Origin of the sequence: uncultured Formosa sp., from assembly GCF_947500765.1 — a bacterium.
Lineage (GTDB): Bacteria > Bacteroidota > Bacteroidia > Flavobacteriales > Flavobacteriaceae > Formosa.
Genome location: NZ_CANMTH010000002.1, coordinates 346,030 through 403,700 on the forward strand (window position 1 = coordinate 346,030; position 57,671 = coordinate 403,700).

The window sequence follows — 57,671 nt, forward strand, 5'->3', positions numbered from 1 at the left end:
CATTTCTTTAGTTGAAGATGCTAGTGAATTAGACGAGGTTGTTGTTGTTGGATATGGATCACAAAAAAAGAGCGACATTACGGGAGCTGTATCTTCAGTTAAATCTGCAGATTTAACAGCGTTTCCTGTTTTAAATGCAGAACAAGCGCTTCAAGGTCGTGCTGCAGGTGTTGTTGTTCAATCTAATAATGGTGGTGAGCCAGGTGCTCCTATTAGTATTAAGATTAGAGGTAATACATCTATTAATGCAAGTAGTTCTCCTTTAATTGTTGTTGATGGTTTTGTGGGTGCATCCATGCCTCAAGCAAACGATATTCAATCGATGGAAGTTTTAAAAGACGCTTCAGCAACAGCTATTTACGGGTCTAGAGGATCTAATGGTGTTGTTTTAGTTACCACTAAGAAAGGTAAGAGTGGTAAATTAGTTGTTGAGCTTAATTCTACTTATGCTATTAACTCTATTTCTAACGAATTAGATTTATTAAATGCAGATGAATTTGCAGATTACCAAAATCAAATCAGAACAAATAACGGTGTGTCTTCTGCTTATACTCAAGGAGATTCAGATACAGATTGGCAAGATTTAATTTACAGATCTGGTAGTACTCAAAATCACCAGCTTTCTTTTTCTGGTGGTACAGAAAAAATTAACTTTTATGCTTCTGCTAACTACTTTAATCAAGAAGGTATCTTAATCAATTCAGATTTCGAAAGAGCTACATTTTTAACTAACGTAGATGCGCAAGTAACAGACAAATTAAAATTAGGAATGAATCTTTTTGGAAGTAGAGGAACTAAAAATGGTGCCGCTACACAATCTAATGGTTCAGTTTCTGCAGGTGGTGACGACGTTATTACATTAGCAATGCGTTATGCTCCTGATCAAGGTGTTTATAATGCAGATGGAACTTATAACTATGGTAACACAGTAGGAGATCCAGTAGACAACCCATATGCAGTTGCTAAAGAAAGAATAGACGAAACTAAAGCAGACGATTTTAGAGCAAACTTTTATGCTAATTACGATATCTTAGAAAACCTTACGTTTAAAACTACATTTGGTTTAAGTACAGAAAATTCAACTCGTGGTATTTACTTACCATCTGTGTTAACGCAAACAGCTGGTGGAGATAATGGTAGAGCATCTGTAGAAACAGATAGAGAAACTAGTGTATTAAGTGAAAACTACTTAACGTATACTAAAGAGATTGGAAAAGGGAACTTAACAGTATTAGCAGGTTATTCTTATCAAAAAACAGTAAATGAAAATTTCTATACTGAAGCAACAGGATTTATCTCAGATAGTTTTTCTTACTATGGTTTAAGTTCAGCAACAAATGTATTAACTCCAGATTCTTCTATCTCTACAGTAGAAATTCAATCTCAATTTGGTAGATTAAATTACGATTGGGACGATAAGTATTTAATTACTGCTACAGTAAGACGTGATGGTGCTTCTAACTTTGCTGAAAACGAAAAATATGCAATCTTCCCTTCAGGAGCTTTAGGTTGGAAATTATCTAACGAAGATTTCTTAAAAGATAGCGAAACAATTTCTAACTTAAAATTAAGAGCGAGTTATGGTGTAACTGGTAACCCTTCTATTGGAGCTTACGAATCTTTAGCTAGATTTGAAACACTTTACGCTTCAAGTAATGGTGAAACAGTAAGTGCTATTACTCCAGAACAAGCAGCTAACCCAGATTTAAAATGGGAATCTTCTTACCAAGCTAACTTTGGTGTTGATGTTGCTTTCTTAAATAACAGAATATCTTTCTCTGTAGATTATTATAATATAGATACTAAAGATTTAATTTTAACAGATAACACGATTACTGAATACTTAGGGTATACAGGAGATGATATCTTAGCAAACATTGGTGAAATTAACAACAGAGGTTTTGAATTCGCTATTAACACTAGAAACATTACTAACGATAACTTTAGCTGGTCTACAGATTTCAACATTGCGTTTAATAAAAACGAAGTTGTAAACTTAGCAAACGGAGCAGATTTATTCTTCGATGCAACACCAAGTTACTGGAGTCATGATAGAAGTTATGTGTTAAGAGAAGGAGAAGAAGTTGGTTTATTCTGGGGGTATGAGTACGAAGGTGTTTACCAAGGAAATGATTTACCAGAAGGTACAGCAACGTTATCAGGTGGTGTAGCAGGAGATCCTTTATTTGCAGATTTAGATGGAAGTGGAGATATTACTTCAGCAGATAGAACTACTATTGGTAATCCTAATCCTGATTTTACATTCGGATTTACAAACAACTTTAGCTACAAAAACTTCGATATGAGTATTTTCTTCCAAGGTTCTCAAGGAGGTGAAATTTTCAACTTAACAGACTCTCAATTAACTAACGGAGATGCTAATACAACTAAAAAGTATTACAACAATGCTTGGACATCTACAAACACAGATACTAACGATCCAAGAGTAGGAAACAATAGTAACAGAGAAGTATCTTCTCGTTTTGTTGAAGACGGAAGTTATATCAGATTAAAAAACATTGCAATTGGCTATAACTTACCTAGCGATGTTATAGAGAAATTCGGTTTAGAAGCATTAAGATTTTCAGTTAGTGCACAAAACTTATTAACATTTACTAGTTATTCAGGTTTAGACCCTGAAGTAAACTACTACGGTCGTGGAGGAGATAATAATACATCGGCTAACACAGCTCAAGGATTTGACTTTGGAAATTATCCAACAGTAAAATCTGTAAACTTTAGTCTTAACTTGAAATTTTAATAAATAATTTAAAAAGAAACACAATGAAAATATATAAATATTTATTCTTATTCTTGGTAAGCATATCAATTGTAGGATGTTCAGATTTAGAGGAAGAACCGGTAGGCTTACTAGCTCCAGAAGGTTTCTTTCAAACAACAAGTGATATTGAAACAGCTGTTAATGGATCTTTAACACATGCCATTAACGAAAAATTCTGGGGAAGAAAATTATCCATAGCCTTAATGTTACGTTCAGATATGGTAAGTCTTGCTTCTAACGAAACTAGAAGGGCAGAAATGAATGAGTTTACTACTTTAGCAAGTAACGGTATGATTAGCGAATTTTGGCCAAAAACATACCAAGGTATTGCAGCGGCTAACCAAGCCATTTCAGGAGCAGAAGATGTAGATGTAGACGAATCTATTAAAAACCCAGTAACAGCTCAAGCGTATTTTGCAAGAGCATTTTACTACTTTCATTTAGTAAGATTATTTGGAGATGTTCCTTACATTAGTGAACCAATCACAGATATTGATGCAGCAACATCTATTAGTAGAACTCCAGCTTCTGAAGTTTACGATAATATTATTGCAGATTTAGAATTTGCTAAAACATGGTTGCCAGATACACAATCATCTAGAGCAACTCCTTCTAAAGCAGCTGCTAGTTCTTATTTAGCGTTAGTGTATTTAACATTAGGAGAATACCAAAAAGCATACGATGAGTCTACTGAAGTTATTGCTAATGCAGGAACATATAATTTAGCTTTAGACTCTAATTTCCAAAACTTATTTGATGGAGAAGCAATTGATAATTCATTAGAGCCAATATTTGCTCTAGATTATAACAACTTTGAAGCAGAAGATAATGCTTACGATCAAGTAGCTCCAATGACAGGAATTAGAGGAGACGACAGAAACCTAGGTGGTGGATGGTCTGTAGCGGTTCCTACACTTGCAGTATATACAACTTGGGATGAAGGAGATTACAGAAGAGCAGTTAGTTTAGACGATAGAGCTTCTATTAACGGTACTGTTGTAGATTACACAGAGTTTGATATTAGTGGACACGAATTCGCTAAAAACAATCCATACATCGCTAAGTTTATGCGTTACCCAGGACCTTTTGCTCGTGCAAATGCTAGAGCAACTAGCCTTAACTACTCTATGATTCGTTATGCAGAAGTATTGTTAATCGCAGCAGAGTCTGCAGTAGAATTAGGAAATAATGCAGACGCCCTTATGTATGTAAACCAAGTAAGAGCTAGAGCAAGAATGGGGGGAGATACTAAAACTGGAGCAGATGAAGAATACACATTCGCAGCTAGTGCAGTACCAGCAGATCTTACAGGAACAGTTACTGTTGATGATATTTTAGAAGAACGTAAATTAGAATTTGCTTTTGAAAGTATTAGATGGTATGATATTGTAAGAAGACAAATTGGAGATGAAGTATTTAGTGCAAGCGGATTAGAAGGTGATAAGCCATTCTTTACTTCAGACGACTATTTATTACCATTACCAGAAGATGAATTAGAAAGAAATACAAACTTAACTCAAAACCCTGGGTACTAATTTTGTATTTAAAATAGAATAGGCACGGCATAAAAGGCTAAGTTTATTATAAAAAATACTGGTCTAAAGTTTAGATCAGTATTTTTTTTGCTTACAAAGCATGTCTAAATAATCTGGAATTTGGATATAGATACGTTTCAATATTTTGTAAGCTTCTATTTTTAAAAAGATTTTATTTGTAAATAAAATCTTTCTTTAGTTCTATAAGTGTTTTATGCTTATAATACCTAACTTTATTGAGCCTAGATGTTTTCTTTATGCCGGTAACTGTGGCAGTATTTATGCTTTTATCTCTGTTTTATTATACACAGAATAAATAATTATACGTGTTTATAATAAAACTATAAAAGCAGAAAAAAGGACGTTTAAGCCCTAAATTCGATTAAAACAAAACTCTAAAACTACTAATAGCATATGTCATCAAAACAATTATCATTAAAAGATAAAATTCAAAAAGGTCTCAAGGATTTTGGACCAGCATTTTTTATAATCGGGTACGTCGTTGGTACAGGAAGTGTAACGTCTATGGTTGTGTCCGGAGCTAATTACGGTTTAAGTCTCTCTTGGGCTTTATTACTTTCTTGTTTTTTTACTTATTTTTTACTTGTTTCTATAAGTAAATTAACTATTGTGTCGGGAGATACTCTTATGTATAATTTTAAAAAGGCCTTTGGAAAACCTGTTACCATATTTATAATTGTAGCACTGCTCGTCTCTATAGTGTCATCTGTAATAGGTGTTATGGGAGTTGTTGCAGAAGTGACTATGGAATGGATCTCTGTAAAAACGTCAATTTCATTTCTTAATGCTCCCGTAATCTCAGTATTCTTTATCTGTTTACTAATTAGTTTATTCTGGACAGGTAAGCACGAGAATTTTATAAAAGCAATGAGTATAATGGTTGGTTTTATGGCACTTTCATTTATAGCAACTAGTGTTATGGTTGTTAAAGAAACAGGTACTAATCTTGCCGATTTTTTTCCAGAATTACCTACAGGAGATAATGCAGGTCTTGTTATTGCAGGAATTGTAGGAACGACTATGGCTGGTGTATGTTTAGCATCTAGAAGTATTCTAGTTCAAGAACAAAAATGGGGAATTGAAGATTTAAAAACTGAAAATAGAGACGCCATGTCTTCTATGGCTCTAACATTTTTTATTAGTTTAGCAATTATGATTAGTGCTACTGGAACCCTGTATTTTCAAGGCATTAAAGTTAATGATGCTACTGATATGATGAGTGCTTTAGGACCTTGGGCTGGAGATTTTGCACTAACCTTATTTACATTAGGAATTATAGGAGCAGGATTATCTTCAATCTTTCCTAATTTATTATTGTTTCCTTGGTTAATTGCAGATTATACAGGGACAGAACGTAATATGAAAAAACCATTGTTTAAAGCTTTAGTGGTCATTGTTGCTTTAAGTGGTGTGATTGTTCCGTTTTTTGGAGGAAAACCAGTTTGGATTTTAATTGCATCTCAAGCATTAAGTCCTTTTATAATGCCTCTAATTACGTTGTTTTTAATCATTTTGATTAATAGAACAGAAATAATGAAAGAACATAAAACGAGTCTTTGGATGAATATTGCTCTAGGTGCAACATTAATTTTTAATATTTATATGTTGTATGTTGCACTAACAGGTTTCATGACTTACCTATAGTAAGAAGAAATTTTTCAGCATAAAAAAATAATATCGCTAAGCTTTTACAGCTTAAAAGAACACATTAAATTTACTAATTCACAGTTAATATATAATCAAAATATCATGAGTAATCACTTACAAAAATATGCACATATGCCTTTAAAACAACTTCAAAATAGAGTTTGGAGAACGTATGAAGGTGGCGCATTGATTGATAGATGGAAAAAAACAACTCCTGAAACTGATGGAAGCATGCCAGAAGAATGGATTATGTCTGCAGTTACAGCACGCGGGAATAATAGACCAGAAGATGAAGGATTGTCTCTTATTGAAACAGAAGAAGGGACTTTTCCTTTAAAAGAGTTAATTAATTCTGATCTAGAATTATATTTAGGAAAAACGCTTGCAGAAAAATTTGGAACCACAGGTGTCCTTATTAAAATGTTAGACTCTAAAGAACGTTTAACTGTTCAGGTGCATCCCGATAAGGAATATGCTAGAACCGTTTTTAATTCTGAATTTGGTAAAACAGAATCTTGGTATGTATTAAACACGCGCGAAATAGATGGTGAAAAAAGTGTGGTTTATATGGGGTTCAAAAAACACGTAACTAGAGCAGAGTGGAAGGCGCATTTTGAAAATCAAAATATTCAAGGTATGCTTGATTGTTTACATAAAATAGAAGTAAAACCCGGAGATGCTTTCATGATTTACGGAGGTGTACCACATGCAATTGGAGCAGGTTGTTTTTTAATGGAAGTTCAGGAGCCTACAGATTACACCATGCGTGTTGAAAAAACAACTCCTAATGGATTGACTATTGGACCAGAATTGATTCATCAAGGTGTTGGTGAAGAAAAAATGTTAGAGTGTTTTCATTACGATAATTATACTTTAGATGAAGCGCTTGAGGCTTGGAAAATTACACCAGAAGTTTTAGAACATTCAGACGAATTCACTTTAAGAACATTATTTAATACCAAGCATACCAATTGCTTTGGGTTAAGCGAATTACTTTTAGATGGAAGTCATACTATTAAAGGAAGTTCAAGCTTTTATGTTGCTGTTATTTATTCAGGTGAAGGAACTATGGTGTGTAACGGAAAAGAATATACGTACAGTCAGGGTGATGAGGTTTTTATCTCTGCTGCAATTTCAGAACTGACATTTAAATCTGACGAAGCTTCAAAAATATTGTTATGTTATCCTCCAAATTAGATTGTGTTAGTCTATTGTAAAAGGAGACCTTAAGATACACTTATATACAGAAAAAGACTTTATATTTTCATATTTTGAAAATGATGAAGTCTTTTTTACTTCAAACTACTTTCTTGATTTATAAAACCAATTCTTTAAATAAGCGTTGCGCTGTGTTTTCAAGATCGTTAGACAACCCAGGGTGAGGTCTGGAAGTTTGTATTGCCGAGCTTCTAATGGCTGTTAACCATCTAAAACGTGATGGAATATCCATTAAAGCAATCGGGCTCGTTTTACAAGATCCAGTGGCTATGGTTTTGAAGGCGATCATATTTAACTCCAATTGTTCGCTGTCAAAATCGTCATCAAAAAGTTTAATTTTTTCAGAAGGAATATCAAATAACACCGTAATAAACTTTGCTTGTTTACTAAATAGTATGATGCCAATATTTACAAATTCTTCGCGTTCTAATCTTGGAACCACCCGAATTACAGCATATTCGTATAATTTAAGATCTAGCATGTTCAATTTCATTTACAAAAATTTCTGAATGGACTAAGCGTGTGTTCAAAAAGTTGAAGTACACCTCTCTAATGGCGTCAGGAGTACTCTCTAGGTCTTCCCATTGCAACCATTCATCTGGAATAGTATTCACGATGTGTTTTAATATTTCTGGTGTTAATAGCGCTTTAAATTCGGCGTCTATAGTTCTTACCTCAGAGGCTTGTGGTAATAACACATGATCTTTAATTAACTTAAACGGACTCTTGGCAGATTGTTCCCAATTACTCCAAGAATGATGAAAATATAAGCATGCACCATGATCTATTAACCATAATTCTTTATGCCAGATTAACATATTGGTGTTTTTAAAGGTGCGATCTACATTGGTTATAAATGCATCTAACCACACTATTTTAGAAGCTAAAGTTACATCTATAATTGTAACAGCAGGGTCGAAAGTTATGGCCCCAGATAAAAAGTGAAGTGCTAAATTTAAACCTTGACTGCCTTGTAATAAGTCCTGAATTTCTTCATCTGCTTCAGTTCTTCCAAATGCTTCGTCTAGATGTGCAAATACTAATTCTGGTAATTGTAATTTTAAAGCTTTCGCTATTTGTCCGCCAATAAGCTCTGCAATTAATGCTTTGGTTCCGTGTCCTGCACCTTTAAATTTTAAGACGTATTTAAAATCATCGTCAGCTTCAGCTAAAGCAGGAAGTGATCCGCCCTCTCTTAATGCCATCATATACCGAGTTACATTTACATGTCTTAACTCAAAATTGTTTGTCATAATTAAAAAACTAGAATGTAAATTTAGTAATAAGTTATGTGCTATAGTTTAAAAGTGTATTCAAATTATGAGTAAAATAGCTTTAAAACGGATAACCAATAGCAAAGTTAAAAGTGGTTTCTTTATACTGAAAATCGTAGCGTTTGCCTTCTTCTAATGCGGGATCGTGAATTGGTGTTGCAAAATCGAAACGGATAACAAACCCTTGAACATCTACACGGAGTCCTACACCAACACCAATTCCTAGTTCGTTAATAAAGTCTGAACTGAATTTTCCGCCTGGAACATCATCAATATCTGTAGAATTCCAAACGTTTCCAGCATCTGCGAACACAGCGCCTTTAAAATAAGAAAATAATGGAAAACGGTATTCTACATTGGCTTCTAACCTGATGTTTCCTGTTTGGTCTATATAATAATCGTCATCAGTCTCATCGTCGCTTACATATGTTCCAGGTCCTAGAGATCTAATTCTAAATGCACGGACGCTATTTGGACCACCAGAATAATACTGTTTAATGTAAGGCATATATTCAGAATTTCCATAAGGAATACCATATCCTGCAAACAATCTAGTGGCTATTTTTTTGTCGTTATTAAAGTTGAAATGATAACGGAAATCGATATCTGCTTTTACATATTGTGCATATTCTAAACCGAAAAAAGTTTGTGTTTCACTGTCGTTTTTAGAATCAAATAGACTGAGACCATTTCCTGCTATATCGAAAGTTACATTAGTATATAACTGATTTTTTTTTGAAGCATTGACCATTTCATTATAAGTAAAAGAATAATTTAATCCGGCAATAAATTGCTGTTCAAAACTCTGTTCTAAATACGAATTATCATCGAGGATTTCTTCAAATTCATCTGAGGTTTCAATGAGGTTATTGTAGTTAATTGAAATGGGATTGATATTATGAGTTGTATATCTGTTTGCATTCCAAGAATACCCAAACTCTGCAGTTCCAGATAATAAAGTATATAATTCTGTGCGTTTTAAATAATCTAACCCTAGGCTAGCTTTTGTTTTAGGAATAGAATATTCAAAGAAATCATCGTTAATTTTTACAGGGAATATAACTCGAGGAAAAGTCATTTCAGATTTTATGCCTAAAGCCGTGTTACTAATAGTGCTACCGCTACCCATTTGAAGTTCGTAACCTAAATTTGTACTGAGACTTAAAATTTCTCCTCCTCTAAAAATATTTCTGTTATTATAAGAGAATTCTAAAGCGGGACCCGCAAAATTATTAGATTTAGTTACGGCTTGTAATTCTGCTTTTAAAGACCTTTTGTTTAGTGGAGATAAATAAATGTTAGCATCTAAAATTCTAGCGCTATCTGAAACCGTACTATCTCTTTCTTTGTACTGAATGTTTACAAACTTATACGTTCCAATTGTAGACAAGCGTCTTGCTGTATTTCTAGAGGCTTCAGGATTGTATAATTCGTCTTCGTTAAGGGTAATAAATGGATCTAAATGTTTTGTTTTAAAAAACGCTTCGTCTTGTATAAAGTTCTTTTCGTTATAGCGTGTAGACTTTTGTTTAAGGCTGTCTTTTTTAATATCGTAATTGGTATATATATTAATGTTACCAATTTTATACGGTTTAATAGCCGCCTCAGGAGTGGCATTTTTAAGTTTTAAATATAAATCGAAAGTTCTATTTTTATAACGTGTAGTATCTGCTTCAAAAATTAAAAATTCTGAATTAAAATTATAGTACCCTGTTTTTTTTAAATCTGCATCAATACGCAAACGTTCCGTTTTTAGAAAATCTAAATCGAAACGGATTCCGGGTTTAAACTCGGTGTTAGTAACACTTTTCTTAATTTCTGAAAAGATTGGTTCAGGTAAAGAATCTACCTGATAGGTTTTCATTTTGTAAGGTTGTTTTATTTGTACCTGATATGTAATGTCTGTTTTTTTATCGTCTTCGTTTTTTGCAATTTCTGAAGATGCACTGCTGTAAAAGAATCCGTGATTTTCTAATCGATTTACGAGAATGTCTTCAACTTCAAATGTTTCTATACCCGATTGATAAACGGGTTCTTCTCCTATTTTTTTATACAGCCAACGGTTTATAAATCCGGGCTTTTCTTTTTGATTTTTGTAGTAATAATATAAGCCTGGATACATGCCTAAAAATTTAGAGTTAGGCACAGGACGAATGGTAGATTCTAATTCTGCTTTAAGTTCAGATTCATTTTCTACAATAGAATCTGTTTTGATCTCTAAGGTTGCTCCTGTGTATAATAATTCATCTTCAGGAATATATTTTACAATACTACAGGCTTGAAAAAGGGAGAGAATTAGTAGTGCGCATGTGAATTTGCAGTATCTAATTACAGCGGTTGTGTTGAGATTGGTTTTCAAAATCTTTATTTCGTTGTTTCCTGTTGTTGTTCTTTGTTTTGTTCTTTTTCTAATCTGCGTTTAGTTCTAGCTTTTTCTTGTTCCGAATTGAATAATGCAGACCATAATTCTTCGAACTTATTAAATTCTTTAGTGAAAATTAAAGCCAAACCACTAACAATAGTTTGTCCATCTATAACCGATTCGAATTCGTTTTTCTGAAACGCTTTCAATCTATATTTTCCGCTAGGTGTAATTAGATACTCTAAACTCACATCTCCAATTAACGGTGTCTCTTCTCCAGAAGTGCTACGACCTTCAATATCTACATCGCTACCAACACGTACAATTACACGGTCGTTAAACAGTTTTTTCTGAGCAGCAACTTCTAATTGTGTACGTTGTTGCGAGGTATCTCCTGAATAATCTGTAAAGCTGTTTAATCCGAAATCGAGTTCTACACCAGAACTTCCTAATAATTTATCTGAAAACATATTAAGTTGATCTGAAATGGCATCGTTTAAATTGTCTCTAGCAATAGATGCAAAACCTCCGTCGCTACCATCGCTACCAGATTCTGGGTAAAAACGATTCATAACTAGTAGAGAAAATACCTGACGGTTTAATTCGCCTTCTTGCTGGTTAACTTGTTGTAAACGTCCGTACACTTGTCCGCTAACCGCACCTTGGTCTTCTTCGGGCATGTCTAAATTAAAAGATATTTTTGGATGCATAAGCTCGCCATCTACATTTAAATACACTTCGAAAGGTAAGGTTTGTTTAAATTCATTTTGAGTAGAACTGCTTGAACCGGATATTTGTGCGGCCATTAATGCTGAAGCCGAGGTTTCTACATTATATAAGGCTTGTACATCTAAATTGGCATCGAACGGATTGCCAGACCAAGTGACTTGGCTTCCGGCAATTAGCTCGAATTTACGTTTTACAAGCTGATATAAACTCATTTCATAATGACCACTAGAGACGGTATATACTCCAGAAAGATTCATTCGACCATTTGTATCCATTTTAAAGAGAAAGTTTCCTTGCCCCGAAGTCATAAAATTATCTCCAGTATTTTTATCAATAACTAAAGTCATTTTCGCTTCTTTAGGAATAGAAAAATTAGCATTAACATCGAAGCCTGTAACGTTTGTAACATCTTCTTGGTTTCGCGTTAAAATGGCATCTGGATTATCTCGGTTTACAAAGCGTACAACACCATCTCGATCTTCAATATTTACTGTTGAAGACGGCATAACATAAGTAATGTTTGTTTTAGGATTTACGCCAGCTTTGATGTTAATAATAGGCACGTTTAAATCGCCTTTAATGGTGCCTTGGGCTTTAAAAGCTAAGAAGCCATACAGCATATCGTTGTCTTCTTTTTTAGCATTTAAAACTTGAAAATTGTCTGCTTTAATCTTTAAATCGAATTTCGGATTTATAAGCGATTCTGTGTTTATAAAACCATTAAGTATAAATGCGCTATTATTTTCATCTTTAATAGTGAAATTGGTCATACGAATGCCCAAATTATCTATGGTTAAGGCTTCATTTGGTAATTCAAAAAAGCTATTCAATTTGGTCGCTTTAAAACGCGATTTATCGAATACTAAATCACCACTATATTGAGGAGCATCTAGTGAACCATTAATTTTAAAATGTCCGTTAAAAGATCCAGAAGCATCTGTGATTTCACCCAAAGAGAGTCCTTCAAGTGCTTTTGTTTTAAATTCATTTATATCGAAATCGACATCAATATTTGAGTTTGTTTCTGATGCAATATAATTTCCTGTGATATCTAAATCTACATCACCTTCTTTGGTGGTTAAATCAAAGTTGTATTTGGCATTGGTTTCAGAATCACCTTGTAAAGTTAGTGTTCCGAAATTGGTGTTTAATATATTGAATTGATTAATAGTTAAATCGGCTAAATAACCACGATTATTAAACGGATTTTGTATTGTAAAACTACCATTTAAAACACCTTGAGCTAATTCTTTATCAGGATTTAAATAGGTTAAAAATTCATTGAGATTAAAACCGTTAAAGGTGATTGAAACATTATCTGAAGCCGTTTTGTTAACCGTATCATTAGTTATAGAAATAGATTGATTGTCTTTTGTGAAATTGAAATTATTAAACGTTATATTGTCTTCTCTATAGGTTACTAAATTATCGCTAGGGATTTGCCACATTGATTTATTTATAATAAAATCTTCAGGTAAAATATGGAATGTTAGATTATCGTTCTTTTTTTTAATTTCAGATTTTAGTTGCATTAAAACGTCTTCACCATTATAAGCTATCACATTTAAATCTAACTCTTGGTTTAATAAATTTCCATTAATAAGAGTTCTTTTTAATAGAATAGGACCTGCTTTTATACTTTTAAATCCGAAATCGAATTTAAAAGTATTCGGGTCTGAGTTAAATGTAAATGCTAAACTATCAATCTCGTTTCCGCTATAATTTATTTGCGGAGCTATGATTTTTGCATCTAGTAGTTTTTTAGATTCATTAAAATCTACTCCAATATCTATAGTGTCTATATGCTTTAAATTAGGAAGAAATAAATCGGTTAAAATAGGATCGTCACTAAGTTTTCCTTTTAGTTTTAATCGTACCGGTTTATTGTTTTCCTTTTGTCTTAATGTAGAGTCTGAATAAAAATAGTTTGAAATATGACGGCCTAAGGCCTTGCTAAATGTTTGCGGATTGGTGTTAGAAGCAAGTTCTATATTTAATAATTTATTGGTAACGCTAACAAAAGTAGAGTCTGTATCTACGTGGGCATTAGCAACTAGGTCACCAAGTAAATAGGTTTTATTGTCGTAAACAATAGTTCCTTCATCTACAGAGCTTGTAAGGTCAAAATTATCTGGATTTCCTTTAAAATTAGCATTTAGATTTAATCTTGCACGGATGTCTTTGTTTACAACACCTAAAGCGAGTAAATCGACTCCAATAATATTTAAATTGGCATTAATTTCTGGAGAAATACTATCTAAAATAACATGTGTTTGTAGTTCTGCGTTTATATTCTTGTCTTTGTAATTAGAACTAATATCTCCAACTCCGTTTTCAATCTCCCCGTTAATAGGAAGGTTTATAATTTCGTAATTTTTTATTTTAAAATTAGAAATCATAGCTTCTAATTTTGCATCTAAAGTATTGATGTTTTTACCGCTTCCGCTGGCTTTTACCGATAGATTAAGTGCCCCTAATTCTTCGTTCAATAAGAGCTCGTTAAGTTTAAAATCTTCAATAGTTAAATTAGTTGTAAAAGCGAGTCCATTTATATCTGTATAGCTAGCATCTAGATTTGCTATACCTTGAGAAGTGTTTAATTTGGCCTTAGTTTCTAAGTTCTTAACAGTGCCTTTTAAAGTTGCTTGTAAAGCAATGTCTTTCGGAAGGTTTAAACCTAAATCTGTTTCGTTTATAAATTTAAGTACATCTGTTTTTACCGTCTCCGTTTTAAAATTTGAGATGTTGAATTTGAGTAGGTCAGGGGCTGTTACATTTTTAATTGATCCCGATGTAGACATGCGTGTATCTTGCCCCCAATTCACTTTAGTGTTTTCTAAGGTTATATCTGATAAATAACCATTCGCATAAATTTGTCCAGTAATTAACTTCTGACTCAAACTATCTACATATGGATTTGTTTTTAAATCAGGTTGAAAACGATAGGCATCTGCAACATCTAGTTGTATAACAGGTAATTTTAAATCTAATTTTGAAGTTTCAGGCGCTTGTATTAAAGCAGACATGGTTGAAAAATCTAAACGCGTATTTCCTTGAATTTTATTGTTGTTTAAAGCAACTTTTAAATCTTCGATATCCAGCATATTATCTGTTACAGCAAACTTTAATTCGCCTTGTTTAAGATGTAATCCTGAACCTTCTGTAAAAGAAAAAATCTTTAATTTTAAACCTGCTGTTTTATCTTGTAGATAAATGTCTTGGATGTTTAAATTGAAATCGGTTAAAGCGATAGCATTTGCGTTGAAGTTGTTTGCTATGGGTTTTGCATTGTTAACTGTATATTGTATGTCATTCTGTTCCAAATCTACTTTATTAATCTTAACCTTTACGTCTGGCCAAGAAAATGTAGTTGTAGTCGTTTCAATAGTATCTATTTCAGTTGATGTGCCAGTTGTTAAAACTGCAATTTCTGAGTTTTTAAGTCCAATTTCATCAATGTTAAATTTATCTTTTGGCAAATCGATGGTTGCATCTTCAATATAGAAATCTGAAATATTGGTACGCAATGTCATACCGTCTGCAATAGCGTTGTAATCTACTTTTACGTTTTCAATTTTAAAATCGTCTATATAAAGGTAAGGTAAAGTTGTAGTGGTGGTATCTGTAGATACAGGTACAGGAGATTGGATATAATTAATATCTGAATTAGAAATCAAAGCCTCAGATACTCTAAAATCCATGGCGTCTAAATCGAAAGTGTCAAATTCTAAATCTACTAAACCTAATTTCGTTTTACTTTCAATTCCTAGAACAGCATCGTTAAAATTGAGGTCAAAATCTTTTAAATAAATGTCGCCAACTATAATTTTTAATTGTTCATTTTCTACTTCCGGTTCTGGAACAGCAAGTGTGTCTGTAGCGGCAAAAGCATCAATTAAGAATTGAAAGTTATAGCCACTTATAGAATCTTTTCTAACAATATTTGCACGTAACCCTTCCCAATTTAAAGTTTCAATACCAATTCCTTTTCCTGTAATTGCTGGCCATAGTGGTAAGTTTGCTTTTATAGATTTAGAATATATTAAAGTATCACCTTTCGTATCTTCTAAATACAATCCTTTTAATTTAATATCGCCTCCAAGCGTAATGTAAAGGTTTTCTATTTCAACTTTAGTATGTGTTTTTTCAGAAATAAAAGAAGTGACATAATTTACAATACTATTTTGTCCCCACGGACTTCTTATAAATAGAATAATTAGTAAGAATAAGATGAAAATTAAAATGAAAATGTTCCTCAAGATTTTTAAAACCTTGAGTTTTTTAGAGATTTTAGTACGTTTATTTTTTTCTTCCAAAGTCAATATTAAATGGCGCAAAAATATTATAATTAATCTGTAAAAATTAACTCTAAAAATTTCAATTTTGAATCAAATGTAATCATTCTGTATTATCAACTTCAAAAAGCCTTAAAAGATGTAATGATATTAACATTTTATTATTGATTTTTAATGTTTTAGTCAAATAACAGACGTAAATTTATAGTACTTAAAACAACGATTATGATGTCAACTAATTTATACAATAATTTAGAATTTAATGATGACAAACCTGCAGTAAGTGTGCTTTTGCAAACGGCCTTTAGTAAAGAGATTCGCGTGTTATTAAAAAAAGGGCAGTCTATGAAAGAACATAAAGCTCCAAAACCTATTGTTATAGAAGTTTTTGACGGTGAAATAAATTTTGGGGTAGAAGGGATTACACACGCCTTAAAAAAAGGAGATCTTTTAACTCTGGACTCCAATGTGCCTCATGATTTATTTGCAAAAACAGATAGTATTGTACGTTTAACGTTATCTATTCAAGATTCTGTAGAACGTGTAGAACATGTAATAGAGTAAGTTTTTTATTTTTTAAGTTTATTTAGAGTGTTTGTCCTACTTTATTATTAATAATAAGTGTTACTGAATGTTTTACAGTGAAGGAATAAGACGTAATTATTATTTTTACGTTTTATTCCTCTTTTTTATTAAACGTATAATTTTTCTACTACAAAATATGTTTTCTAATATTTTATAATGCCATTTCCAACAATAGATTTAAGTAGTTAAAATCTAGTTTTTACCTTTTTTAGACTGAAATTTTATGAAATACGGCTTGAAATGTTAAATTTTAGTGTATTTCATCGATAAACAATGCTTTTTAACGATGTAAAATTAGGTTTAAATAAGAAAAATACTATATATTTGGGTGTAACTAATTGGTAATCCAGTGTTTATGCCGATATGGGATAATTACGTCTTGTCGTTAGTTGTGAAAATTAAAATTTTTAAAAGGCAGTTTGCCTATGTAAAAATTAAAATATAACGATATATAAAAAATAATAAACCTAACAACCTAAAAATTAATCTTATGAAATTCTTAAAAATTACTTTATTCGCTTTTGTATTATTTGGATCTTTAACTGCTTGTGTTAATGAAGAATTAGATGATGATGTGTTAGTAGCACCTGATGATGTTGAAGCAACAACCTTTACCGGTGGTGGTATTGACGAAAGAGATTAGTCTGAAATATTTTAATTTAAAGCCCTTATCTATACGGATAAGGGCTTTTTGTATTGTGAAAAACGGAAAAATATAGATACATTTGAGACTATCAAGATAAATTATTCAATTATTCTAAAGAAACTTTTAATCTGCGTTAGTATTGTTTACAGCTTGCAAAGTATTGCTCAAGCCAAACAAATAGACACTATATCTTTACTGTTAGATAAAGCGTCTAATACAAATGATTATAGCTATAACGATCGTTTTTTATTCAGTAAGAAAGCGAGTAGATTGGCTCATGAAATTCGTGTTGATTCTCTAATTTTAAAAAGTGAGATTCAGATTGCTGATTTGTTTTTAGAAGAAAAGCAGTTTGATTTGTTCTTAAAAATGAATAAATATAATTTGCAGTTAGCAAAACGGTTAGGGGATTCTACTTCTATGGGTCATATTTATTCGTATCGAGGTAATTATTTTTATAATCGAGCATCAGACAGTGCTTTTTTTTATTATCACAGAGCAGAGAAAATTTTTTATAAAATAAATGATGGGTATAATAGGGCTGTAATGTTGCTTAATATTGCCATTATTCAAAAAAATGAAAAAGATTTTATTGGTAGTGAAGTCTCTTCTTTTGAGGGGATTAAAATATTAGATTCCTTTCCCCCTCAATATAAAATAATTAGAAAAAAAGCCTTTTTGTATAATAATTTGGGGCTAGTTTACGATCAATTAGATCAGTTTGAAGATGCTATAGAGTATCATAATAAATCCTTGTCTTTAAAAAGAAAATTAGAAGGGAATAATAAATCTACCATAAATAATTCTTTAAATAATTTGGCTTTAGCTTATAAAAATTCTGGGAATTATAATATTGCATTATCGTATTATCAAGATATTTTATCCGATAGTAACCTAAAACGTGATCGTCCTGGAGTCTATGCTTTGGTATTAGATAATTACGCGCATACACGCTATTTAAATAATAATGAAGACGAACTTCCAGAGTTATATTTAAGAGCTTTAAATATTTGCGATTCTATAGGCGATTCCTATAATTCTATTATAATTAATCAACATTTAGCTCAGTATTTTTATAATCAAAATAAAATCGATTCTGCTAAATATTACGCATATACAGCACGAGACATTTCAAAACAATATCATAACGACGATTTATTAAAATCACTTTTACTATTGGCAAGAATAGAAACCGATAGTATGGCCGTTAAGCATTATGAGACTTATATTCATTTAAACGATAGTCTTCAAAAAACAGAACGCGCCATTAGAAATAAATTCACCAGAATTAGTTATGAGACTAACGATTTAGAGCTTAAAAACGAAAAAATAACTAGAGAGAGACTCTTGTTTATGTTATTATCATTAGTATTACTTGTGTCGTCCTTTTTAATTTTTACTATTGTTTCTCAACGAAGTAAAAATAAATCACTTCAATTTAAACAAAAACAGCAACAGGCTAACGAAGATATTTATAATTTAATGCTTTCTCAGCAAGATAAAATTGATGAAGCACGGATGTCTGAAAAACGTAGAATATCTGAAGAATTACACGATGGTATTTTAGGACGGCTTTTCGGTACACGTTTAAGTTTAGACAGTTTAAATGCAAGCAAAACCGACGATGCAATTAAAATTAGAAGTAATTATATAGAAGAATTAAAGGCAATAGAATTAGAAATTAGAAAAGTATCTCACGACTTAAATATCGATTTTGTAGCGAATTCTAGTTATATAGATATTATAAAAGAACTGCTTGAGAAACAATCTTCTGCCTATAATTTAATTTGTAATTTAAAATATCAAGATAAAATTAATTGGGAAGATATTTCAAATAAGATAAAAATTCATTATTATAGAATAATTCAAGAAGCATTACAAAATACATGGAAACATGCAGAGGCAAAGCAAATTTATATTGATTTCTATACTAAAGAAGGAGATATTTGTTTAGATATACTTGATGATGGTAAAGGCTTCGATTTTTCTAAATCTAGAAAGGGGATTGGTATTAAAAATATTACCTCTAGAGTGAACGATATAGAAGGATTTTTACTTATTAAAACAGATAAAAATGAAGGAACTAAATTAACAATTCAAACCCCAATTTATAATAATTAAACACAATTTAGATGAACCAACCTATTAGAATTTTAATGACAGACGATCATCCCATGATCATAGAAGGTTATCAAAATACATTGTTATCTACTAAGAAGCCTGAACAGGAATTGCATATAGATACGGCTAATAATTGCGATGAATCCATAGAAGCTATGGAGCGTAGCATTAGGTTAAAAGAGCAATACGATGTGTTATTTATTGATATAAAAATGCCACCTTCTCTAGACGGTAAATTTACAAGTGGAGAAGATTTAGCTAGACATGCCCGAAAGATTTTACCAGATGCTAAAATTGTAATTCTTACCATGTTTAACGAAACGTATCGTATTCATAATATTGTTGAAGAGATAAAACCTGAAGGATTTTTAATTAAAAGCGATTTAACATCCAGTGAATTAGCAAGTGCTTTTCAAGCTATTTTAAATCATCCACCATTTTATAGTGGTACCGTTAATAGATATCTAAAACAAACAATTACTAGTGATATTTATTTAGATGATAAAAACCGTCGTATTTTATATTTACTCTCTCAAGGGGTTAAGACTAAAAATTTAGCAGAACATATTACTTTGTCTTTAAGTGGTGTTGAAAAACGAAAAAAACATCTAAAAATATTATTTAATATTGAAGATGGTCAAGATGAAACTTTAGTAAAAGAAGCAAGAAAGTTGGGTTTTATCTAAATTACAGACATAAATTCGCCTGAAAAAAGCATTAAAAACGCAAAATGATACAAAAAAAATAAAAAAGTACGGTTTTACCGTAACGATTATTCAATTAGACTTCCTATCTTTGATAATGTATCAACCAGATATATGATTAATTAATCCCTCAAGTAATTAATTGTTGATTATAGCAAATCACAAAAAAACCTTTTAACTCTCGTTATTAGGTTTTTTTTTTAGAATAAACTGAAGCTTGCTTTATATTGCCAAAACAAACGTATAAATAATCCGAAATAGACTATAGAGATTATAAATTTTAAAAGTGTACCTGTAAGAAATCCTAAAAAGGATCCAAAAGCTGCTTTTACAGCTGTTTTATGATTGGCTTTATATATCATCTCTCCAATAAATGCACCAATAAATGGCCAAATTATAATTCCGAAGAATCCCAAAACAGGAAAAATAATAGAAACAACTAACCCCACAGTTGTCCCAATAACTCCAAATTTACTACCTCCAAATTTTTTAGTGCCAATAGCAGGAATAGCGTAATCTATAATTACTACAGCAATCGCAATAACTAAAGTTACTCCAAGAAAACTCCAATTATTAGGAATAACTTTGGTTAAATACAGTAATAAAAGACCTAACCAACTTATAGGAGGTCCTGGTAATACAGGTAAAAAACTACCTAAAATGCCTATAATCATGCATATTAAACCGAGAATAATTAAAAGAATATCCATATTCAATAAATTTGCGTTAAGCGAAGTTACATATTTTATTTATTGTTTTTTAACTAATAAATTAGTTTGAACTAAATATTTAGTTATATTTGTTTCAGTGTTAAACTAAAAACTTAGTTGAATGAAAGCGTTAACAAAAGCAGAAGAAGAAATTATGCAAGTACTTTGGCAATTAACAAATGCCAATGTAAAAGCCATTATAGATAAATTACCCGAACCCAAACCAGCCTATAATACAGTATCTACTATTGTACGTATTTTAGAAAGTAAAGGCTTTGTAGATTATGAAAAGCAGGGGAAAGGCCACATTTATTTTCCGTTAGTCTCTAAACAAGACTATAGTAACCAATCGTTAAACACATTGGTAGATAATTATTTTCAAGGGTCGTTTAAAAGTTTAGTCTCATTTTTCGTGAAGAAGAATGATGTGAGTTTAAATGATTTAGAAGCCATGATGAAGGAAATCGAAAAAAATAAATAATTATGTTACACTACATTCTACAGACCATAGCGTTTCAATTGTTTTTTTTAATGGTGTACGATTTATTTTTAAAACGTGAAACCTTCTTTAATTGGAACCGGTTTTACTTATTATTTACACCAATTGCTTCATTTGTACTGCCTTTAATTAAAATTGAAGCTTTTAGAAATGTTTTGCCTCAAAACTATATTGTACAATTGCCAGCTGTAATCTTAAATCCAGACGCATTAACTGTACAGACACAATTATTACCAACGGTTTACCTTAAAAATAGCAGTTCGTTTTGGTCGTGGGAATTCATATTATATGTCGGTATTAGTGTGTCCATTTTTATTTTTCTTGTCAAAATGTTTAAGCTCTTTAGAACAATCAATATAAGTGAAAAGAATACGGTTAATGGGCTTACTATTATTACGTTAAAAAACAGTTCTGCAGCCTTTTCCTTTTTTAATTATGTGTTTTTAGGCGATGCCATAAATCCTGAAAATTATCAAACCATTTTGGCTCACGAATGTGTTCATAAAAGTCAGAAACACAGTGCCGATTTATTGTTTTTCGAACTGCTTCGTATTGTGTTTTGGTTTAATCCGCTCGTGTATATGTTCCAAAACAGAATGGTTACACTTCATGAATATATTGCCGATGCTTTAGTGGTAAAGCAACAAGATAAAGTGACCTACTATCAAAACTTGCTCAGTCAAGTTTTCGATGTCAATCATATTTCATTCATCAATCCATTTTTTAAACAATCATTAATCAAAAAACGAATCATTATGTTAACAAAATCGAAATCAAAACAAATCCATTTAGTAAAGTATGCTTTGCTTGTACCCATGATTTTTGCAATGCTGTTGTATACCTCTTGTGATAAAGAGGCGGACAATTCTGAATCTACCGAAATTCAAACAAGTAAAGATAAGATTCAGGAAAAAATAGATAAGATTATGGAGGAGAATCCGAATGTAAAAATTAAAATAATAGAAGAGGATTCTCTAATAGATGAGGATATAGAAGTGCCTTATAGCGTTGTAGAGCAAGTTCCTATATTTCCTGGATGTGAAGATCTCCCTGCAGAAGAACAGAAAAAGTGCTTTTCTAATAAAGTTTCTCAATTTGTAGGAAAACATTTTAATACCGATTTAGGGAAAGAGCAAGATATTAAAGGGATGCAGCGTATAAATACTATTTTTAAAATAGATAAAAATGGTAATGTGTTGGACGTGAAAGCAAGAGCAGATCATGAAATATTCCAAGAAGAAGCTATTCGAGTATTAAATTTATTACCAAAAATGCAACCAGGTAAACAAAAAGGAAAAGAAGTTACTGTGCCATATTCTTTGCCTATAGTATTTCAAGTGCATGAATAAAAAAAGTGAGATTTTACTAGAAAAACCGAAGCTAATCCCTTCGGTTTTTTTGTTTTATAAAACGGATAAGTTTACAGAAAGGTTTCATTATTAATCATTTTCGGTTAAGAATTACACTTGAAAAAGTTTTAAATACTAAAAATATTGTATTTTCGATTTTCATCTTGTACTATGAAGCATTTCGTATTTATTCTTGCATTACTATTACTTTGCGCTTGCGATGATTTAAAGGTGAAAAAAACGTCTACTGAAGCCATTTTAAATGAAGAATTAAAATCGTTTAAATGGAATGAAGTCGATGAATATCCTACTTTTTTGTCTTGCGAAACATCTGGCACCCAGCTGGGAAGAAAATTATGTTTCGAACAGACACTGTCTGCTGTTATTTTAAAACGTTTAGAAGCCGAACGCATTATTGTAAATAACGATGTTTTAGATACTATAATTATTCAGTTTAAAATTTCGGAAACAGGAGATTTAAGTCTGTTACATTTTGAAGTAGATTCATTTACACAGGCAGAAATTCCAAATATTAAATTTCTAATTACATCTAGTTTAGACAGTCTGCCTACCATAGAACCTGCAATAAAACGCGGACAGAAAGTAAGTTCTGAATTTACACTTCCTATTATTATAAAAGCGAATTAGCTTTTAAACACGCGATCTTTCCATGTGTAAGATGTAAAAAGTGAAGATACAGCAACGTATGTGCAAAATATAGGATATAATATAGCGATAATTAAATACCATTTTAATGCTTTTTTCTGATTAAAAAACACTGCACTTTTGTAAATAAGCATAAAGTCTATCCAGAACTTAACTACACATATAATTGTAAAATAAATGGGATAAAAATCTCCAAAACACATCAAAATAAATAAGCAAATTAGTAACGCATTCATACTTAGAACTAAAAGTCCTGTAATTTTACTAAAAGTGTTTTTATACGCTTTGGTTTTAGAAGCCCAACGTTTACGCTGACTAATTAAATCTGATAATGTTGGTTGTGCATGGGTGTAAATAACAGCTTCAGGAGCTTTTAAATACTTAACACTTTCTGGGAATTTCTCATTTATTTTTTCAAGTAAAAAAATGTCGTCACCACTAGCAATGGTATCATTTTCGGCAAATCCATTTACATTATAAAAAGCATCTTTTGTGTAGGCTAAATTAGCACCATTACATAAAAACGGGGTGTTAATGCCAAAACCACCTAAAGTTGCACCTTGCAAACTCATTACATCAAACCACTGGAAAATATTTAAAAATTTAGTAGTGGTAACATAAGTGATTGGAGCGACAAGAAACTGACACGTTTTATACTGCTGAATAAAATTATTAAAGGTGTCTAGCCACGTTTTAGGAAGTAAACAATCTGCATCAGTGGTTATAATCCAATCAAATTTAGATTTAGAGATGGCTAGAGTAATTGCATCTTTTTTTGGCGAATGAGATACACGTTTATTTTGAAGTAAAGTAATTTGAAGTTGAGGTTGCGTTTTAATAAAATCAGTTACAATAGCTTCAGAAATATCTTCAGAGCCATCATTTATTAACAGTATTTCAAATTGGTGTTCAGCATAGTGTAATTCAGAAATAGATTGCAGTAACTCTGGTAAATGTTTAGCTTCATTTCTAAACGGAATAATAACAGTAAAGCTCGTAAAATTAGAAAGGGTTTCAACTTTAAATGATTTAATCTTTGAAAAGCCCCAATATAAACTTCCGATTAATCCTGTATATAAAATGAGAATAACAACACTGAAAATAATCATGAATTAATTTTTTTGGAGTTTAAAATTCATGATATAAAAACTTCCAATACCACTAGGTAAAACCATGTTAAATAGCCACATAAGCGTAATGCAACTTAACACAATTGTTTCATTAATATTGAAAAATGAAAATAAATATACGGCAATACTACCTTTTAAAACCACATCAAAAATAAATACACTAGGTAAAATTGATGCTAAAAGATACATACTAGAAATAACCACCATTGCATTAAAGTAATTTATGTCTGCATGAAATAATTGAAGGAATGCATAAAACTGAAACGAAAATATAAAATATCTTAGTCCTGAAAATAATAATGTTTTTAAAAATAAAGATGCAGAAATAGAATGCAGAAAACGTTTTATTTTAACAATCCAAATTTTAGCTTTTACAAGCTTAGTAAGGACTAAAATTATTACTGTAAAAGTTACTCCAAATAGTAAATATTGAGTCCAATTCAAGGATTTAAAATCAAAATGTAAAGGGAATTTGGCAGTAAAAAATAGTAAGCCTATACTTCCAAAAAATGTGGTTATTAGCATTTGTGCTAAATTACCAATACCGTTTAATCCTACAACTTTAGTTCTTAGTCTAGAAGGAAAATATAATGCTTTAGCACCATAATCTCCAATTCGATTTGGTGTGAAAAGCGAGGCAGTATGTGCTCCTAAAGTTTGTTCTGTAGCTGCTTTTATAGATGTTGTTTTAATAGAATTTGCTAAGTTTTGCCATTTTAAAATCTCAAAAAACCAATTAAAAGAGGTTAATAATGTAAGAATCAAAAAATAATTAAACGATAATATATTATTAGACAATATATTCGTTTTTAATTCAGATATTGATAAATCATTGTTGTTGAATAGTTTATAGTATATAAAATAAAAACTAAAAGCAATAATGCTTATCTTAACCGAATAAATTAAGATTTGATAAGATTTAAAAGTAAGTGCTTTGACGTACATGCTGCAAATTAAACCATTTATTATAAGATGTCTTCTATATTAAAACAACAAAAATACATAACCAGCTTGGTTATTTTTATATGTCTAATTTCTATACACGGATTTGCTCAAGAAGAAGAGGATGTCTTAAAGTTCGAATTGAGTTTTGGGGCTAATCAAGTTTCGGAAAGCGGATTTGCAGAATCGTTTTCTGGAGATGAAATAAATTTGCCTACTATAAATGTAGGAGCTCAATATATGTTTACCGAAACTCTTGGTGCTAAATTCGATTTGGGTTTTAATCGTATTAAAAGTGAAGGGAGTTCAGAATCCTTTAAAATAAATTATACACGACTAAATTTACAAGGGGTTTACGACTATACTAATATTTTTGGTTCAGATATAGATAAATTAAAATTTCAAGTTCATGCTGGACCTGGATTTACATTTGTTAGGCCTTTGAGTATTGCATATAATAACAATCAGAACTATTTTAATGCTATGGTAGGAACAGAAATCTTATATGCACTTAATAGAAATTCGTCTGTGTTTTTTGATGTGTCTTATATTCATGGTTTTACAAAACCAGATAGTTATTCTCCAATTACATCTGGTCAAGGTGCTTTTAATGGCAGTATACTTACCTTTACAGTTGGCGTTTCCTTATCTTTGAGCGGATGTTATTATTGTAATTAATGAGTAAAGAACGTATTATTTTAGGGATAGATCCCGGAACCACAATTATGGGGTTTGGACTAATAAAAGTTGTGGGTAGGACCATGTCTTTTTTACAATTGAATGAATTAGATTTAAAAAAATACGACGATCATTATCTAAAATTAAAGCTCATTTTTGAACGTACAATCGAACTAATCGAAACCCACCATCCAGACGAAATTGCTATCGAAGCTCCTTTCTTTGGGAAAAATGTGCAAAGTATGTTAAAGCTTGGTCGAGCCCAAGGTGTGGCCATGGCCGCAGGTTTGTCTCGTGAAGTTCCTATTACCGAGTATTCTCCTAAAAAAATAAAAATGGCTATTACCGGAAACGGTAACGCGACAAAGGAACAAGTTGCTAAAATGCTTCAAAGTTTATTAGGGTTGAAAACGCTTCCTAAAAATTTAGATTCTACAGACGGTCTTGCCGCAGCAGTTTGTCATTTTTATAATGATAATCGTGTCGAGGTTGGTAAAAGTTATACCGGTTGGGATGCTTTTGTAAAGCAAAATGAATCGCGGGTTAAAGTTCAAAAAACGGTTAAAACAACTAGTAAAACAATCAATAAACTAGGCGTAAAAAAGATTAAAAAATGAGATTGAATCCACAGATTAATTCTATAGAATATGTTGAAGGTGTAGGCATTTATATTCACATTCCGTTTTGCAAACAAGCATGTTTTTATTGTGATTTTCATTTTTCAACCTCTTTAAAAAAGAAGGATGAATTAATTTTGGCTTTAATTGAAGAATTAGAATTACGAAAATCTGAGTTTGAAAACGATACCGTCGCAACCGTTTATTTTGGTGGCGGTACACCAAGTTTATTGTCTTTAGAAGAAATTAATAAGATTTTAAATGCCGTGTTTTTGAATTACAAAGTGATTGAAGATCCTGAAATTACCCTAGAAGCCAATCCAGATGATTTATCTGAATCTAAAATTATAGAGCTTTCTAAAAGCAAAATTAATCGTCTAAGCATTGGTGTGCAATCCTTTTTTGAAGCCGATTTAAAACTTATGAATCGTGCCCACAATGCAATTGAAGCGAAAAAGTGCTTGACATGGGCAACACAGTATTTCGATAATATTTCTGTCGATTTAATTTATGGAATTCCTGGAGCATCTCACAAGCAATGGCAAGAAAATATTCAAACGCTTTTAGATTTTAATGTTCCTCATATTTCTAGTTATGCGTTAACCGTAGAGCCCAAAACAGCATTAGAGACCTTAATTAAAAAAGGAAAAATTGAAGATGTGAATGAAGCGCATGCCGAAGTACAGTTTCATATGTTAATAGATCAATTAACAGCTAACGGGTTTCAGCATTACGAATTGTCTAATTTTGGAAAACCTGGATATTTTAGTATAAATAATTCGGCCTATTGGCAAGGTAAAAAATATATTGGCATCGGACCTTCAGCTCATTCCTTTACAGGAGAATCTCGCAGTTGGAATGTTGCTAATAATTCAAAATATATAAAGGCAATTCAATCTAAAACATTGCCAAGTGAAATAGAATACTTATCTGTTAATGATAAGTATAACGAGTATGTAATGACTGGGCTACGTACCATTTGGGGTGTATCTTTACAGACTATAGAAACTCAATTCGGAATCGATTTTAAATCTTATCTTTTAGAACAATCAGGTAAATATTTAAAAGAAGAATTATTGTATCTTGAAGGAGATAATCTTAAAGTAAGTTATGAAGGTAAATTCTTAAGTGATGGCATTGCGTCTCATCTGTTTAAGATTTAAAATAGTATTTAATATGATTGCAAGTATTCAAACCAATTCAAAAAAATATAAAATAAACCTCACCAAACCTATAGATATTTCTATTCCGTTACGTGCATCGCACACCAATGTTACTGCTTGGTATGTAGAGCCTCCTAAAATGGAGCCGGTTAAGGATAGTGAAGGTTTTTCTGCTCGAGTATCTGAAGGTGCAGCATTTAATTTTAATAATATTTCATTTAATCCGCATGCACATGGTACACATACTGAATGTGTAGGATATGTAACTCACGATTTTAATTCTGTAAATGAGAGTTTAAAACAGTTTTTCTTTTTAGCAGAAGTAATAACAGTAGCGGTTGAAAAATTAGGAGACGATTTAGTGATTTCTAAAAAACAAATACAGTTTGCGTTGGGAAACAAGAAACGTAAAGCCGTTATTATAAGAACAATTCCAAATACTATAGAAAAATTAAATAAACAATATTCACATACCAATCCGCCGTACTTACTCGAGGATGCCGCTGTATATTTGCGAGAAAAAGGTGTTGAGCATTTGTTGGTAGATTTACCGAGTCTGGATAAAGAAAAAGACGAGGGCGAGTTATTGGCGCATCATGCGTTTTGGAATACAAAAGGAAAGGTTAGAAAACATGCTACCATTACAGAATTAATTTATGTTCAGAATTTTATTCAGGACGGGACATACTTTTTAAACCTGCAAATAGCACCTTTTCATAACGATGCAACACCAAGTAAACCTATTTTGTATGAGGTAATTACATCGTAAATATTTTAGGTAAACTTTTATTGGTATGATTAATATAGAACAGTTATATGATTATTGTTTAAAAAAGAAAGGTGTAACCGAAACGTTTCCCTTTGATAACAATACTTTAGTACTAAAAGTGTTAGGAAAAATGTTTTTACTAACCTCTTTAAAAGGTTGGGAAGAAGGCAAACCAGCAATAAATTTAAAATGTGATCCTACAGAAGCAGAGAACTTAAGAGCGAATTACGACAATATAATTCCGGGTTACCACATGAGTAAGAAACATTGGAATACTTTAAAACTTAATCAGGGAGATTTAGAGAATGCTTTGGTTTTACAGCTTATAGACCATTCATACGATTTGGTAGTAAAAGGTGTGCCTAAAAAACTAAGAGATACTTTAGGATAGAGTTCCTTAATTTTAAATACTAATTAAGCCCGTTGTTTGTAAGCAGAAGGAATACTGCCTTTTACACTCTTAAACTGTCTATTAAAATTCGAAATATTTTTAAATCCAGAACGATAAGCAATTTCAGAAATAGATAAGTCGTTATTTTTAATAATGAGTTTACAAGCGTGCTCAATACGTAATTCATTTAAAAATTGAAAATATGTTTTATTGGTTCGTTTTTTAAAATATTTACAAAATGCATTTTTGGTCATAACCGCAACTCCCGAAATTGTGTCTAAAGAAATATCTTGGCTAAAATGTGTCATGGTGTATTCAAAAACATTACGCATACGCTTTCCTTCATTATCGGTATATCTTTTGTCGTAAATAAAAGACGATAAACTTTCGTAAGATGCTATAGAAGTAATTTGGAGCATTCGTATTAGAATAATAAAAGACTCTAGTTTTGAGCTCTGTTTAAGGTTGTAAAATAAAGACGTAAGGTGCTTTTTTTTAGATGTAATTTTAAAGCCTTGTTCTGCTCTTTTAAAAAAAGGTTCTAAGGCTTCAAGTTCTGATAAATCAAAAAAATGAGGTCCAAAAGCATCTTTTGTAAAAAATAAAGTTAACATATGCGATGGTATATTTGCATTTTCGTCACTTATAAAAACATGGGGTAAATTGCTGCCAATAATTAAAATATCTCCAGTTTCGTAATGGTTTATTGTATCTCCAACAATTAAAGATCCATCGCCTGAAACAATTAAACTTAACTGAATTTCTTCATGTTGATGTAATTTGTCGTAAAAAACCAAATCTAAATCATCCTGAAAAACAAGTGCATCTTGTTGTGGTTTAGGGATTTTAAATGGTAAAACTTTCATGTTTAAATATCTTTTTGGTTTTAAAATTACGCAAATAATATTCTAAAATAATTTAAAAAATAAATAAATGGATAGTTTTATATTAATTGTGGATAATTACAATCAATATAAAATCCAATTTACTAAGTAGCTTTGTTTTACAAAAAAATAGTGTTAAGAGCATAAAATAGGAGGAGAATTAGCCTTAAATTAGTCTATACATAGCAGAATCGGAATTAGCTGTGAGACCTTGTATAGAATACATGCGTTTGCTAAAATAAAAATAGAACAAAATGTAAAAATGTTAGAGTTCTATCTAATATAAAACAAGGCGTTTACAAGTCTGTCTATGTTTAAAAATATAGAATGTATTTTAAAATTCTAGTTCAAAAGAGATTAAAAAAAGAGAATAAAAATGATTACTGGAAAAAATTATATTGGTTTTACACCATCTGCAAACGGAACAAAAACATACAAAACCTTTAATCCGCAAACTAATACAGAAAACGAAGACATCTTTACTGTAGCAACTTCGGTAGAAATAGATCAAGCTGTTGCATTAGCGACCGAAGCTTTTAAACGTTTTTCCAAAATATCAGGAAAAGAAAAAGCCGAGTTTTTAAATACAATTGCCGATGAAATTTTAGCATTAGATACTTTAATAGAAACCTATTGTAAAGAATCAGGATTGCCTGAAGGTCGTGCTATGGGAGAACGCGGACGAACTGTTGGACAACTTAGAGCTTTTGCTAAATTAGTAGAAGATGGATCTTGGGTAGATGCTACTATTGATACTGCACAGCCAGAACGGTCACCAATGCCAAAACCAGATTTGCGTAAAATGTATATTGGTTTAGGTCCTGTTGTGGTGTTTGGTGCAAGTAACTTTCCTTTAGCATATTCTACTGCTGGCGGAGACACAGCTGCAGCTTTTGCAGCAGGATGTCCTGTGATTGTGAAATCGCATCCTATGCATGCCGGTACAGGTGAGCTTGTTGCAACAGCTGTAATTAAAGCTGCTCAGAAAACCAATATGCCAGATGGTGTGTTTTCAAATATAAATAGTAGTGGTATTGATGTTGGTCAGCAATTAGTGAAGCATCCTGGAATTAAAGCTGTCGGGTTTACAGGAAGCATTCGTGGTGGTCGTGCTTTATATAATTTGGCAGCAGAACGAGAAGAACCAATTCCTGTTTTTGCAGAAATGGGAAGTATAAATCCAGTTGTGATTCTTCCAAAAGCGTTGTCAGAACAAGGGCAAGATTGGGCGAAAACGTATGCCAGTTCAATCATGCTCGGTACAGGACAGTTTTGTACAAATCCAGGATTATTATTAGGTATAAAAGGAAAAGATTTAGATGTATTTATTGATGTTCTGTCTCATGAAATTGTAAAAATAGAGCCGTCTTGTATGTTGCATCCTAATATAAAAAGTGCCTATTCTAAGAATAAATTACGAGCATTAGATCAAGAGGGAATTACTATTTCTGCAGAATATAAAACAGATGTAAAACCTAATTATGCACAACAAACTGTTTTAACTGTAAATGGTAAAACATTTTTAGAAAATACAACCTTACATCAAGAAGTATTTGGTCCATTTTCATTAGTAGTACAGTGTGAAAGTGAAGAAGAATTAGAAACCATTTTATATAAATTAGAAGGTCAGTTAACAGGAACATTAATAGCCGCAGAAGGAGAGGCTAACGCATATTCAGGAATAGTAAGTGCATTGCAAAACCGTGTTGGACGTATTATTTTTAATGGTGTGCCAACAGGAGTAGAGGTTTGTCCGTCTATGGTTCATGGAGGTCCATACCCATCATCAACAGATAGTCGTTTTACAGCCGTAGGAACTCAATCTATAAAACGTTGGGTTAGACCATTTAGTTTTCAAGATTGGCCAAATTATTTGTTGCCTATCGAGTTGCAAAATGCAAATCCTTTAGGGATTTTAAGATTAGTAAATAACAAACAGACTGCAGATGCTATTTAATGTATGGCTAGAAAAACCTTCTTTTGTATAATAACATTAAATTTGGATGCTTTTCATCTAGACAGAATATTTTAAATATGAGATATAAACAAATTTCCAATTCACTTTTTATAAATAATAGAACACGCTTTACGGCTAAAATGAAGCAAAATACCATTGCGATTTTAACGTCTAACGATGTGAAGCATAACAATGCAGACGATATGATGGGGTTTACCCAAAATAATGATCTGTTTTATCTTTCAGGAATCGATCAGGCAGAGACTATTTTAGTCTTGTTTCCAGATGCTATTAAGCTCGAAAACAGAGCTATTCTTTTTGTTACAGAAACTTCAGAGCAAATTAAAATTTGGGATGGTGATAAATTAACGAAAGACCAAGCATCTCAAATTTCAGGAATTAAACGCGTAGAGTGGGTTCACGATTTTGAAAAATTACTTCAGCTTATGGCTTTTGAAGCCGATGGATTTTATCTGGGACATAACGAACATGTTAAACGTATAACGCTTAATCAGCAAACACAACAGGATCGTATGATTTTATGGGTAAAAGAGAAATATCCTTTACACGATTTGCACCGTGTTGCAAAACTAACACGAGAACTTAGACCAATAAAATCTGATGTAGAAATAGACTTAATGCAACAGGCGGCAGATATTAGTGTCAAGAGTTTTGAACGAGCATTAAGAGCAACAAAGCCAGGGGTGATGGAATATGAAATAGAGGCCGAACATATTTATCAATTAACAAAATCTGGTGGGTTACGTCATGCGTTTAAACCCATTATTGCTTCAGGGAAAAATGCCTGTGCTTTGCATTATAATACGAATGACGATGTGTGCAAAGATGGAGATTTAGTTCTTATGGATTTTGGGGTGTGTTATGCTAATTACAATAGTGATACTACAAGATGTTTTCCTGTAAATGGTAAGTTTACAAAACGTCAGAAAGAAGTGTATTCTGCCGTTTTACATTGTTTAAAGGAAGGCGCTAAATTACTAAAACCAGGTGCTGTTTCTGCCGATTATGAAAAGCAAATGGGAAAGTTGGTAGAAGAACAACTGATAAAAATAGGATTGCTAAATGCAGAAGACGTTGCGAAACAAGAGCCAGAAAAACCGTTATACAAAAAGTATTATATGCATAATTCTGCGCATCATCTTGGTTTAGATGTGCATGATGTAGGTTTATATTCTCGTCCGTTTGAGGTTGGAATGGTTCTTACTTGCGAACCAGGAATTTATATTCCAGAAGAAGGTATTGGGTGTCGTTTAGAAAACGATTATTTAATTACTGAAGATGGTAATCGTAACTTAACTGAAGCGATGCCAATTGAAATAGAAGACATTGAATTAATAATGAAAAATAACTAATTAAATGATAACATTAGGATTAGGAGGTTCTACCATTGAAGCCGAATTAGCAGCAATAGAATCTAGAGCACATGTAGTACAGCCCATAAATAAAGATGCTTACCCAAAGCGTATAAAGCGCGCTTTAGAAATTATGGCTACCGAAAATGTGTCGGCAGTATATTTACATGCAGGTACAAATTTATATTACTTTACAGGTACAAAATGGCATGCTAGCGAACGTATGGTTGGGGCTTTATTATTAGCAGATGGAACGATTCACTATATCGCACCTCATTTTGAAGAAGGTACAATTTTAGATTTTATGGAATTTGAAGGTCCTATTCATGGCTGGGAAGAGCATGAAAGTCCGTTTGAATTGCTAGTAACTGTTTTAAAAGAGAATGGCATTACAGAAGGTAATATTGCAATGGATGAAGTGACTCCGTTTTTTATTATAGACGGTGTTTTAAATTGTCAATCAGATTATAAACTAGTCAATGCAAAACCAATTACAGCAGGTTGCCGTATGATTAAATCTGACGAAGAAATTGCAATCATGCAAACCGCTATGAATATTACCATGGAAATTCATAAAGCTGTAGCGCGTATTTTAAAACCTGGAATTGCGGCTCAAACTGTAGTCGATTTTATTCATGAAGCTCATAAACGCTATGGTGCTCCAGAAGGTTCTTACTTTTGTATTGTCTTATTTGGTGTAGATACATCTTTTCCGCATGGCGTAAAAGCACCAAAAGATTTAGAAGAAAATGATGTGGTTTTAATAGATACAGGCTGTATGCTTCACGATTATATTTCAGACATTACAAGAACGTATGTTTATGGAGAGATTACAGATGAACAACGTCGCATTTGGAATTTAGAACGCGAAGCTCAATTTTCTGCTTTTAAAGCAGCTCAATTAGGTCAAACTTGCGGCTCGATAGATGTTGCCGTTAGAAAAACGTTAGAAGCAAACGGGTTAGGACCGGATTATAAATTACCAGGATTGCCGCACAGAACAGGTCATGGTATTGGTTTAGATATTCACGAATGGCCATTTTTAGTTAAAACAGATCAGACTATTTTAGAACCAGGTATTTGTGTGAGTAATGAGCCTATGTTAGTGGTCCCAGACAAGTTCGGTATTCGTTTAGAAGATCATATTTATATGACAGAAAATGGGCCTAAATGGTTTACAGAGCCTGCACATAGCATTGAAGATCCTTTCGGAATTTCAAAATAAGTAAGTGTTTATACCGTAAGTTTTAAAAGGCGTTAGATGTGAAAATTTAAGGCTTTTTTTGTAGCAAAATAAGGTGTCTTTTTTAATCTGTTCATTTTCATTTGTTGCAATTCGTTTTAAAATGTATTTTCGCAATTCTAAAAAATAAAATTATGAGTGTATTACAGACATTAGAAGATCGTAGTCATAACAGTTGCGAGCTTTGTACTTCAAAAGAACAATTAAAACAGTATACTATTCCGCCATCATTAAATGAAAGTGTAGACAATAGTGTGTTGGTATGTAATACGTGTTTACAACAAATTGAAGGCAATGAAGATATGGATGTTAACCATTGGCGTTGTTTAAACGATAGTATGTGGAACGAACATGTTGCTGTACAAATTATGTCTTGGAGAATGTTGCAACGTTTACGTGCAGAAGGTTGGCCAAAAGATTTAATAGATATGATGTATCTAGATGAAGACGCTATGGCTTTAGCACGTGCAACAGGAGAACATGAAGATGAAAGTGCTAAAATTATTCACCGCGATGTAAATGGTGTTGTTCTAGAAGTAGGAGATTCTGTAGTATTAGTTAAAGATTTAAAGGTGAAAGGATCTAGCATGGTTGCTAAGCAAGGAACTGCTGTTAGAAATATTCGTTTAGATCATGAAAATGCTGAATATATTGAAGGTAAAGTTGGGAGCCAACAAATTGTGATTATTACAAAATATGTAAAGAAGCTGTAATTTATCGGCTTTAACAATATAAAAAAACGGGCTATAATATTATGTTATAACCCGTTTTTTTATTTCTGTTTTGGTGTTCTAGATCTTATTTTTCTGTGTGTTTATTGAAATAATAAGTTGCAGCAATTAAATCTTCAAGCGCATGACCAACCGATTTAAAAAGAGTAATTTCAGAATCACTTTTACGTCCCGTTTTTACATTGCTACACAGTTCAAATAAATCGGCTTGAATGTCGTCTTCTTTTAGAATCCCAGAGCTAAGAGGAATATGTATATCTCCACTCTCCTTTAATCCACCTTGATATGTGTCTATATATACCGATGCTTTTAAAATCGCATCGTTATCGGCTTCACGCATATCTTTTTTATACGCACCAACCAAATCGATATGTTGTCCTGGTTTTAAATAGCTTCCAAAAACAAGAGGAGTTTTAGACAAGGTTGCGGAAGAAACAATATCGACTTCACTTATTTTTTCTTCAATAGTTTTTATCGCTTTAATAGAAAACGACGCATTTATAAATTGGTCACAAATCGCTTTAGCTTTATTAAAATCACGCCCGTATACGAATACTTTTTTAATAGGTCGAACACTGGCATGTGCTGCAATTAGATTTGTAGAAAGTGCTCCAGTACCAATCATTAATAACGATTCTGAATCTTCTCGCGATAAAAATGAAGACGCCAATGCCGATGCGGCTGCAGTTCGTTTTACTGTTAAGCTTTTGGCTTCTAAAATGGCTTTTAGTTGTCCGTTAACGGCATCTAAATATAAATATGTGCCTTGTATAGCAGGTAGATTATATTTTCCATTACCTGGGCTAACGGTTGCGATTTTTACACCTGCACTTTTTCCAGGTTGCCAAGCAGGCATTAAAAGTAAGGTTGAGTCAGATTTCGTTTCTGGGTTAGGGAAATCGTGATGATGACGCATTGGTACTAAATAATCGTTGGAAGCGAATCCTTCTTTTAAAGCAGAAACTAAGGTTTTAAAATCTGTAGTATTTTCAATGAAATCTGAATCGATTAAAGCTGTGTTTTTCATAATTCAAAATTAAGGAATATCTATAGACGAATATAATTAATATACAAAATGGCATATATTATATAATGCACGGATAATTATCAACTAAAAAAAGATTTACAAAAACGTTTTTTGTTTTCGATAAAATGCATCAGCTTGAATTTGCATTAATTCGCGAGCTTTTTTCTTTTTGTATTGATAGAATTCTTCTTCTGTACTAATATCGGTATATACTTTATCGTTTATTGAAGCATCAGTTTTTACAATAAGCAGACGTTCGTAAATACGTTGGTTTACTAAAGATTTTATTGCTGTTTCTTCATCTTCTAATTTAAAATCATATTCGCCTTTTGGAGCTAATAGTTTTGAGAATATAGGTGCTGTTTCTATGGCTAAGAATAATAAGAATATAAAGAATGATGGTAGCCAGGGTAATGTGCTTAATGCTGTAATTCGTGCCATAAGTCCGCCAAAGTTATCTATTATGGGTTGTGTTTTGGTAACCTGATTTTTATAAGTACTTTTTAGTTGTTTAATTTCAGATTCAATAGTTGCTATCTTATTTGAATTACTAAGTTTTAAATCTTGTAACTCTGTTAATGCGGTGTCGTGCTTGTCTCGTTTTTCTTTATAAACAGGACCTTTTCCTAGTTTATTTGTTCCGCTTGTACCTTCTGCTTCTGTAATATACGTGTTGTATAGCGCATTAGTTTCATTAGATTTTGTGGTGATTTCAGATTTTAAAAGGTCAATTTCAGAATTTAAAATTTGAATTTCTGGATTAAACAGATTTGCAATCTGGTCTTGATTTTTAAGCGTTAATTCGTTTTGTTGTGCTAGTAAGACTTGATTAATTTCTTTTTCAAAAATTTTTAATTCTAAAGGTTTCGAAATTACAATAGCTATAATTAAAGCTAATATTAGTCTTGGAATAACTTGAAGGAGTTCATTTAAAAAGGATTGCCTTTTTTTTAAGGTCGACACGATAAACCGATCTAAATTAAAAATAAGAAGGCCCCAAAGAACTCCGAAAATAATAGCTAAAATCAGATTATCAAATACCATTTGTAATGCAAATCCAGCAGCTATGCTTGCTATTAGTGCAGTAAAAAATACGGTGGCACCTATGCCAGCATATTTGTTTTGTTCGCCATTAGAACAGGATTTTAAAATACTTTGGTCTGCTCCAGAACAAAGTATGAAGAATTTTTTTAACATGATGATTGATTTGATTGATGATTGCTATTAGAACGTTGTTTTATGTTAAATGTTACACTTTTCGTTATAAAAGATCATTGAGTATTATATATAATTAATTTAAAGTGGTAGGGATTTCTGAACTTTCTAAAGCCTAAAAGCCTTTAAAAATGTTTAATGCTTATATTTGATTCTTTATAACTATACCAATTTGCAATGAGTAAATTAAGATTGAGTCTGATATTTAGTGTTTTAAGTTTTTATTTTTCATATAGTCAATCGGTTATAGATATAATTAATGCCGTGAATTTAGATTCCTTGTCGCTTACTGTTAGCGAATTTTCTGGCGAACGTGCTACAACTGTCAATGGTAATACGGTTACTCTTAAAAATAGGTTATATCGTAATAATGATTTGGCAGCAGATTACTTATATGAAAAATTAGATAAGTTAGAAAATACCACTGTAGAGAATCAATTTATGAATCGAGATGAAAGTAGTCGTAATATAATTGCAACCCAACTCGGAATTACTAATCCAGAAAAGGTGTATATGATTTGTGCCCATTATGATGGCATTGCAGATTATTGTGCCGATGACAATGCTAGTGGAGTAGCTGCAGTTTTAGAAATAGCTAGAATTTTATCTGGACAATGTTTAGATAATACCATTATTTATGCTTTGTGGGATGAAGAGGAAATAGGTTTATATGGGTCTAAATACTATGCTGAATTAGCTAAAACTAATGGAGATGAAATTTTAGGTGTTTATAATCTAGATATGATTGGTTATGATGGAGATAATGACCAAAGTTTTGATATTGATGTTAAGAAAGACAATGAAGGTTCTCAAGGTATGAGCGATGATATTGTTGCGGTATTAAACTCGTATCCGTTTAAATTGAATGCGAATATTGTAATTCCAGGAACAGAATATAGTGATCATGCCAGTTTTTGGAATCGTGATTATCCAGCTGTATTAGTAGGAGAAGCGTGGTCTGAAAATGATCAGAATCCAGGATATCACTCAGATAAAGATCGTTTTGATATTTTTAATTTAGAATATTTTCATGAACTTTCTAAATTGTCTGCTGGATATATAGCGACCAAGGGTGTGTTGACGGGAGTAGATAATTTGGTAACACAAAGTAATAATACTTTGGTGGCAAATCAAAATAATGCGATTTACCAGTGGTATAATTGCACAACAGATACTGCTATTAAAGAGGCTAATTTTCAGACCTTCATACCTACAAAAAACGGATCTTATAAGGTTGAGGTTACTTCTGGAAGTTGTGTTGAGTTTAGTGCGTGTTATGAGTTTTCAACTTTAGGTTTACCAACATTTACAGCTAGAGAACTTAAATTACACCCCAATCCTGTAAAGGCAAAGTTAATAATTGAAAGAAGTGTAACTGAAACTGCCAATTTTATAATGTACGACGTTTCTGGAAAACGTGTGTTTTATACAACTTCGGATACACAAATAACCGAATTACAACTAGATAATTTAGCGAAAGGTGTTTATTTTTTAAGTGTTGAAAGTTCTAAAAAACGTGGTGTTTATAAGATTATTAAAGAGTAAGAATTTTTTCTTAATGGATTACATTAGATAATTATGATGTTTTGCGTTAGCGATTGCAGTGGCATCCTTTTTATGAGCTTATAATAACATATTTGGTTTGCAACCGAGGGTTTGTTTAGGCTGAAAAACATCGAAGAGAGTGAATGAAATAAAAAGATATAACGGAAAGCGCGACCTTTAGGGAACGCCCGAAATAGTATAAATAAAAAATCCGTTCAAAACGCTATTGAACGGATTTTTTTATAATAATAAGTGTCTATTTTTTAGACAATGCTGTAAAGTGTTTGTAGAACATTGGGATGGTTTCGATACCTTTTAGGTAGTTCCAAATTCCGAAATGTTCGTTTGGCGAGTGAATCGCGTCGCTGTCTAATCCGAATCCCATTAAAATGGTTTTGCTTTGTAATTCGTCTTCGAAAAGCGATACAATAGGAATACTTCCTCCGCTACGTTGTGGAATTGGCGTTTGCCCGAACGTATCGGTATAAGCTTTAGATGCCGCTTGGTAACCAATGCTGTCTATAGGCGTTACGTACCCTTGTCCGCCATGATGAGGTTTTACTTTTACGGTTACCGCTTCTGGAGCAATATTTTCGAAATGCTTTTGAAACAATTCTGTGATCTCTTTCCAATCTTGATTAGGTACTAAACGCATAGAAATTTTTGCAAATGCTTTACTTGCGATAACGGTTTTTGCACCTTCGCCAGTATAACCTCCCCAAATACCATTAACATCTAACGTAGGACGGATAGAATTGCGTTCGTTGGTTGTGTAACCAGCTTCGCCGTAAACAGCGTCTATATCTAAAGCTTTCTTATAGTTGTCTAAATTAAAAGGCGCTTTAGCCATTTGAGCACGCTCGTCTGCAGACAATTCTTCTACTCTGTCGTAGAAACCAGGAATGGTAATGTGATTGTTTTCGTCGTGAAGAGACGCAATCATTTTGGTTAATATATTGATTGGGTTTGCCACTGCACCACCGTAAAGTCCAGAGTGTAAATCGCGATTTGGTCCAGTAACCTCAACCTCTACATAGCTCAATCCGCGTAAACCTGTGGTGATAGAAGGCACATCCTTCGCAATCATTCCCGTATCTGAAATCAGGATAACGTCGTTTTTAAGTTTCTCGTGATTGTTTTTTACAAAGGTTGCTAGGTTTACACTACCAACTTCTTCTTCACCTTCAATCATGAATTTTACGTTACATGGTAACTCGTCGTTTTTGGTCATGAATTCCAATGCCTTTACATGCATGTACATCTGACCTTTATCATCGCAAGCACCACGCGCGAAAATAGCACCTTCGGGATGTGTTTCGGTAGTTTTTATTACCGGTTCGAATGGTGGAGACGTCCAAAGTTCGATAGGGTCTGCCGGTTGTACGTCGTAATGACCGTAAACAAGTACGGTTGGAAGCGATTTGTCGATAATTTTTTCACCATAAACAATTGGATGGCCATCGGTTTTACAAATTTCTACGTGATCGCATCCTGCTTCTTCAAGACGTGTTTTAACGATCTCTGAAGTTTTTAAAACGTCGTCTTTATATGCTGAGTCGGCACTAACAGACGGTACCTTAAGTAATTCGATAAGTTCGTTTAAAAATCTATCCTTGTTATTTTCGATGTAAGTCGAGATATTTTTCATGTGGAATTATTCTGTTTCCTACAAAAATACAAAAATGTTGAATTTTTTTTCAAAAGTTGAATTGTTTATTGAAACTAATTTTTATATTTGCACACCTTATTGCGGGCGTGGTGGAATTGGTAGACACGCTAGACTTAGGATCTAGTGCCGCGAGGTGTGAGAGTTCGAGTCTCTCCGCCCGCACAATAAGAGAAAGCCGACTATTTATAGTCGGCTTTTTTTGTTTTTATATATTATCTGAGTTTTACAATTTAGATTTTATAAAAGCCTTGATTCTAGATCTGTCGTTTAAAATATCTTTTCTGTAATTTTTATTAATAATGAAAAAATAAGTACGGTGTAACAATAGCTTAGAAAAATCTATGTAAGTATGGATTTTGTAATGCCAATAATTAAACGCTTTAGATTGGTTTTTTAATTGGTATATTTTTGTGTTGTAAATTAGTCTTAGGGATCTTGGAGGTTTAGGTATGTCTTTAAAGTATATGCTCCCAAGGTTAAAATTGTTAAGAATATGTTTGTTTCTTAATACTATTCTTTGTTCCTCTAAATTTAAGTGAGGCCACAATACTAATGTATCAAAGTAGTTTTTGAGGCCGATATAATTATAGAATGATCCCAAATCATTAATTTGGAAATTTAGTACATTATGTGTAATTAAATGTTTTACCGAAGGAATAGGTATATTTGTATGTCTTACAAACTGTTTGTCTTTTAAAACATCTTCAGGCTTTAAATTTTTTTGGTCTTTGTCTAAGAGTTTAAAGTGGACTTCTACAGCACCAATGTAGTCTTTAGATGCTAGTCTTAAAAGGTGTTTGTCTTCAAAATATTTAGGGTTAATCGTTGGCTCTTTAGCAAACGTGTATCCTTTATCTATTAATAGCTGAAATGCTTTCTCTGATTGATCTTTATGGACTAATAAATCAATATCTCCAAGCATACGCTCTCCAATATCCTCATAATAGTTTGAAGCAATCATAGCGGCTCCTTTTAAGAATACGTGTTCAATATTTTCTGCGTTAAACCATGTATTTATAAGTTTAACTTCATTTAATAAAGACTGATTGCGTTCGTTATTTAAGTCGTAAATATATTTTAGATACACTTGAAGGTCTTCTGGTAAATAGGCTACAAGTCCTTTAGATTTTAAGCGTATATAAATGGTAGGAATAATAAGATGTTTACTCCCTATTTCAACGATGTTATCCCAATTAAAATTATCGTTTAAGATGTCTTTTTCTAATGATCTATCACCGGTATTGAAACTAATTAGACGTGAAATATGTATTAAGGTGTCTTCAGTAGTACTCATAAACGATTCTTATTCGTCTATAAAGATAGTTGAAAATATATCAATAGCATCTTGATTGTTGCTATAAGTAAGTTTGTAAAATGTAACTGTATTAATCCATTTCAGAAAAGCTTTTGCATTTTCTGGTTTAGGTGAAATCCAAGAATCAGGGATTAAAATCTCTAAAGCCGTTTTAGCATTTATAGGTTCTAATAGTGTTTTGGAATTAGCTTTATAATTTACTAAAACAATTTTATTACAGGAAGTATTTGTTAGATTGGGAAGGGGTGTAGATACATATTTAATCCCACCTTTAAATGCTCTTAAATAGCTTTGAGGTAAGTCGTCAAAGTTATTTATGAAAGGTTTTATTGTAGGAAATGCTCCAGGTTTTACAGATATTCCTCCTGGAAAATAATACGTGTTTAAATTGTCTCTTAAAATAGGAGTGGTGTCGTCTGCAACTAAGTCATATCCATGCCGTGTTAAGAGTGTTGTTAATGTGCTTTTACCACTTCCAGACGTACCAATAAGCATTACCGATTTAGAGTTGTTAGATATTGTAGACGCATGTAAAAGACCCAACCAATCATGCTCTTTTTTGTTATGTAGAGCACAGATTAATTCCATATTAAACTTTCCTTGTAATTCATGAAAGTCTTTAGAATTGCATGACCTTACAAAGTGATTATTAGTAAAGAGTTTAATTTGATTATGTTCTTCATATATGTCAAACCAAAAATCAGGTGTGCTATGTTTTGAAGTTTCTAAATGTTGTAGTTGTGGATGAATATAATTAATTAATAATTCAGATTGAAAATGAATCTCAAAATAAAATGTGCCACAAGTGTAATATTTTGTGAATTTTCTATTGGTTATATCTATAGAATACTTAGTGGGATTCAGTTCTCTTTTTGTAGGAATATTTCTATCTAATAGAAATTGTTTTACATCTAAAAATATCGCATTAGCTTTTTCTGATGTAAATTGAAATGTATTCTTGTATACATTTACGCAATCGTCTAGATTTTTAGCGTCTAAAAAGGTTTGTATACAAAAGTACAATCCGCTATCGATTATGGTATATTGATTCGATTTCTCAAACCAAAGTATCATAAAATCGTTAACGGATTGTATGTATTTAGGAGCTAAATTAGCTTTCAAAAATGCAATTAAAAATTACTTTTTACTTGACTAGTACCTACTTGCGATTCAGGTGTAGTTATCGTACTTCCTGAAGTGTCTGTACCTATTACTTCATTGTTCGAGTTATTTACTCGTGCATTAGGATCTACGGGCTTACTCGTGTTTTGTGCACTTAGTGGGTTTAACACAGCAAACGTACCAATGGCCGTGAATGCCGCATATTTCCCCATTTTTTTTATGGCGTCTTTACGAGTGATTTCTGTATTGTTATTTTCCTTTTTCATAGTTGTAAATATAAAATAAGTTTTTGTGTTACAAAATGTTATTTTAAAATAACACGTTTTGTAGTTTGGTTACCTGTTTGGTCTTCAACACGAACAATGTAAATTCCGCTACTATATGCGCTTGCATTAATAGAGTATTCGTTAACTGCATTTTTTAATACAACATTGTTTATCTGTCTACCTTGAATATCGTAAACAGTTAATTTCGTGTTTACATCTAATGAACCTTTTATTTTAATTGTTTTATTACCTGTATAGAACTGTAAAGATTCTATAGTATTGTCGTCTACAGATAATGTTTTTTGAGATACATTTAAATAAAAACGACCTGTGCCGCTTAAACTTTTATCGGTTGTAAATGTGTATGCTTTATCATTTAATAAAGTTGAAACATCTTCTTCTGTATCTTCTAGATAAACATCAACATTCTCTGCTAATGTCATTTCTTTTATATCTAAAGTTATTTGTGTTGCTGCAGGAGCTATAAGACCTAAAGCGATAGTTATTCCTCCTTCTTCTGTAAGAGAAGAATTTGGTAAACTTTGTATACCAATTTTAGACGTTGGGTTAGATTCTACTAATTGTGTGTATAATGTGAATCCAGATGCATTCGTTCCATAAATAGCCGTGTCATAACCGTGGTCATATCCTAAACTCGCAATATCGTCAAAGAAATAAATTTCATTAGTGTGGTATAAAGTATCATTACTAGAAAGACTCAACGTAACATTACTTTTATTGTAAGTATTTGTTCGTCCTGAAATAAAATCATCAGAAGATCCTGTTCTTCTCATACTTGGAGTGAAAATCATAGTACCTGATAAGTTGTCATCTACTGCAATGTAAAAACCTTGTCCAGGAGTCATTAATACAGCGTCTCCAAGTGTATTTGCTTTGTTGTAAATTAACCAACCATCTGAGCCAATACCATCGTAACCATATATACCATATCTAGCTGTCTGAAAAATGTCAACACCATTAGGACCATCTTCATCATTCGCTTCCAAGAAGTCGTTCATGCTTAAATAAGAAGGATAAGGGTTTCCTATTAAATTCCATTGAGAAGCATTCGCTCCAGAAAAATGATATACAGGTGTTGAAACTGTTGTAGTATTAACGGTTCCTGAAAATGTAAATGTACCGTTATCTGTAGAAGCAGCTCTAAAACCTATAGCAGGATTTAAAGTAGTTAACCCTTGAGCATCATCTGCTGTACTCCAGTCTGTGTATGTTCCACTATTTTTAAAGAAAGGAGCAAAACGTTTAATTTCAGGACTCGCTGCGTTTGAAACGTAAATGTTACTATTCGCATCTGCAAAATCTCCAAAGGTTTGTCCTGTAACGGGTGCAGATATTAAATCAGATGTAGATCTGTCACCAACATGTCTTTTGTAATAGGCAGTACCTGTTATAGTACCTTCAACAATTAAACTACCGTATTCATCAGAATCAGATTCTATAGTTAAGTTATTTTCGGTAATTAGATCTCCCATGACAGTTAAATTTCCTGTTTTTTCAATTATAATCCCAGCACCACCAGCTATAATTACATCATTTAAAATAACGTCACTAGAAATTACATAAGTACCTCCATTTATATAAGCATCATCACCAGAAGTGGTTGCGCTAGGGCTGTCTCCTTCCCATCCAATCGTGTCGTCAGTATAAATTAAACCTGTAAAAGTATCAGTGGTGTATAATTTAAAGTTGTCAAAACCTATGTTAACTGTTGTAGAAGGGTTAGGATCTCTTCTGCCGTAATCGTAGGCAATATATACTATTAACATTACAGAGTTTGCTGCATCAGGAATGGTTATAGGTGAAATCGTCCCACTTCCGCTTGTTCCTGTCGCAAAGATATCTCCATCTGTATAAAAACTACCATCTGTATATACTTCGTAATATACCTCTGGGAAGGTATCTGCCGCATCCATTTCATACATGTAATCAAATGTGATCTCTACATTTGAATAAGGAGATACGTCAACATCTTCTAAATCTATTTCAAATGTGTCTGCAGTGGTGTCATCTGTAGGGTTGTTTGCGCCTCTAAAAGTAGAGCCATCTGTAGGTGTTAGTGTACCTAAAGACGTTACATTAGCCCAAGTTGTTCCTGAAACAGCAGGAGAAGGGAAAGTTGTGTAGTTCCAACTTCCAGTACCTTCAAAACTTTGAGATCTTATGCTTACCTGACTATAACTAGTAAGAGAAATAGTAAATAAGAATAATATTAAATAGTAAATTTTTTTCATAGTGTCATGTTTTTTAGAATTATAGCAAACCAAAATTTAAGAAAGTGACATTTAATTCTTTCATAGTTTTGGAATGGCAAATATAAATAAAAATATGTATCAAGTTTTACTATAACATTAAACTTTGTTATTTAAGATTAAATACATATAAAGGGGTTAACCGTAATTGTATTAAATAGTTATGGGTGAATTATCGATAATATAAGTATGATGGTCTAAATGTTCTTAGAATTATCAGATTGTCAGTTTTTTATAATTAAATTTAAATTTAGATATTAATCTGTAAATCTGGTTTTTATGATAATTCACCCCCTATTAGTGCAATATTTTAATCTACCTAGTAAAATAATTTTAGGAGTCTTTTTCTCTTTATTATTATTGCTAATGGTACATTATTCTTTTAAAATGATAGAAATGGTTTATGTTCTTCGTTTTAAGAAGCCCTTTTTTGTTCATTTTTATATGTTAATGAAAAAGTTGAATACTACGGATAAGCAACTTTTAATGTCTAAGTTCAATTTTTATAGACATTTATCTTCAAAAGAACGATTGTATTTTGATCATCGTGTAGTGTCGTTTATAGAAGACAAAGACTTTGTGGGTAAAAGTGGTTTAGTGGTTACCGATGAGATGAAACTATTAATTTCAGCACATGCCGTTATCCTTACATTCGGTTTTCGTGATTTTTTTATTTGTTTAATTGATAAAATTTTTATTTATCCAGATCAGTTTTATTCAATGTATAAGGAATCTTATCATTCAGGAGAATTGAATCCTATGATGAAGGTGCTAGTGATTTCGTGGGAAGACTTTAATGAGAGTTTAGAATTAAAAGGAGAACATACTAGTTTAGGTATTTATGAGTTTACACAAGCAATTCATTTAAATAGTATGAAAGAAGGAGATGTGAGTTCTACTATATTTACAGATAGCTTTAAGGAATTAACAACAATGCTTACTAAAGATGAATCATTGCGTCAGAAATTACTTAATTCTCGATTTTTTGAAGGTCAAGTTTTTTTGAATCAATTTGAATTTTTAGCTGTTATTATGGATCATTTTATAGAGCGCCCTTCAGAGTTTAAAGGTCAGTTTCCTGAAGTGTATGCAAAAACAAAACAAATGCTCAATTTTGATTTTGCAGGATACTAGTTTTAATTACATCTTCCTAATTTTTTTTGCGATATTTATAATTTATCCCATGTTTAAATGTGTATGAGTTATTTGTTTTCTAGATTGTTAGGGTATCGTTAATTTTTCTTAGCTAAAACGTTATCGTTAAAAAAGTATTGAAAAAATGTTTTTGATATAAATAAAAAAGAGTAGTTTTGTTACTCGTTTTTAAACATAATATGTTAGAATCTTTAATAACCTCAAAAACAAGAATACGAATACTCGTTAAGCTATTTCTTAATGCAAATAATAGTGGCTATTTGCGGGGCTTGGCTGTGGAGTTTAACGAGTCTACAAATTCAGTTAGAAAGGAGCTTAATCAATTATCCTCTGCAGGATATCTTGGTAAAGAAAAAGAGCGTAATAAGGTAACTTATAAAGCAAATATAAATCATCCTTTATTCGGCCCGTTACAAAATATGGTTCGAAAATATGTTGGCTTAGATACAATAGTAACAACTGTATTGGCCAGAATGGGGCATGTGTCTCGTGTAATAATAATAGGAGATTATGCTGAAGGATTAGATAGTGGGTTGATTGATGTTGTTGTTGAAGGTCGAGAATTGAATACGGTTTATATAAATCAAATGGCAGGTAAAATTGAATCAGAAATTAATAGAAAAGTCAATTTTACGTTTACAGATTCTTATCAGCATGAGAATGGTTTTGTGATCTATGATGAGTTGACGGAGAAATGATAGAAAGAAAAAAGTATTTGTATATTTGTTGTCTTTCATTGTTTTAGATGAAATGACGCTAGTGTTGTTAGTGATTTAATAAATTTTAAAGTAACCATATATTCGGATTTTGTGGAAAATGTAAATAAAAAGACTGTAGCTATTATTGGTTTAGGCTATGTAGGTTTACCGTTGGCAGTCGAATTTGCTAAAAAATATAATACTATTGGTTTTGATATAAATGAGAAACGTATAGTTGAACTGAAGGCTGGGAAAGACCATACTTTAGAAGTTAGTTCAGAACATTTAAAAGCAGTGCTTAAGACTGATGAAGAGTTATTAGGTCATGAAGGTTTTTTACCAACAAATGATTTAGCTCATTTAAAAAATGCTAATATTTTTATTGTTACAGTACCAACTCCAACAGATAAGAATAATAGGCCTGTATTAACCCCTCTTATAAAAGCATCCGAAACGGTAGGTAAGGTTTTAAAAAAAGGAGATATTGTTATTTATGAATCTACAGTGTATCCTGGAGTTACAGAAGATGAATGTGTACCTGTTTTAGAGGCATATAGTGGTTTGAAGTTTAATGAAGATTTTTTTGCAGGGTATTCTCCGGAGCGTATAAATCCGGGAGACAAAGAGCACACTGTTGCTAAAATATTAAAAGTAACCTCTGGTTCTACACCCGAAATCGCAGAAGTTGTCGATCAATTATATAAATCTGTAATTACTGCAGGAACATTTAAAGCCACTTCAATAAAAGTAGCTGAAGCAGCTAAAGTCATAGAAAATAGTCAGCGAGATATTAATATCGCTTTTGTAAACGAATTAGCGAAAATCTTTAATTTATTAAAAATTAATACACACGATGTTTTAGAAGCTGCGGGTACAAAATGGAATTTCCTTCCTTTTAAACCAGGTCTTGTAGGTGGACATTGTATAGGTGTAGATCCGTATTATTTGGCTCAAAAAGCACAAGAATCTGGTTATCATCCAGAGATTATATTGGCTGGCCGTCGCTTAAACGATAGTATGGGCGATTATGTGTGTCAGGAAATTGTAAAGGAAATGATTGGTAAAGGTCAGTGTGTTAAAGGTGCTAAATCTTTAATTTTAGGGATCACCTTTAAAGAAAATTGTCCTGATATAAGAAATACAAAAGCAATTGATATTTACCATGGTTTACGTGGATTTCATATAGATGTAGATGTTTTCGATCCTTGGGCTAATGCCTCAGAAGTGAAACAAGAGTTTGGTATTGATTTAGTAGAAAAACTAGAAGAACACACATATCATAGTGTTATTCTTGCAGTATCTCATAACGCGTTTTTAAGTTTAGATATTGAGAAATTGAAAACAGATAATGGAATTATTTACGATGTAAAAGGCGTGCTTCCTGCAGAAATTGTAACTAAACGTTTGTAATAAAATATATTGAAATTAGAGTAATGATACAAGAATTGAACATACCAAGCTTAAAAGAAAAAACTGTTTTAGTAACAGGAGGAGCAGGTTTTATTGGTTCGAATCTCGTTGCAGTTTTATTAGAAAACAAAGCAAAAGTTGTTTGTTTAGATAATTTTGAAACTGGTTATAAAAAAAATATAGAGCCTTATTTAAAAAATAGCTCATTCACTTTAATAGAAGGTGATATTCGCAATTTAAATACATGTCATCAGGCTTGCAAAGGAGTCGATTTTGTGTTGCATGAAGCCGCATTAGGTTCGGTGCCGAGATCTATTGTAGATCCCATAACAACTAATGATGTGAATGTAAATGGGTTTCTTAATATGTTAGTGGCTGCACGCGATGCAAAAGTGAAGCGGTTTATTTATGCAGCGAGTAGTTCCACGTACGGAGACTCGGAAGGGTTACCTAAAGTAGAAGATGTTATCGGAAAACCTTTATCACCTTATGCAATAACGAAGTATGTTAATGAATTGTATGCTGATATTTTTAATACAACCTATGGTTTAAATACAATTGGTTTACGCTATTTTAATGTGTTTGGACGCCGTCAGGATCCAAATGGAGCTTATGCAGCAGTAATACCGCTATTTGTGAAGCAATTAATGAATCATGAAAGTCCTAAAATTAATGGTGACGGATCATATTCTAGAGATTTTACATATATAGATAATGTGTTACAAATGAATTTGAAAGCCATTACTACATCAAATCAATTAGCATTAAATCAAGTGTATAACGCAGCAGTAGGAGACCGAACTACACTTTTAGAATTAGTAACATATTTAAAAATATATTTATCTCATTACGATTCAGAAATCGCTAATGTAAATATAGTTCATGGTCCTAATCGAGTAGGAGATATTCCTCATTCGTTAGCGAGTATTGAAAAAGCACAACAAAAATTAGATTATCAACCAACCCATACCGTTAAACAAGGCATTAAAGAAGCTATAGACTGGTATTGGGAGAATTTATAGAAAGTTTAAAGAATTTATACAAAATGTACAATGAGTAAGAAAGTAGCTTTAATTACAGGTGTAACAGGACAAGACGGAGCTTATTTAAGTGAGTTTTTATTAAAAAAAGGATATGAAGTCCATGGTTTGAAACGTAGATCTTCACTTTTTAATACCGATCGTATCGATCATTTATATCAAGATCCTCATATTGATGGGCGTAATTTCTTCTTGCATTATGGAGATATGACTGATAGTACAAATCTTATTCGTTTGATTAAAGAAATTCAACCTGATGAAATTTATAATCTAGCAGCGATGAGTCACGTACATGTGTCTTTCGAAATTCCTGAATATACAGGAAATGCAGATGGATTAGGAACACTACGTATTTTAGATGCTGTTCGTTTATTAGGATTAGAAAAGAAAACAAGAATTTACCAAGCATCTACTTCAGAATTGTATGGAAAAGTTCAAGAAGTACCACAATCAGAAACGACTCCTTTTTATCCGCGTAGCCCTTATGCAGTAGCAAAAATGTATGCCTATTGGATTACTGTAAATTATCGTGAAGCTTATAACATGTACGCTTGTAATGGTATTTTATTTAACCATGAGTCACCAATTCGTGGGGAAACTTTTGTAACACGTAAAATTACAAGAGCGGTTTCAAGAATAGCTTTAGGACTTCAAGATAAATTTTTCTTAGGAAACCTTGATGCACAACGTGACTGGGGACATGCTAAAGATTATGTGAGAATGATGTGGATGATTCTTCAGGCTGAAGAAGCTGAAGACTGGGTTATTGCAACAGGAAAAACAACACCCGTTAGAGAATTTGTGAAAATGGCTTTTGGTGAATTAGGAATTACATTAGAATTTAAAGGCGAAGGTGTTGAAGAAAAAGCATACGTTGCAGCTTGCGACAATGCAGAATTTCAACTAGAAATAGGAAAAGAAGTATTGGCTGTAGATCCTAAATACTTTAGACCAACAGAAGTTGAATTACTTATTGGAGATGCTTCTAAAGCAAACAATAAATTAGGTTGGATTCCTGAATTTGATTTAAAAGATCTTGTGAAGGATATGATGAAAGGTGATTTAAAATTAATGCAAAAAGATCAATTTCTTAAAGAAGGAGGTTACGATACTTTAAATTATTTTGAATAATCTCACAGCATCATTTTAGTATTATGAACAAAAAATCAAAGATATATATAGCAGGTCATCGTGGTATGGTTGGTTCTGCTGTATGGAGAGCTCTAGAAGCAGATGGTTACACAAATTTAATAGGAAGAACAAGTTCCGAATTAGATTTAAGAGATCAGGTTGCTGTTTCTCAATTTATAACTTCAGAACAACCAGAAGTTATCATTGATGCTGCAGCTCGTGTAGGAGGTATCCTAGCTAATAGCGATTATCCGTATCAGTTTTTAATGGAGAATTTACAAATTCAGAACAATTTAATTGATACAGCACATAAACAAAATGTAAATAAATTCATTTTTTTAGGAAGCTCTTGTATTTATCCAAAGTTTGCACCTCAACCTTTAAAAGAAGCGTGCTTATTAACAGATTCCTTAGAGCCAACTAATGAGTGGTATGCTATTGCTAAAATTACAGGTGTTAAAGCTTGCGAGGCAATTAGAAAGCAATACAACAAAGACTTTGTTAGTCTTATGCCAACAAACTTATATGGTTCTTTCGATAATTTCGATTTAAAAACATCACACGTATTACCTGCCATGTTACGTAAATTTCATGAAGCTAAAGAACATGGTAATTCACCTGTTACATTATGGGGTAGTGGTATGCCAATGCGTGAATTTTTATGTGTAGATGATATGGCAGAATCTGTAGTCTTTGCAGTGAATAATGTCTTGCCAGAACACTTGTATAACGTGGGTACTGGAAAAGATGTAACCATTAAAGAATTAGCCGAAACCATACAAAAAGTCGTTGGACATACAGGTGATATTATTTGGGATTCTGAAAAGCCAGATGGTACCCCAAGAAAACTAATGGACGTTTCAAAATTGAAAGCTGCTGGTTGGGAATATAAAATAGAATTATTACAAGGAATAAAACAAACATACGCTTGGTTTTTGGAAAATCAAGCAGAATTAAAACAAGTTAAATTGTCTAAATAAATCAAGATGAAAATTAAAAACATTTGCTGTATAGGCGCGGGTTATGTTGGAGGCCCTACAATGGCGGTAATCGCACAAAAAAATCCAGGAATTAAAGTTACTGTAGTTGATTTAAATGAGAAGCGTATTGCTGCATGGAATGATAGTAATTTAGATAATTTACCAATTTATGAACCGGGTTTAGATAAAGTTGTTGGAGAAGCTAGAGGAAGAAATTTGTTTTTTTCTACAGAAGTAGATAAAGCTATTGATGAAGCTGAAATGGTATTTATTTCTGTAAATACACCAACTAAAACGTACGGTGTAGGGAAAGGTATGGCAGCCGATTTAAAATATATCGAATTATGTGCGCGTCAAATTGCACGTGTGTCTAAAGACGATAAAATTATTGTTGAAAAATCAACTTTACCAGTACGTACAGCACAAGCTATTAAAAGTATTTTAGATAATACTGGTAATGGTGCAAAGTTTCAAATTTTGTCTAACCCTGAATTCTTAGCAGAAGGAACAGCTGTTGAAGATTTAATGGCTCCAGATCGTGTACTTATTGGAGGAGAACAAACTCCAGAAGGTTTAGAAGCAATTGATGCTTTAGTTAATGTATATGGAACTTGGGTTGCTAGAGAAAATATTATTACAACCAACTTATGGTCTTCAGAATTATCTAAATTAACTGCTAATGCATTTTTAGCGCAACGTGTATCCTCTATAAATTCTTTATCAGAATTATGTGAAGTAACAGGAGCAGATGTTAATGAAGTAGGTAATGCCATAGGAAAAGATAGTCGTATCGGACCAAAATTCCTAAAAGCTTCAGTTGGTTTTGGTGGATCATGTTTTCAAAAAGACATTTTAAACTTAGTCTATATCGCGAAATCTTATGGTTTAGATGCTGTTGCCGATTATTGGGAACAAGTCATTATTATGAATGATCATCAAAAACATCGTTTTGCTAAAAACATGGTGAAGACCTTGTATAATACAGTGTCTGGTAAGAAAATTGCATTTTTAGGATGGGCGTTTAAAAAAGATACTAACGATACAAGAGAATCTGCAGCCATTTATGTTGCTGATATTTTATTGGACGAACAAGCAAATATTGTAGCTTACGATCCTAAAGTAACGGCTCAACAAATGTATGGAGATCTAGATTACTTACAAACTAGAGATTCTGCTTCGAATGAAAAAGGACTTACAGTTGTAAACGATCCTTATGAAGCTTTAGAAGATGCTCACGCTATTGCTGTGTTAACAGAATGGGATGAGTTTAAAACATACGATTGGCAAAAAATTTATGACAATATGCAAAAACCTGCATTTGTATTTGATGGCCGTAATGTATTAGATAAAGCAGCCTTAGAGAAAATAGGCTTCCAAGTTTATGTAATCGGACAATAATATGGAAACTAAAACTATTCTTGTTACTGGAGCAGCTGGATTTATAGGCTTTTATGTGTCTAAACAACTTTTGGAGCTTGGACATACCGTGATAGGTATTGATAATATCAATGATTATTACGATGTGAATTTAAAGTATGCACGATTAGCAGAGCTAGGAATTCAAAGAGAGCAAGCAGAGAAAGAATTGAATATGAGCTCTAGTGTTAACTTTGGAGATCGTATGCAATTCGTTAGAATGAATTTAGAAGATCGAGACGCACTTCCTAATTTGTTCAAATCTCATGCTATAGACTTAGTGTGTAATTTAGCAGCTCAAGCAGGTGTGCGTTATTCATTGGAAAATCCAAATGCTTATGCCGATAGTAATTTGATTGGTTTTTTAAATATTCTAGAATGTTGTCGTCATAACGGTATAACTAAATTGGTTTACGCTAGTAGTTCTAGTGTGTATGGTAATAGCGATGCGGTTCCGTTTCAAGAAACTGCTAACGTAGATCATCCTATAAGTTTATATGCCGCGACTAAAAAAGCGAATGAACTTATGGCACATACCTACAGCCATTTATATGGATTTGAAACTATAGGTTTACGTTTCTTTACAGTTTATGGGCCTTGGGGTAGACCAGATATGGCCATGTTCTTGTTTACTGATGCTATTATTAATAATAAGCCTATAAAGGTGTTTAATAACGGAGAGTTGTCAAGAGATTTTACCTATATAGATGATATTGTTTCGGGCGTGTTATCAACATTATTAGAGCCTTCAGACTCTAACCAGTTATATAAATTGTATAACATAGGAAATAGCCAACCTGTAAAATTATTAGATTATATAGAAGCTATAGAAGATGTAATTGGTAAAGCAGCCGAAAAACAGATGTTACCTATGCAGGCAGGAGATGTGAAGCAAACGTATGCCGATGTCTCTAAACTAAAGAAACAATATAATTATCAACCAAAAACCAATGTTAAACAAGGGGTGTCAAACTTTGTAACATGGTACAAAAATTATTATAACTAACATATATGCAAGATTCATTAGAACAAGATGATTGGACGATAGAAATATATCCGAAATCAAAATTATTAGATCTTAATTTAAAAGAAGTTTGGAAATATAGGGATTTATTAGCCTTATTTGTGCGTCGTGATTTTGTTGCGATATATAAACAAACCATATTCGGACCATTGTGGTTTTTTATACAACCTGTTTTGACTACTATTATGTTTATGGTAGTGTTTGGAGGAATTGCTAAAATGAGTACAGATGGTATGCCACAAGCTGTATTCTATTTATCAGGTATTGTGTTATGGAATTATTTCTCAACGTCACTTTCTAATACCTCTAATACATTTGTCACAAATAAAGGAGTTTTTGGTAAGGTGTATTTTCCAAGATTAATAACACCAATAAGTGTTATTGTTTCTAAGTTACTAACATTTTTTGTGCAATTTTTATTATTTATAGGAGTTTATTTATATTATCTTTTATTTACAGATACTAATTTAGAGCCTAGTTTTCTAATTCTTTTAACTCCATTATTAATATTAATTACTGCAGGCTTGGCTTTAGGATTGGGTTTAATTATTACATCGTTAACTACAAAATATCGTGATTTTATTTTTCTCTTAGGTTTTATTATTCAATTGGGTATGTACGCCACACCAATTATTTATCCTGTAAATACCATTAGTAATGAAAAAATTAAAATGGTTATTATGGCAAATCCAATGAGTAGTATTATAGAAACGTTTCGTTATGCATTTTTAGGTGTAGGAAATTTTAGTTGGGGTGCATTAATGTATAGCACAATAGTAATGTTGACACTTCTTGTTGTAGGCGTAATTACTTTCAACAAAGTTGAAAAAAGTTTTATGGATACAGTATAATGAATAAGATTGTAATTAAAATTTAAAAGAATGAAACCTGCAATAAAAATAGAGAATTTAAGTAAACAATATCGACTAGGAACAGTTGGAACCGGGTCATTTGCACATGACGTTAATCGTTGGTGGCACACGGTTAGAGGTAAAGAAGATCCCTATTTAAAAATAGGAGAGTCTAATGATAGATCTACTAAAGGTAATTCTGAATATGTATGGGCACTTCAAGATATCAATTTTGAAGTTCAACCTGGAGAAGTTCTGGGTATTATTGGAAAAAATGGAGCAGGTAAATCTACTTTACTTAAATTATTAAGTAGGGTAACTGCACCAACTACAGGTAGTATTAAAGCTCGAGGGCGTATTGCATCTTTATTGGAAGTGGGAACTGGCTTTCATCCAGAATTGACAGGTCGTGAGAATGTGTTTTTAAATGGAGCCATCATGGGGATGACAAAGAAGGAAATATCATCTAAATTTGATGAAATTGTAGATTTTGCTGGTTGTGAACGTTACATAGATACACCAGTAAAACGATATTCATCAGGAATGTATGTCCGATTGGCTTTTGCAGTTGCAGCTCATTTGGAACCTGAGATTTTAATAGTAGATGAAGTGTTGGCAGTAGGTGATGCTGAGTTTCAAAAAAAGGCTATTGGTAAGATGAAAAGTGTTTCATCAGAAGGAGGGCGAACAGTATTATTCGTGAGTCATAATATGGCTTCTGTTAAGAATTTATGTACTAAAGGTGTTTTAATGGAAAACGGAACTGTTAAATTAACAGGAGATATAGATACTGTGGTAGAAAGTTATATTAAAGGTAATGCTGCAAACACAGAGAATACTGAATATGTGGCTAAAGATTTAGAATTAACAGATTTTCAAACTTTAAGAATTAAAAAGGCTTATTCAACGTCATTAGGAGTAAAAAATAGTAATGTTTTTGCTGGAGATGCCTTTGATATTAATGTAGAATACATTTCTAATGAATTAGACCGAAACTGTAGACTTTTTATCGGCGTTTATAATCAAAGTGATCAGAAATTATTGCATTTAGGTAATGTATATGGTGGGATTGACACGTTTAAGTCTAAAAATGAAGGAAAAATTGTTTGTAGTATTCCTAAGTGTAATCTAAAAGATGGTGCTTATACTATAAACTTGTCTTTTCATGTAGATGGTTTTCCTGCAGATCGTGTAAAGAATGCATTTACTTTAAATGTTGAAAATGGCGATTTTTATGGTACAGGTAAATTACCTGATGGAAGAGAAAATGTTTTTTATATTGAACAAAATTGGCAAATTTCATGAGAGATAAAATAGATTACCTAATTCTAAGAATTTTTAAATCCATAGTTTATAGATTAAGAAATCGGTTTAAGCCAAAGAAATTAGACCTTATGAAATGGGCTATAGATTCTCCTGTTAAAAGTACAGTGTACTATACTTTAATAGATAGTGGTTTCGATATTGAACATTTTAGAGTCTTAAATGGTAAGTATAATCATAAGGCGAACAGTAAATCATCAGGTATTTATGCTCAAACTAGACGTAATGTCCATAGAATAGAAAAGGGAATATCTGCTAGTTTTTTAAAAAAAAGAAATGTATTTGCTAAGGAATATATTGAAGAAACTATTAATGGAGTGGAGAAACTCTTAGATTCTAAATATATAGATACACCTTTTCATAAATGGAGTTTTGATGTGTTAAATAGCTATTTTTCGTTAATAACATTAGATGATTATTTTAATAATTTAAAAAATAAATGGGATGAAATAGTAAAAAAACACCCTTTAAAAAATGGTGAAAATATTGTTAATTACTCTCCTTTTCAACACAATAAATTACCGGTTTCTAATATTTCTTTTACAGAGCTAGATACTTTATTTAAAAGAAGACATTCTGTTAGATGGTATAACGATGATGAGGTTGATGTACAGTTGATTAAAAAAGCTGTGGGTTCTGCATTAGCATCACCAAGTGCATGTAATAGACAACCTTTTGAAGTATTATATATAACAGGAAAAAAATTAGAAGAATTAAAACCATTAAAACTTGGTTTTGAAATGTTTTCAGATTCTATAAAGGCTTTTATTTTTATAGTAGGAGACTTAAGTTCGTATATTGAAGAAAGAGATAAGCATCTCATTTATATTGATGGTAGTTTATTTGCCATGTCTCTTATGCTTGCTTTAGAAGCATTGGGTATATCTTCATGTCCAATCAATTATCCAGATGTTACAAATATAGATAATAAGGTTCAGGATATTTTAAACTTAGAAGGCTACCAAAAAGGAGTTATGCTTATGTCTGTGGGATACGCTAGTGATAATAGCCCTATTCCGTTTTCAGCAAAAAAAGGTGTTAATGAAATTTTTAAAGAGATAAACTAAATGAATATATTAATTGATAATGCAGGTTTTGTTAATAAAGGAGCAGAGTTAATGCTTTTTGCTGCTAAGAATAAACTTGAAGAAATCTCACCTAGTAGCAAGCTTGTATTACGTGAGTATGTGGCA

The 57,671-nt window shown here is 32.1% G+C and carries 48 protein-coding genes and 1 tRNA gene (2 of these 49 only partly in view); 34 read left to right on the forward strand and 15 right to left on the reverse strand.

Annotated features, from left to right (window positions below; all coding sequences use genetic code 11):
* From Q1B05_RS04585 to Q1B05_RS04600, 4 genes are all read left to right on the forward strand, one after another.
* Positions 1-2,761: the 3' portion of a TonB-dependent receptor gene (locus Q1B05_RS04585; RefSeq protein ID WP_299778073.1), read on the forward strand. Its footprint begins 275 nt before the window's first position; the window shows 2,761 of its 3,036 coding nt (coding positions 276-3,036); its start codon lies off the left edge, out of view; its stop codon occupies positions 2,759-2,761.
* A gap of 23 nt (positions 2,762-2,784) precedes the next feature.
* On the forward strand, positions 2,785-4,317 hold the full coding sequence (locus tag Q1B05_RS04590; RefSeq protein ID WP_299778075.1) for a RagB/SusD family nutrient uptake outer membrane protein: 1,533 nt from the start codon (positions 2,785-2,787) through the stop codon (positions 4,315-4,317).
* A gap of 414 nt (positions 4,318-4,731) precedes the next feature.
* Complete coding sequence (locus tag Q1B05_RS04595) at positions 4,732-5,982, forward strand: Nramp family divalent metal transporter (protein ID WP_299778077.1); 1,251 nt, start codon at positions 4,732-4,734, stop codon at positions 5,980-5,982.
* Positions 5,983-6,087: 105 nt separating this feature from the next.
* Positions 6,088-7,182 carry a type I phosphomannose isomerase catalytic subunit gene (locus tag Q1B05_RS04600; protein ID WP_299778079.1) on the forward strand — a complete coding sequence of 365 codons (1,095 nt, stop codon included), beginning with the start codon at positions 6,088-6,090 and terminating at the stop codon, positions 7,180-7,182.
* Positions 7,183-7,300: 118 nt separating this feature from the next.
* Here Q1B05_RS04600 and Q1B05_RS04605 read toward each other — a convergent pair whose 3' ends face one another.
* The 4 genes from Q1B05_RS04605 to Q1B05_RS04620 form a co-directional block, all read right to left on the reverse strand.
* Positions 7,301-7,684: a DUF3037 domain-containing protein gene (locus Q1B05_RS04605; RefSeq protein WP_299778727.1), complete on the reverse strand. Its 384-nt coding sequence runs from the start codon at positions 7,682-7,684 to the stop codon at positions 7,301-7,303.
* Positions 7,671-8,456, reverse strand: a complete 786-nt coding sequence (locus Q1B05_RS04610; RefSeq protein WP_299778081.1) for a HipA family kinase — start codon at positions 8,454-8,456, stop codon at positions 7,671-7,673. The genes Q1B05_RS04605 and Q1B05_RS04610 overlap by 14 nt, the downstream gene beginning before the upstream one ends.
* Before the next feature lie 82 nt (positions 8,457-8,538).
* Positions 8,539-10,836: a BamA/TamA family outer membrane protein gene (locus Q1B05_RS04615; RefSeq protein ID WP_299778083.1), complete on the reverse strand. Its 2,298-nt coding sequence runs from the start codon at positions 10,834-10,836 to the stop codon at positions 8,539-8,541.
* Positions 10,837-10,841: 5 nt separating this feature from the next.
* Positions 10,842-15,827: a translocation/assembly module TamB gene (locus Q1B05_RS04620; protein WP_299778085.1), complete on the reverse strand. Its 4,986-nt coding sequence runs from the start codon at positions 15,825-15,827 to the stop codon at positions 10,842-10,844.
* Positions 15,828-16,088: 261 nt separating this feature from the next.
* Between Q1B05_RS04620 and Q1B05_RS04625 the strand changes: the two genes are divergently transcribed.
* The 4 genes from Q1B05_RS04625 (at position 16,089) to Q1B05_RS04640 (ending at position 19,901) form a co-directional block, all read left to right on the forward strand.
* A complete protein-coding gene (locus Q1B05_RS04625; protein ID WP_299778087.1) occupies positions 16,089-16,427 on the forward strand; it encodes a cupin domain-containing protein in 339 nt (112 codons plus the stop codon).
* Positions 16,428-16,938: 511 nt separating this feature from the next.
* Positions 16,939-17,091 (forward strand): hypothetical protein, encoded by a 153-nt coding sequence (locus tag Q1B05_RS04630; RefSeq protein ID WP_299778090.1) that lies wholly within the window; start codon positions 16,939-16,941, stop codon positions 17,089-17,091.
* A gap of 153 nt (positions 17,092-17,244) precedes the next feature.
* Positions 17,245-19,215: a tetratricopeptide repeat-containing sensor histidine kinase gene (locus Q1B05_RS04635; RefSeq protein WP_299778092.1), complete on the forward strand. Its 1,971-nt coding sequence runs from the start codon at positions 17,245-17,247 to the stop codon at positions 19,213-19,215.
* Between the two features lie 11 nt (positions 19,216-19,226).
* Positions 19,227-19,901 (forward strand): response regulator, encoded by a 675-nt coding sequence (locus Q1B05_RS04640; protein WP_299778094.1) that lies wholly within the window; start codon positions 19,227-19,229, stop codon positions 19,899-19,901.
* Between the two features lie 218 nt (positions 19,902-20,119).
* On the opposite strand, the gene Q1B05_RS04645 is transcribed toward Q1B05_RS04640, so the two are convergent.
* Positions 20,120-20,629, reverse strand: a complete 510-nt coding sequence (locus Q1B05_RS04645) for a DUF456 domain-containing protein (RefSeq protein WP_299778096.1) — start codon at positions 20,627-20,629, stop codon at positions 20,120-20,122.
* A 121-nt stretch (positions 20,630-20,750) separates the two neighbouring features.
* Between Q1B05_RS04645 and Q1B05_RS04650 the strand changes: the two genes are divergently transcribed.
* From Q1B05_RS04650 to Q1B05_RS04660, 3 genes are all read left to right on the forward strand, one after another.
* On the forward strand, positions 20,751-21,110 hold the full coding sequence (locus tag Q1B05_RS04650) for a BlaI/MecI/CopY family transcriptional regulator (protein ID WP_299778098.1): 360 nt from the start codon (positions 20,751-20,753) through the stop codon (positions 21,108-21,110).
* A gap of 2 nt (positions 21,111-21,112) precedes the next feature.
* Positions 21,113-22,477, forward strand: coding sequence for a M56 family metallopeptidase (locus tag Q1B05_RS04655; RefSeq protein WP_299778100.1), 1,365 nt, complete (start codon positions 21,113-21,115; stop codon positions 22,475-22,477).
* Between the two features lie 171 nt (positions 22,478-22,648).
* Complete coding sequence (locus Q1B05_RS04660; RefSeq protein WP_299778102.1) at positions 22,649-23,125, forward strand: hypothetical protein; 477 nt, start codon at positions 22,649-22,651, stop codon at positions 23,123-23,125.
* Here Q1B05_RS04660 and Q1B05_RS04665 read toward each other — a convergent pair.
* Both Q1B05_RS04665 and Q1B05_RS04670 read right to left on the reverse strand, forming a co-directional pair.
* Positions 23,122-24,252, reverse strand: coding sequence for a glycosyltransferase (locus tag Q1B05_RS04665; protein ID WP_299778104.1), 1,131 nt, complete (start codon positions 24,250-24,252; stop codon positions 23,122-23,124). The genes Q1B05_RS04660 and Q1B05_RS04665 overlap by 4 nt on opposite strands.
* A 3-nt stretch (positions 24,253-24,255) precedes the next feature.
* A complete protein-coding gene (locus Q1B05_RS04670) occupies positions 24,256-25,071 on the reverse strand; it encodes a hypothetical protein (protein WP_299778106.1) in 816 nt (271 codons plus the stop codon).
* Between the two features lie 174 nt (positions 25,072-25,245).
* Here Q1B05_RS04670 and Q1B05_RS04675 point away from each other — a divergent pair, with 174 nt between their 5' ends.
* The 5 genes from Q1B05_RS04675 to Q1B05_RS04695 are packed head-to-tail and all read left to right on the forward strand — an operon-like array spanning position 25,246 to position 28,833.
* A complete protein-coding gene (locus Q1B05_RS04675; protein WP_299778108.1) occupies positions 25,246-25,893 on the forward strand; it encodes an outer membrane beta-barrel protein in 648 nt (215 codons plus the stop codon).
* Positions 25,893-26,510 carry a crossover junction endodeoxyribonuclease RuvC gene (ruvC, locus tag Q1B05_RS04680; RefSeq protein WP_299778110.1) on the forward strand — a complete coding sequence of 206 codons (618 nt, stop codon included), beginning with the start codon at positions 25,893-25,895 and terminating at the stop codon, positions 26,508-26,510. The genes Q1B05_RS04675 and ruvC overlap by 1 nt, the downstream gene beginning before the upstream one ends.
* On the forward strand, positions 26,507-27,673 hold the full coding sequence (gene hemW / locus Q1B05_RS04685) for a radical SAM family heme chaperone HemW (protein WP_299778112.1): 1,167 nt from the start codon (positions 26,507-26,509) through the stop codon (positions 27,671-27,673). The genes ruvC and hemW overlap by 4 nt, the downstream gene beginning before the upstream one ends.
* A 13-nt stretch (positions 27,674-27,686) precedes the next feature.
* The gene (locus Q1B05_RS04690) at positions 27,687-28,442 is read left to right on the forward strand and encodes a cyclase family protein (protein WP_299778114.1); all 756 of its coding nucleotides are present in this window, start codon (positions 27,687-27,689) and stop codon (positions 28,440-28,442) included.
* Between the two features lie 28 nt (positions 28,443-28,470).
* The gene (locus Q1B05_RS04695) at positions 28,471-28,833 is read left to right on the forward strand and encodes an MmcQ/YjbR family DNA-binding protein (RefSeq protein ID WP_299778729.1); all 363 of its coding nucleotides are present in this window, start codon (positions 28,471-28,473) and stop codon (positions 28,831-28,833) included.
* 23 nt (positions 28,834-28,856) lie between these two features.
* On the opposite strand, the gene Q1B05_RS04700 is transcribed toward Q1B05_RS04695, so the two are convergent.
* A complete protein-coding gene (locus Q1B05_RS04700) occupies positions 28,857-29,699 on the reverse strand; it encodes an AraC family transcriptional regulator (protein WP_299778116.1) in 843 nt (280 codons plus the stop codon).
* A gap of 394 nt (positions 29,700-30,093) precedes the next feature.
* Here Q1B05_RS04700 and Q1B05_RS04705 point away from each other — a divergent pair, with 394 nt between their 5' ends.
* From Q1B05_RS04705 to Q1B05_RS04720, 4 genes are all read left to right on the forward strand, one after another.
* Positions 30,094-31,674, forward strand: a complete 1,581-nt coding sequence (locus Q1B05_RS04705) for an aldehyde dehydrogenase (NADP(+)) (RefSeq protein WP_299778118.1) — start codon at positions 30,094-30,096, stop codon at positions 31,672-31,674.
* Between the two features lie 77 nt (positions 31,675-31,751).
* Positions 31,752-33,047 carry an aminopeptidase P family protein gene (locus Q1B05_RS04710; protein ID WP_299778120.1) on the forward strand — a complete coding sequence of 432 codons (1,296 nt, stop codon included), beginning with the start codon at positions 31,752-31,754 and terminating at the stop codon, positions 33,045-33,047.
* A gap of 4 nt (positions 33,048-33,051) precedes the next feature.
* Entirely contained in the window at positions 33,052-34,272 is a 1,221-nt protein-coding gene (locus Q1B05_RS04715) for a Xaa-Pro peptidase family protein (protein ID WP_299778121.1), read from the forward strand.
* 152 nt (positions 34,273-34,424) lie between these two features.
* Positions 34,425-35,003, forward strand: coding sequence for an alkylphosphonate utilization protein (locus Q1B05_RS04720; protein WP_299778122.1), 579 nt, complete (start codon positions 34,425-34,427; stop codon positions 35,001-35,003).
* Between the two features lie 85 nt (positions 35,004-35,088).
* Here Q1B05_RS04720 and Q1B05_RS04725 read toward each other — a convergent pair whose 3' ends face one another.
* Entirely contained in the window at positions 35,089-36,048 is a 960-nt protein-coding gene (locus Q1B05_RS04725; protein WP_299778124.1) for an ornithine cyclodeaminase family protein, read from the reverse strand.
* A gap of 96 nt (positions 36,049-36,144) precedes the next feature.
* Positions 36,145-37,245, reverse strand: coding sequence for a DUF4407 domain-containing protein (locus Q1B05_RS04730; protein WP_299778126.1), 1,101 nt, complete (start codon positions 37,243-37,245; stop codon positions 36,145-36,147).
* Between the two features lie 195 nt (positions 37,246-37,440).
* Here Q1B05_RS04730 and Q1B05_RS04735 point away from each other — a divergent pair, with 195 nt between their 5' ends.
* A complete protein-coding gene (locus tag Q1B05_RS04735; protein WP_299778129.1) occupies positions 37,441-38,808 on the forward strand; it encodes a M28 family peptidase in 1,368 nt (455 codons plus the stop codon).
* Positions 38,809-39,064: 256 nt separating this feature from the next.
* On the opposite strand, the gene Q1B05_RS04740 is transcribed toward Q1B05_RS04735, so the two are convergent.
* Positions 39,065-40,456 (reverse strand): dipeptidase, encoded by a 1,392-nt coding sequence (locus tag Q1B05_RS04740; protein WP_299778131.1) that lies wholly within the window; start codon positions 40,454-40,456, stop codon positions 39,065-39,067.
* A 101-nt stretch (positions 40,457-40,557) separates the two neighbouring features.
* On the opposite strand from Q1B05_RS04740, the gene Q1B05_RS04745 reads away from it, so the two are divergent.
* Positions 40,558-40,639, forward strand: a tRNA-Leu gene (locus Q1B05_RS04745).
* Positions 40,640-40,700: 61 nt separating this feature from the next.
* On the opposite strand, the gene Q1B05_RS04750 is transcribed toward Q1B05_RS04745, so the two are convergent.
* Genes Q1B05_RS04750 through Q1B05_RS04765 form a run of 4 tightly spaced genes read right to left on the reverse strand, consistent with a single transcriptional unit; the run spans position 40,701 to position 45,432 of the window.
* Positions 40,701-41,771 carry a nucleotidyltransferase family protein gene (locus Q1B05_RS04750; RefSeq protein WP_299778132.1) on the reverse strand — a complete coding sequence of 357 codons (1,071 nt, stop codon included), beginning with the start codon at positions 41,769-41,771 and terminating at the stop codon, positions 40,701-40,703.
* Positions 41,772-41,780: 9 nt separating this feature from the next.
* A complete protein-coding gene (locus Q1B05_RS04755; protein ID WP_299778134.1) occupies positions 41,781-42,914 on the reverse strand; it encodes a hypothetical protein in 1,134 nt (377 codons plus the stop codon).
* Positions 42,915-42,922: 8 nt separating this feature from the next.
* Positions 42,923-43,180, reverse strand: a complete 258-nt coding sequence (locus tag Q1B05_RS04760) for a hypothetical protein (RefSeq protein ID WP_299778738.1) — start codon at positions 43,178-43,180, stop codon at positions 42,923-42,925.
* Positions 43,181-43,218: 38 nt separating this feature from the next.
* A complete protein-coding gene (locus Q1B05_RS04765; RefSeq protein ID WP_299778136.1) occupies positions 43,219-45,432 on the reverse strand; it encodes a T9SS type A sorting domain-containing protein in 2,214 nt (737 codons plus the stop codon).
* A 468-nt stretch (positions 45,433-45,900) separates the two neighbouring features.
* Between Q1B05_RS04765 and Q1B05_RS04770 the strand changes: the two genes are divergently transcribed.
* From Q1B05_RS04770 to Q1B05_RS04825, 12 genes are all read left to right on the forward strand, one after another.
* On the forward strand, positions 45,901-46,584 hold the full coding sequence (locus tag Q1B05_RS04770; RefSeq protein ID WP_299778138.1) for a zinc-dependent peptidase: 684 nt from the start codon (positions 45,901-45,903) through the stop codon (positions 46,582-46,584).
* A 296-nt stretch (positions 46,585-46,880) separates the two neighbouring features.
* Positions 46,881-47,303, forward strand: coding sequence for an ArsR family transcriptional regulator (locus Q1B05_RS04775; RefSeq protein WP_299778140.1), 423 nt, complete (start codon positions 46,881-46,883; stop codon positions 47,301-47,303).
* A 111-nt stretch (positions 47,304-47,414) separates the two neighbouring features.
* Positions 47,415-48,713 carry a nucleotide sugar dehydrogenase gene (locus tag Q1B05_RS04780; protein WP_299778142.1) on the forward strand — a complete coding sequence of 433 codons (1,299 nt, stop codon included), beginning with the start codon at positions 47,415-47,417 and terminating at the stop codon, positions 48,711-48,713.
* A 23-nt stretch (positions 48,714-48,736) separates the two neighbouring features.
* Positions 48,737-49,735 carry an SDR family oxidoreductase gene (locus tag Q1B05_RS04785; RefSeq protein ID WP_299778144.1) on the forward strand — a complete coding sequence of 333 codons (999 nt, stop codon included), beginning with the start codon at positions 48,737-48,739 and terminating at the stop codon, positions 49,733-49,735.
* Positions 49,736-49,765: 30 nt separating this feature from the next.
* On the forward strand, positions 49,766-50,884 hold the full coding sequence (gene gmd, locus Q1B05_RS04790; protein WP_299778146.1) for a GDP-mannose 4,6-dehydratase: 1,119 nt from the start codon (positions 49,766-49,768) through the stop codon (positions 50,882-50,884).
* Positions 50,885-50,907: 23 nt separating this feature from the next.
* Positions 50,908-51,864, forward strand: coding sequence for a GDP-L-fucose synthase (locus tag Q1B05_RS04795; protein WP_299778148.1), 957 nt, complete (start codon positions 50,908-50,910; stop codon positions 51,862-51,864).
* Between the two features lie 6 nt (positions 51,865-51,870).
* Positions 51,871-53,262 (forward strand): UDP-glucose 6-dehydrogenase, encoded by a 1,392-nt coding sequence (locus Q1B05_RS04800; protein WP_299778150.1) that lies wholly within the window; start codon positions 51,871-51,873, stop codon positions 53,260-53,262.
* Position 53,263: 1 nt separating this feature from the next.
* Positions 53,264-54,286, forward strand: coding sequence for an NAD-dependent epimerase (locus Q1B05_RS04805; protein ID WP_299778152.1), 1,023 nt, complete (start codon positions 53,264-53,266; stop codon positions 54,284-54,286).
* Between the two features lie 5 nt (positions 54,287-54,291).
* Positions 54,292-55,155, forward strand: coding sequence for an ABC transporter permease (locus Q1B05_RS04810; protein ID WP_299778154.1), 864 nt, complete (start codon positions 54,292-54,294; stop codon positions 55,153-55,155).
* Between the two features lie 30 nt (positions 55,156-55,185).
* Positions 55,186-56,460, forward strand: coding sequence for an ABC transporter ATP-binding protein (locus Q1B05_RS04815; RefSeq protein WP_299778156.1), 1,275 nt, complete (start codon positions 55,186-55,188; stop codon positions 56,458-56,460).
* Positions 56,461-56,549: 89 nt separating this feature from the next.
* Entirely contained in the window at positions 56,550-57,545 is a 996-nt protein-coding gene (locus tag Q1B05_RS04820) for a nitroreductase family protein (RefSeq protein ID WP_299778158.1), read from the forward strand.
* Positions 57,546-57,671: the beginning of a polysaccharide pyruvyl transferase family protein gene (locus Q1B05_RS04825; protein ID WP_299778160.1), read on the forward strand. Its footprint extends 1,005 nt past the window's final position; only the first 126 of its 1,131 coding nucleotides appear in the window; it begins with the start codon at positions 57,546-57,548; its stop codon lies off the right edge, out of view.

What these genes read in the sequence shown, in the direction of transcription:
- Q1B05_RS04660 (WP_299778102.1), top strand. Translation starts at nt 22,649, where the DNA reads ATGAAGCATTTCGTATTTATTCTTGCATTACTATTACTTTGCGCTTGC.
- Q1B05_RS04750 (WP_299778132.1), bottom strand. Translation starts at nt 41,771, where the DNA reads ATGAGTACTACTGAAGACACCTTAATACATATTTCACGTCTAATTAGT.
- Q1B05_RS04640 (WP_299778094.1), top strand. Translation starts at nt 19,227, where the DNA reads ATGAACCAACCTATTAGAATTTTAATGACAGACGATCATCCCATGATC.
- Q1B05_RS04720 (WP_299778122.1), top strand. Translation starts at nt 34,425, where the DNA reads ATGAGTGTATTACAGACATTAGAAGATCGTAGTCATAACAGTTGCGAG.
- ruvC (WP_299778110.1), top strand. Translation starts at nt 25,893, where the DNA reads ATGAGTAAAGAACGTATTATTTTAGGGATAGATCCCGGAACCACAATT.
- Q1B05_RS04735 (WP_299778129.1), top strand. Translation starts at nt 37,441, where the DNA reads ATGAGTAAATTAAGATTGAGTCTGATATTTAGTGTTTTAAGTTTTTAT.
- Q1B05_RS04805 (WP_299778152.1), top strand. Translation starts at nt 53,264, where the DNA reads ATGGAAACTAAAACTATTCTTGTTACTGGAGCAGCTGGATTTATAGGC.
- Q1B05_RS04675 (WP_299778108.1), top strand. Translation starts at nt 25,246, where the DNA reads ATGTCTTCTATATTAAAACAACAAAAATACATAACCAGCTTGGTTATT.
- Q1B05_RS04765 (WP_299778136.1), bottom strand. Translation starts at nt 45,432, where the DNA reads ATGAAAAAAATTTACTATTTAATATTATTCTTATTTACTATTTCTCTT.
- gmd (WP_299778146.1), top strand. Translation starts at nt 49,766, where the DNA reads ATGAGTAAGAAAGTAGCTTTAATTACAGGTGTAACAGGACAAGACGGA.
- Q1B05_RS04625 (WP_299778087.1), top strand. Translation starts at nt 16,089, where the DNA reads ATGATGTCAACTAATTTATACAATAATTTAGAATTTAATGATGACAAA.
- Q1B05_RS04810 (WP_299778154.1), top strand. Translation starts at nt 54,292, where the DNA reads ATGCAAGATTCATTAGAACAAGATGATTGGACGATAGAAATATATCCG.
- Q1B05_RS04800 (WP_299778150.1), top strand. Translation starts at nt 51,871, where the DNA reads ATGAAAATTAAAAACATTTGCTGTATAGGCGCGGGTTATGTTGGAGGC.
- Q1B05_RS04645 (WP_299778096.1), bottom strand. Translation starts at nt 20,629, where the DNA reads ATGGATATTCTTTTAATTATTCTCGGTTTAATATGCATGATTATAGGC.
- Q1B05_RS04650 (WP_299778098.1), top strand. Translation starts at nt 20,751, where the DNA reads ATGAAAGCGTTAACAAAAGCAGAAGAAGAAATTATGCAAGTACTTTGG.
- Q1B05_RS04710 (WP_299778120.1), top strand. Translation starts at nt 31,752, where the DNA reads ATGAGATATAAACAAATTTCCAATTCACTTTTTATAAATAATAGAACA.
- Q1B05_RS04605 (WP_299778727.1), bottom strand. Translation starts at nt 7,684, where the DNA reads ATGCTAGATCTTAAATTATACGAATATGCTGTAATTCGGGTGGTTCCA.
- hemW (WP_299778112.1), top strand. Translation starts at nt 26,507, where the DNA reads ATGAGATTGAATCCACAGATTAATTCTATAGAATATGTTGAAGGTGTA.
- Q1B05_RS04705 (WP_299778118.1), top strand. Translation starts at nt 30,094, where the DNA reads ATGATTACTGGAAAAAATTATATTGGTTTTACACCATCTGCAAACGGA.
- Q1B05_RS04725 (WP_299778124.1), bottom strand. Translation starts at nt 36,048, where the DNA reads ATGAAAAACACAGCTTTAATCGATTCAGATTTCATTGAAAATACTACA.
- Q1B05_RS04820 (WP_299778158.1), top strand. Translation starts at nt 56,550, where the DNA reads ATGAAATGGGCTATAGATTCTCCTGTTAAAAGTACAGTGTACTATACT.
- Q1B05_RS04690 (WP_299778114.1), top strand. Translation starts at nt 27,687, where the DNA reads ATGATTGCAAGTATTCAAACCAATTCAAAAAAATATAAAATAAACCTC.
- Q1B05_RS04630 (WP_299778090.1), top strand. Translation starts at nt 16,939, where the DNA reads ATGAAATTCTTAAAAATTACTTTATTCGCTTTTGTATTATTTGGATCT.
- Q1B05_RS04730 (WP_299778126.1), bottom strand. Translation starts at nt 37,245, where the DNA reads ATGTTAAAAAAATTCTTCATACTTTGTTCTGGAGCAGACCAAAGTATT.
- Q1B05_RS04715 (WP_299778121.1), top strand. Translation starts at nt 33,052, where the DNA reads ATGATAACATTAGGATTAGGAGGTTCTACCATTGAAGCCGAATTAGCA.
- Q1B05_RS04785 (WP_299778144.1), top strand. Translation starts at nt 48,737, where the DNA reads ATGATACAAGAATTGAACATACCAAGCTTAAAAGAAAAAACTGTTTTA.
- Q1B05_RS04655 (WP_299778100.1), top strand. Translation starts at nt 21,113, where the DNA reads ATGTTACACTACATTCTACAGACCATAGCGTTTCAATTGTTTTTTTTA.
- Q1B05_RS04595 (WP_299778077.1), top strand. Translation starts at nt 4,732, where the DNA reads ATGTCATCAAAACAATTATCATTAAAAGATAAAATTCAAAAAGGTCTC.
- Q1B05_RS04770 (WP_299778138.1), top strand. Translation starts at nt 45,901, where the DNA reads ATGAAAAAGTTGAATACTACGGATAAGCAACTTTTAATGTCTAAGTTC.
- Q1B05_RS04760 (WP_299778738.1), bottom strand. Translation starts at nt 43,180, where the DNA reads ATGAAAAAGGAAAATAACAATACAGAAATCACTCGTAAAGACGCCATA.
- Q1B05_RS04795 (WP_299778148.1), top strand. Translation starts at nt 50,908, where the DNA reads ATGAACAAAAAATCAAAGATATATATAGCAGGTCATCGTGGTATGGTT.
- Q1B05_RS04815 (WP_299778156.1), top strand. Translation starts at nt 55,186, where the DNA reads ATGAAACCTGCAATAAAAATAGAGAATTTAAGTAAACAATATCGACTA.
- Q1B05_RS04610 (WP_299778081.1), bottom strand. Translation starts at nt 8,456, where the DNA reads ATGACAAACAATTTTGAGTTAAGACATGTAAATGTAACTCGGTATATG.
- Q1B05_RS04740 (WP_299778131.1), bottom strand. Translation starts at nt 40,456, where the DNA reads ATGAAAAATATCTCGACTTACATCGAAAATAACAAGGATAGATTTTTA.
- Q1B05_RS04590 (WP_299778075.1), top strand. Translation starts at nt 2,785, where the DNA reads ATGAAAATATATAAATATTTATTCTTATTCTTGGTAAGCATATCAATT.
- Q1B05_RS04665 (WP_299778104.1), bottom strand. Translation starts at nt 24,252, where the DNA reads ATGATTATTTTCAGTGTTGTTATTCTCATTTTATATACAGGATTAATC.
- Q1B05_RS04700 (WP_299778116.1), bottom strand. Translation starts at nt 29,699, where the DNA reads ATGAAAGTTTTACCATTTAAAATCCCTAAACCACAACAAGATGCACTT.
- Q1B05_RS04600 (WP_299778079.1), top strand. Translation starts at nt 6,088, where the DNA reads ATGAGTAATCACTTACAAAAATATGCACATATGCCTTTAAAACAACTT.